This is a genomic window from Streptococcus sp. HF-2466 (assembly GCF_015594645.1).
Lineage (GTDB): Bacteria > Bacillota > Bacilli > Lactobacillales > Streptococcaceae > Streptococcus > Streptococcus anginosus.
Genome location: NZ_JADNQU010000001.1, coordinates 1 through 57,671, shown reverse-complemented (window position 1 = coordinate 57,671; position 57,671 = coordinate 1). Strand labels below are relative to the sequence as shown.

At 38.5% G+C, this 57,671-nt stretch carries 58 protein-coding genes, 4 tRNA genes and 3 pseudogenes (1 of these 65 running past the window's edge); 16 read left to right on the top strand and 49 right to left on the bottom strand.

Annotated elements, in window-relative coordinates:
* Positions 1-915, bottom strand: partial view of a DNA gyrase subunit A gene (gene gyrA / locus IYQ91_RS00320; protein WP_162614539.1) — the beginning only. 1,533 nt of this gene lie to the left of the window's left edge; only the first 915 of its 2,448 coding nucleotides appear in the window; its start codon is at positions 913-915; its stop codon lies beyond the left edge, outside the window.
* 199 nt (positions 916-1,114) lie between these two features.
* Here gyrA and IYQ91_RS00315 point away from each other — a divergent pair, with 199 nt between their 5' ends.
* Entirely contained in the window at positions 1,115-2,098 is a 984-nt protein-coding gene (locus IYQ91_RS00315) for an L-lactate dehydrogenase (protein ID WP_003030242.1), read from the top strand.
* 144 nt (positions 2,099-2,242) lie between these two features.
* Here the strand turns inward: IYQ91_RS00315 and IYQ91_RS00310 are convergent.
* The 12 genes and pseudogenes from IYQ91_RS00310 to parE form a co-directional block, all read right to left on the bottom strand.
* Positions 2,243-2,647: pseudogene (locus tag IYQ91_RS00310) on the bottom strand (NUDIX hydrolase).
* A 66-nt stretch (positions 2,648-2,713) separates the two neighbouring features.
* Positions 2,714-2,785: transfer RNA gene (locus IYQ91_RS00305), tRNA-Arg, on the bottom strand.
* An 82-nt stretch (positions 2,786-2,867) separates the two neighbouring features.
* Positions 2,868-4,067 carry a 30S ribosomal protein S1 gene (gene rpsA / locus IYQ91_RS00300; protein ID WP_003024424.1) on the bottom strand — a complete coding sequence of 400 codons (1,200 nt, stop codon included), beginning with the start codon at positions 4,065-4,067 and terminating at the stop codon, positions 2,868-2,870.
* A 162-nt stretch (positions 4,068-4,229) separates the two neighbouring features.
* Positions 4,230-4,301: transfer RNA gene (locus IYQ91_RS00295), tRNA-Gln, on the bottom strand.
* Between the two features lie 40 nt (positions 4,302-4,341).
* Positions 4,342-4,422, bottom strand: a tRNA-Tyr gene (locus IYQ91_RS00290).
* A gap of 52 nt (positions 4,423-4,474) precedes the next feature.
* Entirely contained in the window at positions 4,475-4,705 is a 231-nt protein-coding gene (locus tag IYQ91_RS00285; RefSeq protein WP_022525869.1) for a DUF2969 domain-containing protein, read from the bottom strand.
* A gap of 103 nt (positions 4,706-4,808) precedes the next feature.
* Complete coding sequence (locus IYQ91_RS00280; protein ID WP_275585249.1) at positions 4,809-5,846, bottom strand: branched-chain amino acid aminotransferase; 1,038 nt, start codon at positions 5,844-5,846, stop codon at positions 4,809-4,811.
* A 122-nt stretch (positions 5,847-5,968) separates the two neighbouring features.
* Positions 5,969-8,425 carry a DNA topoisomerase IV subunit A gene (parC, locus tag IYQ91_RS00275; protein WP_195672738.1) on the bottom strand — a complete coding sequence of 819 codons (2,457 nt, stop codon included), beginning with the start codon at positions 8,423-8,425 and terminating at the stop codon, positions 5,969-5,971.
* A 211-nt stretch (positions 8,426-8,636) separates the two neighbouring features.
* On the bottom strand, positions 8,637-9,458 hold the full coding sequence (locus tag IYQ91_RS00270; protein WP_195672737.1) for an aminoglycoside 6-adenylyltransferase: 822 nt from the start codon (positions 9,456-9,458) through the stop codon (positions 8,637-8,639).
* Positions 9,459-9,477: 19 nt separating this feature from the next.
* A complete protein-coding gene (locus tag IYQ91_RS00265) occupies positions 9,478-10,212 on the bottom strand; it encodes a DUF6261 family protein (RefSeq protein WP_195672736.1) in 735 nt (244 codons plus the stop codon).
* 194 nt (positions 10,213-10,406) lie between these two features.
* Positions 10,407-11,318: a hypothetical protein gene (locus tag IYQ91_RS00260; RefSeq protein ID WP_195672735.1), complete on the bottom strand. Its 912-nt coding sequence runs from the start codon at positions 11,316-11,318 to the stop codon at positions 10,407-10,409.
* A gap of 9 nt (positions 11,319-11,327) precedes the next feature.
* Entirely contained in the window at positions 11,328-13,271 is a 1,944-nt protein-coding gene (gene parE / locus IYQ91_RS00255) for a DNA topoisomerase IV subunit B (protein WP_195672734.1), read from the bottom strand.
* Between the two features lie 182 nt (positions 13,272-13,453).
* On the opposite strand from parE, the gene plsY reads away from it, so the two are divergent.
* Positions 13,454-14,101, top strand: a complete 648-nt coding sequence (plsY, locus tag IYQ91_RS00250; RefSeq protein ID WP_195672733.1) for a glycerol-3-phosphate 1-O-acyltransferase PlsY — start codon at positions 13,454-13,456, stop codon at positions 14,099-14,101.
* A 37-nt stretch (positions 14,102-14,138) separates the two neighbouring features.
* Here plsY and nt5e read toward each other — a convergent pair whose 3' ends face one another.
* The 4 genes from nt5e to IYQ91_RS00230 all read right to left on the bottom strand — a co-directional run bounded on the left by nt5e (position 14,139) and on the right by IYQ91_RS00230 (position 18,205).
* Complete coding sequence (gene nt5e / locus IYQ91_RS00245; protein WP_195672732.1) at positions 14,139-16,292, bottom strand: cell surface ecto-5'-nucleotidase Nt5e; 2,154 nt, start codon at positions 16,290-16,292, stop codon at positions 14,139-14,141.
* A 159-nt stretch (positions 16,293-16,451) separates the two neighbouring features.
* Positions 16,452-17,087: a tetratricopeptide repeat protein gene (locus IYQ91_RS00240; RefSeq protein WP_195672731.1), complete on the bottom strand. Its 636-nt coding sequence runs from the start codon at positions 17,085-17,087 to the stop codon at positions 16,452-16,454.
* A gap of 48 nt (positions 17,088-17,135) precedes the next feature.
* Complete coding sequence (locus tag IYQ91_RS00235) at positions 17,136-17,603, bottom strand: deoxycytidylate deaminase (protein WP_003024408.1); 468 nt, start codon at positions 17,601-17,603, stop codon at positions 17,136-17,138.
* A 17-nt stretch (positions 17,604-17,620) separates the two neighbouring features.
* On the bottom strand, positions 17,621-18,205 hold the full coding sequence (locus IYQ91_RS00230) for a TetR/AcrR family transcriptional regulator (RefSeq protein WP_003024406.1): 585 nt from the start codon (positions 18,203-18,205) through the stop codon (positions 17,621-17,623).
* A 134-nt stretch (positions 18,206-18,339) separates the two neighbouring features.
* On the opposite strand from IYQ91_RS00230, the gene IYQ91_RS00225 reads away from it, so the two are divergent.
* Entirely contained in the window at positions 18,340-19,185 is an 846-nt protein-coding gene (locus IYQ91_RS00225; protein ID WP_195672730.1) for a DegV family protein, read from the top strand.
* 42 nt (positions 19,186-19,227) lie between these two features.
* Here IYQ91_RS00225 and IYQ91_RS00220 read toward each other — a convergent pair whose 3' ends face one another.
* The 4 genes from IYQ91_RS00220 to eno form a co-directional block, all read right to left on the bottom strand.
* Complete coding sequence (locus IYQ91_RS00220) at positions 19,228-19,959, bottom strand: DUF3307 domain-containing protein (protein ID WP_195672729.1); 732 nt, start codon at positions 19,957-19,959, stop codon at positions 19,228-19,230.
* On the bottom strand, positions 19,952-20,626 hold the full coding sequence (locus IYQ91_RS00215) for a SatD family protein (RefSeq protein ID WP_022525881.1): 675 nt from the start codon (positions 20,624-20,626) through the stop codon (positions 19,952-19,954). Before IYQ91_RS00215 ends, IYQ91_RS00220 begins: the two co-directional genes overlap by 8 nt.
* A gap of 160 nt (positions 20,627-20,786) precedes the next feature.
* A complete protein-coding gene (locus IYQ91_RS00210) occupies positions 20,787-21,527 on the bottom strand; it encodes an NAD-dependent protein deacylase (RefSeq protein WP_117644442.1) in 741 nt (246 codons plus the stop codon).
* Between the two features lie 78 nt (positions 21,528-21,605).
* Positions 21,606-22,910 (bottom strand): surface-displayed alpha-enolase, encoded by a 1,305-nt coding sequence (eno, locus tag IYQ91_RS00205; RefSeq protein ID WP_195672728.1) that lies wholly within the window; start codon positions 22,908-22,910, stop codon positions 21,606-21,608.
* A gap of 175 nt (positions 22,911-23,085) precedes the next feature.
* Between eno and IYQ91_RS00200 the strand changes: the two genes are divergently transcribed.
* On the top strand, positions 23,086-23,538 hold the full coding sequence (locus IYQ91_RS00200; RefSeq protein WP_195672727.1) for a DUF1694 domain-containing protein: 453 nt from the start codon (positions 23,086-23,088) through the stop codon (positions 23,536-23,538).
* 11 nt (positions 23,539-23,549) lie between these two features.
* The gene (locus IYQ91_RS00195; RefSeq protein WP_195672726.1) at positions 23,550-23,873 is read left to right on the top strand and encodes a nuclear transport factor 2 family protein; all 324 of its coding nucleotides are present in this window, start codon (positions 23,550-23,552) and stop codon (positions 23,871-23,873) included.
* Positions 23,874-23,958: 85 nt separating this feature from the next.
* Here IYQ91_RS00195 and IYQ91_RS00190 read toward each other — a convergent pair whose 3' ends face one another.
* From IYQ91_RS00190 to IYQ91_RS00165, 6 genes and pseudogenes are all read right to left on the bottom strand, one after another.
* Entirely contained in the window at positions 23,959-24,708 is a 750-nt protein-coding gene (locus IYQ91_RS00190) for a PHP domain-containing protein (protein ID WP_195672725.1), read from the bottom strand.
* A 237-nt stretch (positions 24,709-24,945) separates the two neighbouring features.
* Entirely contained in the window at positions 24,946-26,139 is a 1,194-nt protein-coding gene (locus IYQ91_RS00185; protein WP_195672724.1) for an MFS transporter, read from the bottom strand.
* 110 nt (positions 26,140-26,249) lie between these two features.
* Entirely contained in the window at positions 26,250-27,596 is a 1,347-nt protein-coding gene (asnS, locus tag IYQ91_RS00180) for an asparagine--tRNA ligase (RefSeq protein ID WP_195672723.1), read from the bottom strand.
* Between the two features lie 14 nt (positions 27,597-27,610).
* A pseudogene (locus IYQ91_RS09920) lies at positions 27,611-27,985 on the bottom strand (VOC family protein).
* 3 nt (positions 27,986-27,988) lie between these two features.
* A complete protein-coding gene (locus IYQ91_RS00170) occupies positions 27,989-29,167 on the bottom strand; it encodes a pyridoxal phosphate-dependent aminotransferase (protein WP_195672722.1) in 1,179 nt (392 codons plus the stop codon).
* On the bottom strand, positions 29,164-29,652 hold the full coding sequence (locus tag IYQ91_RS00165) for a DUF5590 domain-containing protein (protein ID WP_037593712.1): 489 nt from the start codon (positions 29,650-29,652) through the stop codon (positions 29,164-29,166). Before IYQ91_RS00165 ends, IYQ91_RS00170 begins: the two co-directional genes overlap by 4 nt.
* Positions 29,653-29,736: 84 nt before the next feature.
* On the opposite strand from IYQ91_RS00165, the gene IYQ91_RS00160 reads away from it, so the two are divergent.
* Both IYQ91_RS00160 and IYQ91_RS00155 read left to right on the top strand, forming a co-directional pair.
* Entirely contained in the window at positions 29,737-30,183 is a 447-nt protein-coding gene (locus IYQ91_RS00160; protein ID WP_106079257.1) for a MarR family winged helix-turn-helix transcriptional regulator, read from the top strand.
* 66 nt (positions 30,184-30,249) lie between these two features.
* The gene (locus tag IYQ91_RS00155) at positions 30,250-30,801 is read left to right on the top strand and encodes an NADPH-dependent FMN reductase (protein ID WP_195672721.1); all 552 of its coding nucleotides are present in this window, start codon (positions 30,250-30,252) and stop codon (positions 30,799-30,801) included.
* Between the two features lie 47 nt (positions 30,802-30,848).
* On the opposite strand, the gene yaaA is transcribed toward IYQ91_RS00155, so the two are convergent.
* Positions 30,849-31,574, bottom strand: coding sequence for a peroxide stress protein YaaA (gene yaaA / locus IYQ91_RS00150; protein WP_195672720.1), 726 nt, complete (start codon positions 31,572-31,574; stop codon positions 30,849-30,851).
* 113 nt (positions 31,575-31,687) lie between these two features.
* Here yaaA and IYQ91_RS00145 point away from each other — a divergent pair, with 113 nt between their 5' ends.
* Together IYQ91_RS00145 and trhA are read left to right on the top strand one after the other, a co-directional pair.
* On the top strand, positions 31,688-32,146 hold the full coding sequence (locus IYQ91_RS00145; protein WP_049507193.1) for a DUF1836 domain-containing protein: 459 nt from the start codon (positions 31,688-31,690) through the stop codon (positions 32,144-32,146).
* Positions 32,130-32,777, top strand: coding sequence for a PAQR family membrane homeostasis protein TrhA (gene trhA / locus IYQ91_RS00140; protein ID WP_003024373.1), 648 nt, complete (start codon positions 32,130-32,132; stop codon positions 32,775-32,777). Before IYQ91_RS00145 ends, trhA begins: the two co-directional genes overlap by 17 nt.
* 113 nt (positions 32,778-32,890) lie before the next feature.
* Here the strand turns inward: trhA and IYQ91_RS00135 are convergent, their stop codons facing one another.
* The 8 genes from IYQ91_RS00135 to IYQ91_RS00100 form a co-directional block, all read right to left on the bottom strand.
* On the bottom strand, positions 32,891-33,847 hold the full coding sequence (locus tag IYQ91_RS00135; protein WP_003024372.1) for an ABC transporter permease: 957 nt from the start codon (positions 33,845-33,847) through the stop codon (positions 32,891-32,893).
* Between the two features lies 1 nt (position 33,848).
* Positions 33,849-34,913 carry an ABC transporter permease gene (locus IYQ91_RS00130; RefSeq protein ID WP_003036657.1) on the bottom strand — a complete coding sequence of 355 codons (1,065 nt, stop codon included), beginning with the start codon at positions 34,911-34,913 and terminating at the stop codon, positions 33,849-33,851.
* A complete protein-coding gene (locus IYQ91_RS00125) occupies positions 34,906-36,441 on the bottom strand; it encodes an ABC transporter ATP-binding protein (protein WP_003024370.1) in 1,536 nt (511 codons plus the stop codon). Before IYQ91_RS00125 ends, IYQ91_RS00130 begins: the two co-directional genes overlap by 8 nt.
* Before the next feature lie 136 nt (positions 36,442-36,577).
* Positions 36,578-37,633, bottom strand: a complete 1,056-nt coding sequence (locus IYQ91_RS00120) for a BMP family lipoprotein (protein ID WP_003024369.1) — start codon at positions 37,631-37,633, stop codon at positions 36,578-36,580.
* Positions 37,634-37,705: 72 nt separating this feature from the next.
* Positions 37,706-38,095 carry a cytidine deaminase gene (locus IYQ91_RS00115; RefSeq protein ID WP_126467005.1) on the bottom strand — a complete coding sequence of 130 codons (390 nt, stop codon included), beginning with the start codon at positions 38,093-38,095 and terminating at the stop codon, positions 37,706-37,708.
* Positions 38,082-38,744, bottom strand: a complete 663-nt coding sequence (gene deoC / locus IYQ91_RS00110; RefSeq protein ID WP_022525891.1) for a deoxyribose-phosphate aldolase — start codon at positions 38,742-38,744, stop codon at positions 38,082-38,084. Before deoC ends, IYQ91_RS00115 begins: the two co-directional genes overlap by 14 nt.
* An 18-nt stretch (positions 38,745-38,762) precedes the next feature.
* Positions 38,763-40,040, bottom strand: a complete 1,278-nt coding sequence (locus tag IYQ91_RS00105) for a pyrimidine-nucleoside phosphorylase (RefSeq protein ID WP_195672719.1) — start codon at positions 40,038-40,040, stop codon at positions 38,763-38,765.
* Entirely contained in the window at positions 40,037-40,630 is a 594-nt protein-coding gene (locus IYQ91_RS00100; protein WP_049507128.1) for a class I SAM-dependent methyltransferase, read from the bottom strand. Before IYQ91_RS00100 ends, IYQ91_RS00105 begins: the two co-directional genes overlap by 4 nt.
* A gap of 92 nt (positions 40,631-40,722) precedes the next feature.
* Between IYQ91_RS00100 and coaA the strand changes: the two genes are divergently transcribed.
* From coaA to IYQ91_RS00085, 3 genes are all read left to right on the top strand, one after another.
* Entirely contained in the window at positions 40,723-41,643 is a 921-nt protein-coding gene (coaA, locus tag IYQ91_RS00095) for a type I pantothenate kinase (protein WP_003024363.1), read from the top strand.
* A gap of 53 nt (positions 41,644-41,696) precedes the next feature.
* A complete protein-coding gene (rpsT, locus tag IYQ91_RS00090) occupies positions 41,697-41,948 on the top strand; it encodes a 30S ribosomal protein S20 (RefSeq protein ID WP_020999623.1) in 252 nt (83 codons plus the stop codon).
* 64 nt (positions 41,949-42,012) lie between these two features.
* A complete protein-coding gene (locus tag IYQ91_RS00085; RefSeq protein WP_195672718.1) occupies positions 42,013-42,522 on the top strand; it encodes a DNA topology modulation protein in 510 nt (169 codons plus the stop codon).
* A 48-nt stretch (positions 42,523-42,570) separates the two neighbouring features.
* On the opposite strand, the gene IYQ91_RS00080 is transcribed toward IYQ91_RS00085, so the two are convergent.
* Positions 42,571-44,184: a M20/M25/M40 family metallo-hydrolase gene (locus IYQ91_RS00080; protein WP_195672717.1), complete on the bottom strand. Its 1,614-nt coding sequence runs from the start codon at positions 44,182-44,184 to the stop codon at positions 42,571-42,573.
* A gap of 176 nt (positions 44,185-44,360) precedes the next feature.
* Between IYQ91_RS00080 and IYQ91_RS00075 the strand changes: the two genes are divergently transcribed.
* Positions 44,361-45,809 carry an alpha-amylase gene (locus IYQ91_RS00075; RefSeq protein WP_195672716.1) on the top strand — a complete coding sequence of 483 codons (1,449 nt, stop codon included), beginning with the start codon at positions 44,361-44,363 and terminating at the stop codon, positions 45,807-45,809.
* Positions 45,810-46,260: 451 nt separating this feature from the next.
* On the opposite strand, the gene IYQ91_RS00070 is transcribed toward IYQ91_RS00075, so the two are convergent.
* The 7 genes from IYQ91_RS00070 to IYQ91_RS00040 form a co-directional block, all read right to left on the bottom strand.
* Positions 46,261-47,607 carry a sensor histidine kinase gene (locus IYQ91_RS00070; RefSeq protein WP_003024354.1) on the bottom strand — a complete coding sequence of 449 codons (1,347 nt, stop codon included), beginning with the start codon at positions 47,605-47,607 and terminating at the stop codon, positions 46,261-46,263.
* Positions 47,597-48,271 carry a response regulator transcription factor gene (locus IYQ91_RS00065; protein ID WP_003024352.1) on the bottom strand — a complete coding sequence of 225 codons (675 nt, stop codon included), beginning with the start codon at positions 48,269-48,271 and terminating at the stop codon, positions 47,597-47,599. The genes IYQ91_RS00070 and IYQ91_RS00065 overlap by 11 nt, the downstream gene beginning before the upstream one ends.
* 272 nt (positions 48,272-48,543) lie before the next feature.
* On the bottom strand, positions 48,544-48,996 hold the full coding sequence (locus IYQ91_RS00060; protein WP_195672715.1) for a hypothetical protein: 453 nt from the start codon (positions 48,994-48,996) through the stop codon (positions 48,544-48,546).
* A gap of 341 nt (positions 48,997-49,337) precedes the next feature.
* Positions 49,338-50,081 (bottom strand): alpha/beta fold hydrolase, encoded by a 744-nt coding sequence (locus IYQ91_RS00055; protein WP_195672714.1) that lies wholly within the window; start codon positions 50,079-50,081, stop codon positions 49,338-49,340.
* A gap of 130 nt (positions 50,082-50,211) precedes the next feature.
* Positions 50,212-50,283, bottom strand: a tRNA-Arg gene (locus IYQ91_RS00050).
* Between the two features lie 39 nt (positions 50,284-50,322).
* Positions 50,323-50,670, bottom strand: coding sequence for a 50S ribosomal protein L19 (rplS, locus tag IYQ91_RS00045; RefSeq protein WP_003024326.1), 348 nt, complete (start codon positions 50,668-50,670; stop codon positions 50,323-50,325).
* A gap of 151 nt (positions 50,671-50,821) precedes the next feature.
* Positions 50,822-51,781 carry an ROK family glucokinase gene (locus IYQ91_RS00040; protein ID WP_106083389.1) on the bottom strand — a complete coding sequence of 320 codons (960 nt, stop codon included), beginning with the start codon at positions 51,779-51,781 and terminating at the stop codon, positions 50,822-50,824.
* A 212-nt stretch (positions 51,782-51,993) separates the two neighbouring features.
* Here IYQ91_RS00040 and IYQ91_RS00035 point away from each other — a divergent pair, with 212 nt between their 5' ends.
* From IYQ91_RS00035 to IYQ91_RS00030, 3 genes and pseudogenes are all read left to right on the top strand, one after another.
* Positions 51,994-52,551: a LysR family transcriptional regulator gene (locus tag IYQ91_RS00035; protein ID WP_229311574.1), complete on the top strand. Its 558-nt coding sequence runs from the start codon at positions 51,994-51,996 to the stop codon at positions 52,549-52,551.
* A 2-nt stretch (positions 52,552-52,553) separates the two neighbouring features.
* Positions 52,554-52,832 (top strand): hypothetical protein, encoded by a 279-nt coding sequence (locus IYQ91_RS09915; protein ID WP_229311573.1) that lies wholly within the window; start codon positions 52,554-52,556, stop codon positions 52,830-52,832.
* A gap of 112 nt (positions 52,833-52,944) precedes the next feature.
* Positions 52,945-53,397, top strand: a pseudogene (locus tag IYQ91_RS00030) (restriction endonuclease subunit S); the annotation flags it as partial.
* Between the two features lie 21 nt (positions 53,398-53,418).
* Here the strand turns inward: IYQ91_RS00030 and IYQ91_RS00025 are convergent.
* The 5 genes from IYQ91_RS00025 to IYQ91_RS00005 form a co-directional block, all read right to left on the bottom strand.
* Positions 53,419-54,342 carry a site-specific integrase gene (locus tag IYQ91_RS00025; RefSeq protein WP_195672712.1) on the bottom strand — a complete coding sequence of 308 codons (924 nt, stop codon included), beginning with the start codon at positions 54,340-54,342 and terminating at the stop codon, positions 53,419-53,421.
* 25 nt (positions 54,343-54,367) lie between these two features.
* Positions 54,368-54,769: a restriction endonuclease subunit S gene (locus IYQ91_RS00020; protein WP_223351472.1), complete on the bottom strand. Its 402-nt coding sequence runs from the start codon at positions 54,767-54,769 to the stop codon at positions 54,368-54,370.
* A gap of 136 nt (positions 54,770-54,905) precedes the next feature.
* Complete coding sequence (locus IYQ91_RS00015; protein ID WP_195672711.1) at positions 54,906-56,501, bottom strand: type I restriction-modification system subunit M; 1,596 nt, start codon at positions 56,499-56,501, stop codon at positions 54,906-54,908.
* A 1-nt stretch (position 56,502) separates the two neighbouring features.
* Positions 56,503-57,108, bottom strand: coding sequence for a protein adenylyltransferase Fic (gene fic / locus IYQ91_RS00010; protein ID WP_195672710.1), 606 nt, complete (start codon positions 57,106-57,108; stop codon positions 56,503-56,505).
* A gap of 14 nt (positions 57,109-57,122) precedes the next feature.
* The coding region (locus IYQ91_RS00005; protein WP_229311571.1) for a restriction endonuclease subunit S at positions 57,123-57,671 on the bottom strand (549 nt) is incomplete at its 5' end.

Below are 57,671 nucleotides of genomic sequence, written 5' to 3'. Positions count from 1 at the left end.
CTTCACTTCAATGATAAAACGAACCCCTTCACGGTTAGATTCGTCACGAACCGCTGTAATTCCGTCAATACGTTTTTCTTGGACTAACCGCACAATATGTTCGTGAACTTTGGTTTTATTGACCATATACGGAAATTCAGTAACCACAATTCGTTCACGACCAGATTTTGTTTCTTCGATTTCCGTCCGAGCACGTAGAACAATGGAACCTTTCCCAGTTTCATAAGCGCGATGAATGCCTGATTTCCCCATAACCAAAGCGCCTGTCGGGAAGTCTGGACCAGGCAACACTTCCATAAGGTCATGTGTGGTCACATCTGGATTATCCATGACTAATTTTACAGCATCAATGGTCTCACCAAGATTGTGAGGAGGAATGTTTGTTGCCATTCCCACAGCAATACCTGTCGCCCCATTGACCAGCAAATTAGGAAAACGTGACGGTAAAACTAATGGCTCACGCTCACTGCTATCATAGTTATCTGCAAAATCAACTGTATTTTTGTTGATATCGCGTAACATTTCAAGCGATATTTTGCTCATCCGAGCTTCTGTATACCGTTGTGCCGCAGGACCGTCTCCGTCCATAGAACCAAAGTTTCCGTGACCATCTACTAACATGTGGCGGTAAGACCACCATTGCGCCATCCGCACCATAGCTTCATAGATAGAGGAATCTCCGTGCGGGTGATATTTACCCATAACATCACCCGTGATACGAGCAGATTTCTTATGTGGTTTGTCAGGAGTCACCCCCAGCTCATTCATCCCATACAATATTCTACGATGAACAGGCTTTAAACCGTCTCGAACATCCGGAAGAGCACGAGCAACAATGACACTCATGGCATAATCGATGAAACTCGTCTTCATTTCGCTCGTTAAATTCACATTTACTAAATTATTATCCTGCATTAAAAAATGCCTCTCTTCAATTTATATGACCATATCATTATAACATAAATTGGGATTTTTTTCAGTAAACACCTTCTATTGTAAAAACGTTTACATAAGATGATATGTATTATATTCGTGACAAAATGTTACAAAAGTGATAGAATAGATGTGTAAAGGGAAAACGTTCCCCAATAAAATAAAGGAGATGTTTAGCAAAATGACTCTTACTAAACAACATAAAAAAGTCATCCTTGTCGGTGACGGTGCTGTAGGTTCTTCTTACGCATTTGCTCTTGTCAACCAAGGTATCGCTCAAGAACTTGGTATTGTTGATATTTTCAAAGAAAAGACGGAAGGGGATGCTGAAGACCTTAGCCATGCTCTTGCTTTCACTTCACCTAAGAAAATCTATTCAGCAGAATATGCTGATGCGCACGATGCAGATCTTGTCGTTTTGACTGCTGGTGCACCACAAAAACCAGGTGAAACTCGTCTTCAATTAGTTGAAAAAAATCTCCGCATCAATAAAGATGTTGTTACCAAAATTGTTGAGTCAGGATTTAACGGTATTTTCCTTGTGGCGGCTAACCCAGTTGATATCTTGACTTACTCAACTTGGAAATTCTCTGGATTCCCTAAAGAACGTGTCATTGGTTCAGGTACTTCTCTTGATTCAGCACGTTTCCGTCAAGCACTTGCTGAAAAATTAGATGTAGATGCTCGTTCTGTCCATGCTTACATCATGGGAGAACATGGTGATTCAGAATTCGCTGTTTGGTCACACGCCAACGTTGCAGGTGTCAACCTTGAAAATTATCTTCAAGACGTAGAAAACTTCAATGCTGCTGAATTAGTTGACTTGTTTGAAGGTGTCCGTGATGCTGCATACTCAATCATCAATAAAAAAGGTGCAACTTTCTATGGTATCGCAGTTGCCTTAGCTCGTATCACAAAAGCTATCCTTGATGACGAAAATTCAGTTCTTCCACTTTCAGTATTCCAAGAAGGTCAATATCCTGGCGTTACAGATTGTTACATTGGACAACCAGCTATTGTTGGCGCACATGGTATCGTACGTCCAGTAAATATCCCGTTGAATGACGCTGAAAAACAAAAAATGCAAGCTTCTGCTAAACAATTAAAAGACATCATCAATGATGCCTTCTCCAAAGAAGAATTTGCTTCAGCAGCTAAAAACTAAAGAATTTCCTTTCTTACTCCTTGTTTTATCAAGGAGTTTTTTCATATCTAAAATGGATACGATAAAGTCATAATGCCGTGCAAATCAGCTTTATCGTATCCATTTATTTTATATAATCTTACTTTATCAAACATATTTATCAATTTATTTCAATATATCTTTTAAATAAGGAACAATCTTTTCATCCTTCATATCTGGCAGCGCCCGAATCCAGCGAAACGCTGTATGCTCTTCCAAATCAAGTTTAATCTCTCTATATTCCAGCAATTTTGCCTTGTACACTAGACGCGTAAAAACGATGCCCTTTGTATCATCATAACAGCTATCCTAATGAAGAATCGAACTTAATTGTATCTTTTGATTAACTTCTTCCATTGTTTCACGCACAGCTCCTTCTCGTGGTAATTCGTCTTCTTCCACGCTACCTCCTGGAATGTCCCAATATTCTGGGTACATATTTGGCAAACCACGTTTTATTTTACTTCGTTTGATGAGCAGATATTTTCCATCTTTTTCAATTAGAGCATGAACAATCAATTTCACAGGCATTGGTAATCTCCCTTGTAAAAATAAAAAATCTTGCATATAACAAGATTTATAAGCAGATAACAATTATCCACCCTGAGGGAATCGAACCCCCATCTCAAGAACCGGAATCTTACGTGATATCCATTACACTAAGGGTGGCAACTATTATAGTATACACAAAAAATGAAAAAATAACAAGTAAAAAAGGACTGAAAACATAATTCCAATCCCTTTATTTTGCTTATAATTCAATGTCACCAAACAAGTCAGCCATTGAGAATCCAGTTTGAGTTTCTGGAAGTTCAAAGTCACGTTTTTCTTGGCGTTTTTGACGACGAGGACGTGATTGACGTTTTTCTTTTTGGCTGTCTTCTTGAGCCGGACGTTCTTCAAGAGCTTTGATAGAAAGTGATACGCGTTCTGCATCAGCATTTACATCAAGAACTTTTACGGTTACTTCTTGACCAACTTTAAGCACATCTTTTGGATTTTCAACACGCTTGTGTGAAATTTGTGAAATATGGACAAGTCCGTCAATACCTGGCAATACTTCAACAAAAGCACCGAAATCTGTCAAACGTTTAACTGTACCTTCAATCACATCACCAGCAGCTAATTTTTGTTCAACACCGTCCCATGGTCCAGGTGTTGTAGCTTTAAGAGAAAGTGATACGCGTCCTTCTTCTTCGTTCAAATCAAGAACTTTTACTTCAATTTCATCGCCAACTGATACAACAGATTTTGGTGAAACGTTGCGTTCGTGTGACAATTCAGTTAAGTGAACAAGTCCGTCAACACCACCAAGGTCAATAAAAGCACCAAAGCTTGTGATACGTGCAACTTTACCAGTCACGATGTCACCAACAGCTAATTTGCTAAATACTTCAGCACGTGCTGCTGCAGCTTTTTCTTCTACTACTTCACGGCGTGAAAGAATGAAACGATTTTCTTTTGGATCCACTTCTTTAATTTTTGCTTCAAATTCTTGGCCAACAAAACGTTCAGTGTTACGAACGAAACGAGTATCTAGCATTGAAGCAGGGATAAATCCACGAAGTCCTTCAAATTCTACTGAAAGACCGCCTTTAACAGCACGAGTACCTTTTACAGTAACAACTTCTTCTTCACGTCCAACCAACTTGTCCCATGCCTTGCGAGCTTCTAAACGTTTTTTAGATACAAGGTAAGTAACTGTATCAGTATCTTTACCAACTACTTGACGAAGAACAAGCAATTCAAGTGTTTCACCTGGTTTTACAAGATCGTTAATGTCAGCTTCACGATCATTTGTCAATTCACGAAGGGTCAACACACCTTCTACACCAGTTCCAGCGATTGCAACATTAGCTTGGTTCGCATCAACAGTCAATACTTCAGCAGTAACGACATCGCCTGGCTCAACTTGGCTAACACTATTTAGCAAATCTTCAAATTCATTCATCTAAAAAAATCCTCCAACAATCAAGCATTTCTCGCTTGACATACTTATAATATTTTTCCTAAGCACCGCAATGACATTGAACTATCTTTAACGTTTCTCACCCTATAAAGAAATAAAATACCCTAAGATATTTTACCATTTATCTGATATATTACCTAAGAACTGGGGTAGCTGGATTCGAACCAACGCATGAGGGAGTCAAAGTCCCTTGCCTTACCGCTTGGCTATACCCCAAAAAGAACGTGATCATACCATTAAAAACTAAGTACGCTCATGGAGAGGGAGGGATTCGAACCCCCGAACCCGAAGGAGCGGATTTACAGTCCGCCGCGTTTAGCCTCTTCGCTACCTCTCCTGTATAATCAACAGTATTTATTATACCATTGATGAAAAGAAAACACAAGCATTTATTTCCCCAAATTATAGGTTTCAATCAATTTTTCCACGGCATTTTCAAGTTTTTTATAAAAACTATCAACATTTTCATTTTTTATGATAGCAAATTGCCCGTCTAACTCAGCAATTTGACCAATGACTTTTTTACCAATAGATAAAACATAACCTTCGTACTGGTCAGTTCCTATTTTAACTTTGCTATCTGCCAATTGGATTTCAATCTTTTTGTCTTTTTTACTCATCATATACCTCTTTCAAGTTTCTATTTTACAAAAAAATAGAAAAACTAGCAAGTGCTACGTGAAAATAAAAGCTACCTCAATCGAGAGATAGCTTCAAAAATTTTTAAACTTTTACAATCCAGCCTTCTGGTGCTTCAACATCGCCAAATTGGATGCCGGTTAATTCATTATAGAGTTTTCGAGTGACAGGTCCAACCTCTGTTTCACTATAAAAGACATGGAAATCGTCACCGTGCTGAATACCACCAATTGGAGAGATGACCGCTGCTGTACCGCAAGCCCCTGCTTCAGCAAAACGATCCAAATCATCAATTGGCACATCTCCTTCGATAGCTTTCAAGCCCAAACGATGTTCTGCTAGGTATAGAAGAGAATATTTTGTGATAGAAGGAAGGATAGATGGGCTGTACGGCGTTACAAATTCGTTGTCTTTGGTAATTCCAAAGAAGTTTGCAGATCCCACTTCTTCAATCTTCGTGTGAGTAGCTGGGTCTAGATAAATGACATCAGAGAATTTCTTTTCATGCGCTATTTGTCCTGGAAGCAAGCTTGCTGCGTAGTTACCGCCGACTTTAGCAGCACCTGTTCCATAAGGAGCAGCACGGTCATACTTGTCAGAAACGATAAAGTTTGTTGGAGTCAAGCCCCCTTTAAAGTAATTTCCAACAGGCATGGCAAATACGGTAAAAATGTATTCATCTGCTGGTTTAACACCGATGATGTCACCAACACCTAACAATAGCGGACGAATATAAAGGGTTCCTCCCGTTCCGTACGGCGGAACGTATTCTTCATTTGCACGAACCACTTGCTTCACAGCATCTACAAACATATCAGTCGGAACTTGCGGCATCAAGAGACGGTCTGAGGTGCGTTGCAGACGTTTCGCGTTTTGATCTGGACGAAATAGTTGTACACTTCCGTCTTTCGTGCGATAGGCTTTCATTCCCTCAAAAGCTTGTTGCCCATAATGAAGACAAGGAGAAGATTCGGACATATGCAAAGTAGCATCTTCGGTCAATTCTCCTTTTTCCCATTGACCATTTTTATAATAGGCAAGATAGCGATAAGGCAATTTCATATAGGAAAAGCCAAGATTTTCCCAATCAAGATTTACTGACATAACATTCTCCTTTTTAATTTTATGATTTTTATTTTACACTATTTTTAGATATTTTCAATAGTTTTTTGCAAAATTCTGAAAATTTTTTAATTTCAGTTTATAAAGACAATAAAAAATCAGCCGCTTGGACTGATTTTCAATTATTTAATATTCGCAGAGAACACTTCTTCATCAGAAATAGTATCAGAGATAAAGCTACCGTTGCTGGTTCTTTCAGACAAACCGAGGTCAGCAAGATTCACTTGGTAAGTCGTTCCTTTGTTAGAAACAATAGAAAGAATCTGCTCTTCTTCTGCTGTTGGATGATCTGAACTAAAGAGGTCTAGTTCTGCAGGTTGCTCTCCAAAGACAGGACCTGCTTGGAAAATACGATGTGGCTTGGACTTCAGCTCGCGCAACACTTGCAAACCACGATTTGCTCGGCTCGTCACAGGAATATCTGCAACTGCCATTCGCTTGAGCGCTCCGCGCTGGGTCAAGATATAAAATGAATCAGTATTGGCAATAAAAGCTGCTGCTAAGACATCATCTTTTTTGAGATTGATAGCTTTGACACCTGCTGCCTTAGCGCCCACAACTGGTACTTCTTCGATATTGAACCGCAAGGCATAGCCGTTCTGGGTCACTAGCATAACATCGTCTAGCTTGATTGGAGAAAGTGTGATAATTTGGTCGTCTTCATTTTTTAATTTAGCAAATTTAACAGACTTGGACTTATAGGTGCGCCAAGGACTGAATTCTTTTCGCTCTACACGCTTGATTTGCCCTAGTTTTGTTACCGCCAAATAAGTGCCTTCGTCAAAATTATCTACTAACTCAGTGTAGATGACTTCTTCGTTGGTCTCAAAATTAGTAATGGTCTGGCTAAGGTGCTCCCCGATTTCTTTCCAGCGAATGTCTGCCAATTCATGAACTGGTCGATAGATGACATTTCCAAGATTGGTAAAAATCAAAAGGTGCTGAGTGGTTTTCGCCGAGCTGACAAAAATCAGACGGTCGTCCTCGCGCTTGCCGACCTCGTCAACCGTTGATGAATTGAAAGAACGTGGACTGGTGCGTTTGAGGTAGCCACCACAAGTGACGCTGACAAAAGTTTCTTCTTCCACAATCAGACTAGCCGTATCAATCTCAATGGTATTAGCCGTATCTTGCAATTCACTAAGACGAGGATTGCCAAATTTCTTTTTGACCTCGCGGAGTTCGCGCTTCATGAGATTGTACATGGTCCGCTCATCACCGATAATGGCTGAGAGCATGGCAATTTTTTCGCGCAATTCTGCTTGTTCTTCTTCCAGAATCACCACGTCTGTATTAGTCAAGCGATAAAGTTGGAGAGTGACAATGGCCTCTGCCTGCTCTTCGGTGAAATCATAGCTGACTTTGAGATTTTCCTTGGCGTCAGCTTTATTTTCCGATGCACGAATGAGCGCAATCACTTCGTCCAAGATAGAAATTACTCGAATCAAGCCTTCTACGATATGCAGGCGCTTCTCTGCTTTGGCCTTGTCAAATCGACTACGCGCCAGAATAATCTCTTTTCGGTGGGCAATGTAACTAGTCAGAATCGGCACGATCCCTACCAAACGCGGTGTGAAATGATCAATCGCCACCATGTTAAAGTTGTAATTGACCTGCAAATCCGTATATTTAAAGAGATAATTCAAAATCAGCTCGGTATTGGCATCCTTTTTCAGCTCAATGGCAATACGAAGCCCGTCACGGTCAGACTCATCTCGCACTTCTGCAATGCCAGCTACCTTATTATTGACCCGAACGTCATCAATCTTCTTGACCAGAACAGCCTTGTTAATCTCGTAAGGAATCTCGGTGACAACAATCTGCTCTTTGCCGCCTTTGAGCTTTTCAATCTCCGTCCGAGAACGCACGACAACGCGCCCCTTTCCAGTCTCATAGGCTTTCTTAATCTCATCTCGCCCTTGCACAATGGCCCCTGTTGGGAAGTCAGGCCCCGGCAGAAACTCCATGAGTTTGTCAACTTTGGCTTTGGGGTGGTCAATCATATAGACCACCGCATCGATGACTTCCGCCAGATTGTGAGGCGGAATGTCCGTCGCATACCCAGCAGAAATCCCCGTTGCCCCATTCACCAAAAGATTGGGAAAGGCAGCAGGCAATACGGTCGGTTCTTTCTCCGTATCGTCAAAGTTCCAAGCAAAAGGCACCGTGTCCTTTTCGATGTCTTGGAGCAAGTAGCCCGCAATCTCAGACAAACGAGCTTCGGTGTACCGCATAGCGGCTGGCGGATCGCCGTCCATAGAACCGTTATTTCCGTGCATTTCTACTAAAATTTCACGGTTCTTCCAGTCCTGAGACATACGCACCATGGCGTCGTAAATGGAGCTGTCACCGTGCGGGTGGAAATTCCCCATGATATTTCCGACAGATTTGGCAGACTTGCGGTAGCCCTTGTCAAAGGTGTTGCCGTCCTTGTTCATCGAATAAAGAATCCGACGCTGCACGGGCTTCAGTCCGTCACGAATATCGGGTAAAGCCCGCTCTTGAATGATGTATTTGGAGTAGCGCCCAAAACGCTCTCCCATGATGTCCTCTAAGGACATATTTTGAATGTTACTCATAAGATACAAAGGGACGTTTCGGCTTGCCGAAAATTTCTGTAGAAAAATAGGAAATCGATGCAGGGTTCGATGAACTCCAGTCGATTTATCTTTTTTCTAAGTCTTAGTCCCGTGTTCAGTTGCTATACAACCAAACTATCCTTTCTGTAATTTTCTTTTTTAATGCTTCCTGATGTAAGAGGCATCTCTTATGAATGAGCAAAGTGGATTATCACTTTCTTAGATTCAGTTTTTCTTTAGTGTACTGAATCATTTTTTCTGCAGTTTCTTTATCATAAGGAAAACCAGTCTTGAGAGAGAAAGCCTGAGCTTCTTTGTGAAAAAATTGCTGCGTAGACAGTAGAGACTGGATGAGGCTTTCTTTGTTGGAAAAATCAAGCAAAGCGGCAAATTCTTCCTCCTTCTCAGCGGGCAAATACTGAAACAGATACTTGTAGTTTTTGCCGACATCAATGACTCCTCTATCCGCTGCCACTTGCCAAGCCAATAATTTCAGCAATTCTTTCTGACAGATACCATAGAGATGATCCACCGCATACACAAATTGCTGACGCTGAATCCCCTTGACAACATAGGCTGAAACCCACCAGAATTCATTGCACGATTTTGCAAAATCATCTGCACTCGCTGGTTTTGTCCAATAACGTTTGGAACTAGGTGTATAGGGCTGAAAGAGTCCCTGTGGGTCGTCCAACACCGTAAAGTCTGCTTCGCTATCTACCCACTCTTTAATGTGCTCCTTAGGGCAAAGGGTCAAATCTATCCGATTACCATCTTCAAAGAGCATCAGATAGAGACGGCGATGGTCAAGTATATTATGCTGCTCAATAATGCGCTTGCCAAACCTTTCCAACCAAGCAAGGTCAGCTACCAGTCCATCCAAATCATCCACAATGTAAACTACATCATAGTCTTGAAACTCGTCCTTGGGAGCATCTGGATTTGTCCGCGATCCAGACATGGCAACAGCATCGACTTTTAGCACTTTTGCGGTTTGCAAAATCAAATCCAACATTTCACTTTCAGTTCTCATGGCAGTACCTACCTTTTTGTTAGATCGCTTCTTTCACTTTCTTAACCGCTTTGCGTTTTTTGTAGCGGCTGCGAATGGTATTGAGGTGGTCGCGAAGATCTGCATAGTGGCTTCTTTCTGGGTAGGCATAGGTCATGATAGCGGTGAAATCCAGCAGGAAATCGTAGATTTCTTGTAGCTGAATGCGGAGTTGCTTGCTTTGGCTAGGCACTTTGCCTTTCAACTCGGTCAAGCGCTCCTTATAGGCTTCTTCAAACCGCTTTTGCGCAGTCATCAAGCTTTCCACATGAGCTTCCAAGTGCAGTTTTGCCAGCGCCGTTTGATAGGTCGATTTCTTCAGCTCTTGGAGCAGGTGGTTGATGCCCTCTGTCTCTTTTTCATAGTTGGCAGCCGCAATCCCTGCATAATTTTTCAGCAAGCCCGCCAAGATATCGTAGGCTTCTTTGGTCGCAGTCTCCTTGACCCGTGAAAATGCCCGCACCAAAGCAGTCAGCGTCCCCAAAGCATCGTCTCGCTCGCGGTCGGCTTGGTCTAAACTGGTCACCAAGCGACTGGCTTTCGTCTGATGAAGCCCCTCCTGAAACTTAGCCAAATGCTGGCTCATCTCTTCCAGCTTACTCGTATAAATACTTTCAACCTTGTGCGCCTTGTTAAAAGCAGCAATCGCCTCTTTCGACTCGGTCATGAGCTGGGAAAATTCGTTGTTCTCCAAATTGCGTACCGTTAAACTAATGACTCCGTATTCTTTTGTCATAAACTCCTCTTTCTTCGTGTGTTTTTTAGTTTTTTGCTTCAAAATCGCTCAGAACACATGTAAATATTCGTCTTTTGCTCTAAAAATTCAAATCACACATGTGTGATTTGGTTTTTTACTCCTAGACAATAAATTCTTCATGTGAAATTTCTTGTTTTAGGGGCAGGGAAGGGTAATCTTCGTATAGGATGAAGTCATTTCTTTTTCAATTCATTCAACTTAGATAAATTTCTTCCCATTTCCAGACTGAGAATCACAAACAAGGTTGAAGTATAAATATTATCATACCATTGTTCCAATTCCTCATCATTCATATTTAGATGATATTGCTCATCGTTGTTATGCCTTAATCCTCCTTTGTTATACATCTCAGAAAGATTATCAAAAACAGCAATTTTCTTAGAAATCTTTTCACCTTTCTTATTCGTGTCAGCTCCTTTTGTTTGTAACACTATTTTTAATTCATTATAAATATCCTTTAATTCTTTAGGTAGTGTTTCAGGATGTTCAAACTCTTTGAGATATGGCTCCAAATAGCCTGCTAAAGAAAGAAGTATCTCTTTCTTACGCTGAATATTTCTCTTATTTGAAAAATGATTATATTCTAAAACCCTTATCGCATCTTCAATATTAGTTTCAGATATAATCTGAGAAACTTCCGAGGCATAAACATTCTTTTCAACGATGATTTGACGACCATTTTCTAGTTCTTTTAATTCATGATTGTTTTTAGCCAAGCAATAGTCTATCCTCTCTCTAACCTTTGGGAATTCTTTTATTAAAGTTGCTTTAGTAAAAGTAAGAATTTTCCCATTGCTTATCATGAAAGAATTCAAATCAATAATAAATTCTATATAAGTAAACAGACGATCAGGACCATTAAAATTATTATTAAAATAATCTTTTGCCTCATCATAAGATCTAAACTGCATTTTTCTGTAGTTTTCATACAACCAAAAATTCCTATTAAACACATCCCTTATCGATTCTGTTGTGTAAGGTGATATTTCTTTTAACTTTAATATCAGATTAGAAATTATTTCAAATTCTTTATCTGGATCAAAGTCCATTTGCTCTAAAATTTCAAAATAATTTTGTCTAGCCATTTCCCTCTCCTAAAACACTCCACTCTCCTCCAGCGTAAACTTAACATTATCTTCAATCCATTTACGGCGGGGTGGGACTTTGTCGCCCATGAGGACATTGACGCGGCGCTCGGCACGAGCCAAGTCGTCAATGGTAACGCGAATGAGGGTGCGGTTTTCAGGGTTCATGGTGGTTTCCCAGAGCTGGTCGGCGTTCATTTCTCCAAGCCCTTTGTAACGCTGCAGCATGGCACCTTTGCCAAATTTCTTGCGCAGGTCTTCTAGCTCACCGTCCGTCCAAGCATACTCGACAACCTCGTTCTTGCCCTTGCCTTTAGACATCTTATAAAGCGGCGGCAGAGCGATATAGACATGGCCTGCTTCAACCAGCGGACGCATATAGCGGTAAAAGAAGGTCAACAGGAGCGTCTGGATATGGGCGCCGTCCGTATCAGCATCGGTCATGATGATAATCTTGTCATAGTTGGCGTCTTCTAGAGAGAAGTCCGAGCCAACACCTGCACCAATGGTGTAAATCATGGTGTTGATTTCTTCGTTTTTGAGAATGTCCGCCATTTTTGCTTTTGCAGTATTGATAACCTTACCGCGGAGAGGCAGAATCGCCTGAAACTTGCGGTCACGTCCTTGCTTGGCAGAGCCACCCGCTGAATCGCCTTCGACCAGATAGAGTTCGTTTTTAGCTGGATTTTTGGATTGGGCTGGCGTTAATTTCCCAGACAGCAATCCCTTGTCTTTCTTGTTTTTCCTGCCATTACGGCTTTCATCTCTCGCCTTGCGGGCTGCCTCGCGAGCATCTCTCGCCTTAATCGCCTTACGGATGAGATTAGACGCCAATTCCCCATTTTCCAAGAGGAAGAAAGTCAACTTGTCTGACACAATCGAATCCACCGCAGGACGAGCAAGCGGACTGCCCAGCTTGTCCTTGGTCTGTCCTTCAAACTGCAAATGCTCTTCTGGCACTAAGATGGAAAGAACAGCCGCTAAGCCCTCACGGTAGTCAGAGCCTTCCAGATTTTTATCCTTTTCTTTCAGCAATCCAGTCTTTCTCGCATAGTCATTCATGACCTTGGTAATAGCAGACTTAAGCCCCGTCTCGTGCGTTCCGCCGTCCTTGGTGCGGACGTTATTTACAAACGATAGGATATTGTCTGAGTAACCGTCATTGTACTGGAGAGCCACTTCCACTTGAAAACCGCCCTCTTCTCCCTCGAAATAAAGAACTGGTGTCAAAGTTTCCTTGTCCTCGTTCAAGTAGCTGACAAAGTCCTGCACCCCATTTTCATAATGAAAATCAACAGACGCGCCAGTTCGCTCATCTGTCAGAGAAAGGTGAACATTTTTCAAGAGAAAGGCTGATTCATTGAGCCGCTCCGAAATGGTATTGTATTTGAAATCTGTCGTTGAAAAAATCGTGTCGTCAGGCATAAAGGTCACTTTTGTGCCCGTTTTTGACTTGGGAGCCTTGCCAATCTTTTCCAGACTGGTAACAGGTTTTCCACCTTGCTCAAATCGTTGCCGATAAACCGTTCCGTCACGTGTGATTTCAACTTCCAGCCAGCTAGACAATGCATTGACCACAGAAGAACCCACACCGTGCAGCCCCCCAGAGGTCTTGTAACCACCCTGACCGAATTTACCCCCAGCGTGGAGCACTGTAAAGATGACTTCTACTGTTGGGATTCCCATAGCGTGCATACCGACTGGCATTCCCCGACCGTGGTCTGCTACAGTCAAACTCCCGTCTTTGTTAATGGTCACGTCAATCATGTCGCCAAAGCCAGACAGAGCCTCGTCAACTGCATTGTCAACAATTTCCCAGACCAAATGGTGAAGCCCAGTTGCATCGGTTGAGCCGATATACATACCAGGACGTTTACGAACCGCGTCCAATCCTTCTAATACTTGAATGGCATCATCATTGTAATTGTTAATATTGATTTCCTTTTTTGCCACAAGGAACCTCCTGAATCATTCATCCTTTCTATCTTACAAGTTTTTAGTGAATTTTGCAAAGATTTTTAGAAAATAGTGTATTCTTTCTGCTTCTCACCGCTATTTTTTCAGCCTAGACAAATTTTATAAAATATTTCTGGTCGTTCAACTATCAAAATCAAAATTCATGGTATAATAAAAACATGATAAAGATAGTTTTTACATTGATAGTAGCTTATTTGATTGGTTCAATCCCTGCCGGGCTTTGGATTGGACAAGTATTTTACAAGAAAAATCTCCGCGAATATGGTAGCGGAAATACAGGAACGACCAATACCTTTCGTGTCCTTGGAAAAAAAGCAGGCATGATCACCTTTATTTTCGACTTTTTTAAAGGAACATTTGCGACTTTACTGCCATTTTTCCTTCATATCAACGGTATTTCTCCTCTCGTTTTTGGACTTTTAGCCGTTCTTGGGCATACCTTCCCCATTTTTGCTGAATTTAAAGGCGGTAAAGCCGTGGCAACCAGCGCAGGTGTCATTCTTGGCTTTTCACCGACTTTCTTCACTTATTTAGCTGTCATCTTTTTCAGCTGCTTGTATTTGACTAGTATGATTTCCTTTTCGAGTGTGACAGCTGCTACCTCTGCTATTCTAGGAGTCTTAATTTTCCCACTATTTAGTTTTCTTTTGCCACGTTATGATGTACTCTTTACCGTAATTGTACTCGCACTAGCGCTTATCATTATCGTTCGACACAAAGATAATATCCAGCGAATTCGGATGAAACAAGAAAACCTCATTCCCTTCGGATTGAATATCACAAAACAACAACCTAAACAGAAATAAAAGAAGCTAGGATAAAAAATCTTAGCTTCCTTTTATTCTATTCTTTGTGAGCTTTTTTAAATCTGGATAATCCTAAAAGTCCAACAACAAAGCCAAATAAACTGATAAAGGTAGTATCTGTTGTACCTGTTTCTGGCAAGCTCTTTTGACTTGAAGGCATAAATTGTTTATGTACATTGACTGGAATCGTTGCCGTTCTTTGAGCTGTATTTGTTTGAACTGCTGGCACAAGTTCTTTTTCTCCAGTTTCATTTGGCTTCACTTGGTTAGCAGCTTGATCCTGAAGTTTCTTGTATTGTGCAGTTGAGATTGAGATAGTTCGTGAATTAGGATTGACAACCGCATAAGCTGTTAAGTCTGTTTTTGCTAAATAGTCCGCAAAAGCCACATCCATTGAAGGACCTTCTTCGCGAGCCCCGCCCAACATACTATAACCATCACCACCTGCAGCCAAGAAATCGTTGGTTGTAAGATAGTAAGTTTTTGCGAGATTTAATTTTTCATATTTTCCTGTTTCAGGATTTTTAATTTCAATGCCAAGAATACGCTTATCAGCTGGCAAGGTTGTGTCATAATAAACTTTTGCTCCAGAAACTTGAAGGAAGCCACCACTTGGTTCAAGTAGCGGTTGACCATTTTCATCTAGGACTGGTTTGCCGTCTTTTTCTTGTAAAATAGAGCCTAAAGACTTAGCAAACATGTCTGCGATGTTTTGCCCAGTTACTTTTATTTGAGTAATCGTATTGCCAAATGGTAGAACAGCAATGATATCTCCTTTGGTGATTGGTTTTCCTTTCGCAATTGTTTCACGAAGTCCGCCGCCGTTAGTTACAGCAAGGTCTGTCTTATGACTGAATCCTGTTTGTCCGTACTCATAGAGCGCATCTGCTACGACATTTCCAAGATTGGTTTCTCGCACACGCACATTTTCCCGATTGCCATTTAACTCAACTGGGCTATTAGCAACGACCACTTTTGCGTTTTCTTGGTCATATTTCTCTTTGATTTTGTTTACTAATTGCTGAATAGCTGGATCTGGAGTAACGCCTTTTACTGAATCAGCTGAGATTTGTTGAGGATTTCCTAGAAGTTGACCAGATTTGTATGTTACTTTTCCGATATTATGCAAGTAACTACCTGTTTGATTATAAGTAACATTGTCTCCATAGGTTACTGATTCTACAGTATGTGAATGCCCGTCAATCACCGTCACACGTTTTCCTTTTAGCAAAGGATTTTTTGATAATGCTTCTGCCAAGGTAGAACCACGCCATTCAACTGGTGTCGTCGTATCTACACCCAAATGCGCCAAAACGACATAATGTTTGTAAGTTTTACCTTCCGCTTTCGCACGAGATTCCACTTCTTCAATGACTTTATTGACTTCTGAAATTGGATCTGTAAACGTAACCCCTTGAACATTGCGTGGGTGTGTTTTTGTTGCAGTTTCTGGCGTTGTCACCCCAATAACCACAAATTCATCTCCCACAACATTCTTGTCTTTATCAACAATCGTAGAAGCTTCAAAAAGACGTGCTCCATTGACATAAGTATTGGCACTAAGAAGAGGGAATTTCAAAATTTCTTTGTATTTTTTCACCTCATCCAAACCAAAGTCAAATTCATGATTTCCGACCGCCATTGCGTCATAGCCAATCTTATTTAAAATATTCGCGCGTTCTTCCCCTTTTGAGCTATTGGAAATCGGAAGTCCTTGAAAAGCATCGCCTGCATCCACAACAAGTGTTGTTTGATTGGTCTTTGCACGTTCTTGCTCAATGACTGCTGCTAATTTAGCATCGCCAATGACTCCTTTTTCTTCCACAATACGACCGTGTACATCATTTGTATGAAGAATAACCGTATCTTTTTCAGATTGAGTTGTAGGTGCAGCAACCGCTTGAGCGGTTGGAGTTATAGAATCTGCTGGAGTTACAGAAGTTTCAACTTGTTTGTTCTCGCTCTTTTCTGTTACTTTCTCCGTGGAAGCTTCAGTAGCAGGCGAAACTGCTGAATCGCCTTGAGCGATCGTAGGGGCTACCGACTGATTTTCTTTAGGAACTTCTACTTGCTCTACAGGTGCTGTTGAAGCAGCTGGATCTACAGCATCAGCAGAAACCTGATGTGCTAAAATTGCTGGAGCAATTAGCAATGTTGACAAAATGGGGATAATGAATTTTTCCTTTTTCATAATCAATCCTCTTTTATTCTTTATTGATTCTATTATACAAGATTTTCTGGTAAAATAAAACCTTATTGAGCAATCTTTATCTTATCGTTCGCTAAAATTATTCTAAAAAGAAAAATACTCTAACTTTTACATTAGAATATCTTATTTCACAAACATTATTTACAAACTTCTACCTTGTGAGTTTATCTGTGCCATTATGTCCTTCAGCCCTGCTGCTCCAACGGAATCACCTGCTTTTTCAAAACACGCCAGTGCTTTTTGAGCATCAAATTTAGCCATTTTTATATCTCCCTTAGCTAACATTACCTCAGCCAAGCCCCGATAAGCACAAGCATGATTGACAAAGTCATCTGTTTGCAACGCTAAATTTAGTGTTTCTTGCAAAAGTTCTTCTGCAAGGTGAATATTTCCAAGTTTGAACTGTAAATATCCCTGTTCGTACAAATTGACTGATTTCTTTAGGACATCATTGGGGAAATGCTCTGTAATAATTGCAGCTTCTGTCATTATCAACTCATAAGCTTTTTGAAAATGTTCTTCTTCTCGTTCGACCATAGCTAATTGATGTAAGCCTATATGCTGTTCTTCCAGATTCTTTTCAGACATAGCTTGAGCATAATAGTCTTTTAAAACCTGACGAGCCAACTGAAAATCCTTTTCTTCCAAAGCAATATAAGCTTTTAAATTCAGTGTACTATAACTATCTTGGTCTATTTGATAAACGAATTGCTTGGCAAGCTGATATTGCCCATCAAACAATGCTTGCCAGGCTTTTTGAAGTTGTTCTTGTGTCATATTTTCTTTCCTTTTATTCATAGAAAACAAAATGTCCCACTCTAAAAGTTATATCAAATCAGTCTCCGAGATCGCCTCTTTCACTTTTTCGATTGGCAGATGTACTAGCTCAACTTTCTTTTCGCTATATAAATATCGCGCATAATCATCCATACGGTATTGATTGATATAAACCACTCGCTTGCAACCAACTTGTAAAAGCTGTTTCGTACAATTGAGACAAGGGAAATGAGTGACATAGACAGTAAATCCTTTTGGGATTCCACGCTCTGCACCTTGCAAAATTGCATTTACTTCTGCATGCAAAGTCCTCACACAATGCCCGTCAACTATCAGGCATTCATGATCGATGCAGTGCTCCGTTCCTGAAACAGATCCATTATATCCTGTTGAAATAACTTTATTATCCTTTACAATAACTGCACCAACGCTTGCTCGTTTGCAGGTTGAGCGATTTGCAATCAAGAGCGCTTGTGCTGCAAAATATTCGTCCCAAGCCAATCTTTTTGTCGCCATATTGTCACCTTCTTTTCTTACTTATCACTCAGTTTATCATTTTTTCGATGTGGAAAAAGCGGCAGTCCGAGCGATGCAATCTTTTCTGCTGGAACTTTCATGCCGTCTTTTGTCCATTTGATTAAAACAGAAACCACCGCCGAACTCCAAAATGAATTCATGTAAGTTGAAGCTTCTTTTCTGGAACTATTTTGTTTTTCCAAGAAATCAAACACAGCACTTGTCAACAGTTTTTCTAAATTATAATCCACTGCTAAGCTAAGGATTCGTGCTTCTTTTTTGACTTCTTTAAACAAGAACAGCCACACTTGATAAAGCTCGGTTCTCATATTGAATTGTTCCAATTTATCGGTAATCTTTTGTACTGTTCGTTGGAAAATCTCTTGTAAAATTTCTTCTTTTGAATCATAATTTCGATAAAAAGCTGCGCGCGAGACACCAGCTCTCTCTACTAATTCAGAAATGGTAATTTTTGCCAACTCCTTCTTTTCCAACAATTGCAACAAAGAAATTTCCAATGATTCTTTTGTAATTCGGTTAGATTCCTGATTTGATATTTTTAGATTTTCTAAAGATTTTTTCGATATTTTACGTTCCGACATAACATTTTCTTTCTACATGTAACAACCGACTGTAAAGGCTTTCTAAAGCGGTGTTTTCATGATATAATTGTAAAAAAAGGCAAACCTTTTGTCAATGTCTAATTAAGGGATCATCCCACTAAAGGAGAAATTGAATGACTTGGAAAATTGTAGCTGATTCAGGCTGTGATTATAGAACTATCGAAAACCTTGCTGTTGACACCTTATTTGAAAGTGTTCCTTTGACTATTCAAGTAGGCGATGAAATCTTTATAGATAATAATCAGCTCAATATTGATGAAATGATGGAAAAAATGTATGCCACTTCTTCGGCTTCAAAGTCTGCTTGCCCTAGTCCAGATGACTATATGAAAGCTTTTAATGGAGCTTCAAATATTTTTGTGGTCACCATTACAGGAACCCTATCAGGAAGCTATAATAGCGCACAAGTGGCTAAAAGACTCTATCTTGAAGACCATCCTGACGTGAATATCCACATTATTGATACTCTTTCTGCTGGCGGTGAAAATGATTTGATTATCAAAAAGCTTAATCTTCTTATCGGTCAAGGTTTAAGTTATGAAGAAGTCATAAAAGAAATTACAGCCTATCAAGCAAAAACGAAGTTACTTTTCGTTCTCTCCAAGGTTGATAACCTAGTTAAAAATGGACGACTAAGCAAATTACTTGGAGCCGTTGTAGGATTACTGAATATTCGTATGGTCGGCGAAGCCAGTCAAGACGGCAAGTTGGAATTGCTTCAAAAGGCGCGTGGTGCTAAAAAATCACTAGTCGCAGCTTTTGATGAACTCATCAAAGCAGGCTATGCCGGTGGACAAATCATTATTGCTCATCGAAATAATCCCAAGTTTTGCCAGCAATTTTCCGAAATGGTTCGTAAAAGATTCCCACAAGCTGTTATTGAAGTCATCCCGACTTCTGGACTTTGTAGCTTTTATGCTGAAGAAAATGGTCTCCTCATGGGCTATGAAATTCAATAATATAACGAAACTGTAGTCAATCACTAAACTACAGTTTTTATATTACAAATAAAGCAAACCAAAAACAATTAACACACTAATCATGCTAAAAAGTGAGCCAATGAGATAGTATTCTGCAAAGGACTGACTTTCAGAAATTTTGTTATACCGTGCGATTGACTTAGCAGTAAAGACTAAGCCAACGGAAGCGAACTGCCCAAATATAAGAGACAAAGCCATAATAAAACGCTCTAAAATCCCAATCATCGCACCTGCACCTGCTATAGTGTCTTGGTTATCTCCCTTTGACTGATACCTATTGAAGAAAAGCTTAAATAAAATATTAACAGGCTTTCCAACGATTGCTAAGAAAAGAAGAGTTTGAGCAACTGACGCTCCATTTTTCAGCCATTGTGGGTTGATTTTATTAGCTAATAAAGCATAAAATAGAAAAATACAAATCAAATGAAGGAGTTGGTCAATGATGAAAACTTGCTTTGTGAGTTTCTTTATTTCTATAAACGTGTTGAGCCTGTATTTCAGGAAATCAATAACTACATGACTAAGCCAAACAGCAATAAAGTAAATAATATTTTTCGGGAAAAAGATACTCAAAATCAGCAACGGAAGAAAAACAATGGCTAAATGCAGCAATAAATAAGGCAACTTTCGACATTTTAAATCTGCCATTTTTTGACTTTGCCATTGAAAATCAGCTAAAACATGCGCTAATAAGGTTAACAACAAGATTGGATGTTGTACAAAATAGTCTGAAAATCCCCACAAATTAGACATGTTTCTCCTCCTTCTCTATCGCATTTAGCATCAAGTTCATTGCAACTCGTTTATTTCTGAGATAAATTTTTAACCCACTCGCCTTGATACGTTTGTTGAAAGCACTCGGAGTGATACCAAGTAGTTTTGCCATTTCTTTATGCGAAAATGTTTCATCGTATATATTTTCAGCTAGTAATTGTTTGAGGACATCATATTGGATATCTGTCCACTTGGACTGAATAAAAGAGCACGCAGCTAAAATAGCATTGATTGTCTGACCGACTTCTTCGTCTGCCAAAGAAACCGAAATGTGATTGATGCCATAGTCATTCTTATCATGAACATAGTTAATCGCTTCTCTCGCGAGCCAATACGCCGGACCGTCAGAACCAATGCTTTGTTCTTTGTTAATTTCTGTAATCATGTCTCCAGCACCAATCCCAAATCGAATTTCATAAGGAGCAAATGCCATAGAAAGCTGATCCATGATTTGAAACATATCCGAATTTGGTAAAAACAAAGCTTGAAATTCATCGCCAGCTGTGACTGTAAAGGGAGAAACTAAATATTTCTGATATTGCTGATTCAACTCTTTCATCAATTGCAACAATTTCTGTTGCGCCTGCGCTCGATCTTGTATTTTTTTTGATTCAATAACGTCTCCAATAAGAGCAATGTACATCATCTTCTCACCTCTTTTTGTCTATTATAATGGAAATTTTAAAAAATTTCCATTATAAAGGACATTTCCCAAAATTTCCGTCATAGAGGACATTTTTTAATCTACTATCTCTAAAAAATACAGCTAAGCACATGATTGAAACCATCATTTGATTTGAAAATGACTACCCCATTACTTTCCATGCCTTACCCAGCACTTCTCCAATCTTGCCCTTGATGACCAAGTCAGCTTGACTATCTTGTAGTACATTGTTTTTATTGATAACAACTAAGTGCCGTCCTTGAAAATAATGAACCAAATTAGCAGCTGGATAAACAACTAGCGATGTTCCGCCAATGATGAGTAGGTCAGCTTGACTGATAACCTGAATAGCTTGAGAAAAAACTTCCATATTTAACGGTTCCTCATAAAGAGTCACATCTGGCTTAACTACACAACCACAAGTCTCGCAATAAGGAATGATTCCTGGCAATTTCAAAAAATCCTCTAAGTCATAAAAACGATGACAATTGGTACAAAAATTTCGATCCACACTACCATGAATTTTTAATACGTTCCTGCTTCCTGCCATCTCGTGTAAACTATCAATATTCTGGGTAACAATTGCTTTTAATTTCCCTAGCTTTTCTAGATAAGCTAAATATTCATGGGCTACATTTGGCTTAGCGTTAGGATAAATAAGATATTTCTTGTAAAAGTCAAAAAACTGTTCTGGATAACGTTCAAACATCGTATGTGAAACTAGTTGCTCTGCTGAAAAATGCTGGTTTAACTCAATATTGTAAATACCATTTGAGCTGCGAAAATCCGGAATACCAGATTCAGTTGAAACACCTGCACCACCGAAGAATACAATATTTTGGCTACTTTGAATGATCTGAGCCAGTTCTTCAATCTTGTCCATATCGCCCTCCTAAAAGTTACCAATATTATTAAAGAAAAAATCGGCTAGCAGAACTAGCCGATTCATATTATAGCTGAATTATTTTGACAAGTTATAGAAAGATTTCAAACCACGGTATTCAGCAACTTCACCAAGTTGGTCTTCGATGCGAAGTAATTGGTTGTATTTAGCAATACGGTCAGTACGTGACAATGAACCAGTCTTAATTTGTCCAGCGTTAGTTGCAGCTGCGATATCAGCAATTGTTGAATCTTCAGTTTCACCTGAACGGTGTGATACAACGGCAGTGTAACCAGCTTCTTTTGCCATTTCGATAGCATCAAATGTTTCAGTAAGAGTACCGATTTGGTTAACTTTAATAAGGATTGAGTTAGCACATCCTTCGTTAATACCTCTTTCAAGATAAGAAGTGTTTGTTACGAAGAAGTCATCACCAACAAGTTGTACTTTCTTACCAAGGCGTTCAGTAAGTTTCTTCCAACCTTCCCAGTCATTTTCATCCATACCATCTTCGATAGTGATGATTGGGTATTTATCAACTAATTGTTCAAGATATTCGATTTGTTCGTCAGCCGTACGAACTGCAGCTCCTTCACCTTCGAATTTAGTGTAATCATAAACTTTGCGTTCTTTGTCGTAGAATTCTGATGATGCACAGTCAAATCCAAGGAATACATCTTTACCAGGAACATAACCAGCAGCTTCAATGGCAGCAAGGATAGTTTCTACACCATCTTCAGTTCCGTCAAAACGAGGAGCAAATCCACCTTCGTCACCAACAGCTGTTTCAAGACCACGAGATTTAAGGATTTTCTTAAGAGCGTGGAAAATTTCAGCACCCCAACGAAGAGCTTCTTTGAATGTAGGTGCACCAGCAGGCACAATCATAAATTCTTGGAAAGCGATTGGAGCATCTGAGTGAGAACCACCGTTGACGATGTTCATCATTGGAGTTGGAAGAACTTTAGTATTGAATCCACCAAGGTAGCTGTAAAGTGGGATTTCAAGATAATCAGCAGCAGCACGTGCTACAGCAATAGATACACCAAGAATTGCGTTTGCACCCAATTTACCTTTATTTGGAGTACCGTCAAGTGCAATCATTGCACGGTCAATAGCTTGTTGATCGCGAACGTCATAACCAATAACTGCTTCAGCAATGATATTGTTTACGTTGTCAACAGCTTTTTGTGTACCAAGACCGCCGTAACGAGATTTGTCACCATCACGAAGTTCAACTGCTTCGTGTTCACCAGTAGAAGCTCCAGATGGAACCATACCACGTCCGAAAGCACCTGATTCAGTATAAACTTCTACTTCAAGTGTTGGGTTACCGCGTGAGTCTAGGACTTCGCGAGCGTAAACATCAGTAATAATTGACATTTTTTACTCTCCTTTGAGTTATTTTATTTACATTCCTATCATACCTTAAAAATCAGTTTTTTTCAAGGAAAAATCGTGCCTTTCTATGAAATTTACGATAATTTTCTATGTAAGCGTTTTATATTTCCGAATGTTTCTTGGATAAATTTCAAAAAAAGTATGCTATACTAACTTTATGACAGATATAAATAAAACAATAATGGAAAAATCTCAAGGGGGATTAAAATTAAATCCCGATGAGCAAAGAAAATTTTTAGAAACATTTGAAGAGCGGGTCATTGCAGAATGTAGTATTGATGAAGCTAACAGCGCTCCCATCCACGACCACTTTAAAGAAATTTTACAAAAGATTATCTTGGACTATCAGCCTGTGACTGTGAAAATATCTCCTGAGATCACCAGTCAATATCAAATTTTTTACTTAAAAATAGCAAAAGATCTTGGCTGCAAAGCAACAATCGTGTCTAGTAACTACAAGAATTCTCCATTTGGCTTGGTCATTCATAGTGATCATCCAGTAGAAATAGCTGAAAAAGAAATTGCTAGCCAATTTTCTGAGTTTTTCCAAACAGATTCAACCAAAAAAGCAGAAAAGAAACCTTCTTTTTGGAAAAGGTTGTTTCATTAAGGAAGTCACTAATGACAAATTTAGAAACATTAACCTTGTTCTTTCGAGCGGAAAATCAAAGAGATTGGAAAACTTACCAAAAATTTTTACATCCTAAAATCATCTGGGAATTGCATGAGCAAAAGGTTTCTGTTATTCGTGGAATAGAAGATTACCTTTCTAAGATTCAGCAAGCCTATCATCATAACACCATTCAATTTTCCTGTTTACATACCTTTTCAACAGACGAAAATCGGATTGTTACTATTCTCAAAAATGATTTTGGTCAACTATCCTGTGATATTTTTGAGTTTGAAAATGGTTTAATTATCAGAGAATATGAATATTTGTTATGATATTTCTATATCTGAGAACTAGTACACCTTGTAATCTAAAACAAATATAATCGGAGGTTAAGAACTTTTTGTTCTAACCTCTTTTTTATAGCAACATTCCTTCTTCTATGTCAAATTCCGTTAGGATTTGCTGGATTCGGTCGAAATTCAAGCGAAAATGTTCTAACGTATGGGCATCAGAGCCAACAGAATACTTTGTCCCGCCCAATTCTTTCACCAAAGATAGAGCATAGATATAAATATCTTCGTGATTATAGAGATACATAGACTTGCAATTTAGTTCAAAAGCCAAGTTGTATTCTATCATTTTCTGAAAGAGGGTACGAAGTTGGGGTTCAAAGTTTTTCAGTTCTTCAACCGTCACATTAAATTTACGAAAACCATAGTCAAAATGAGCCAAAACATCAGCTGGAATACTTTCAATAGCTTCTTCCATTTCTTTAAAATAAGTTGGAATCACCTTCATTTTATCAGATTGTAAAGCAGGTTCTTCTAAGTAATCGAACTTCCCATTATGGTGAACAGACAACAGTTTTAAATCATAATTTTTATTTTCTAAGAAAGCTAAAATATCTTTCTTTCGTGGTCTGTAATAGCCAATCTCAATTCCTTTTTTGATTCGATTTCCATATTTCCGATTGAGAGTAGCTATTTTTCTAGAATAAGACTCATAATCAGGAATATCATCGTGAGGAAAGCCTGCATCATACGGATAGGGATTAGATAAATCCAGATGTTCAGTCGTCACGATTTCACCATCGTAATGTTCCAAATAATCTCTGAAATCAGCATCTGAATCATAAGAAAAGTAAGTATGAAGATGATTATCGCGCATAAGTTTTCCTCCTATCATATCTATAACACTAAGGAATTATATAGCAGTTTATACTAACTACAATATATAGTATTTTTAAACAAGAGTTTCCTAAATTTGATAATTATATTTTGTAGTTGTGTAAAAAATAAGTATATAATTTTCCTTATATTTACTGTTTTTATCATAAGCAGCAACAACTGGTTGCATTAATTAAAAATTAGATACAAATCACTACTGCAGATAATAAATAATGAGCTAATTTTTGATTGATTTCAATTGTTTACGAATCATTTGAAAAACAATCACTAAAAGTGGCGTTAGCAAGATAAGAACTAGCCCTAATCCAATAAAAGTCTGATCAAAGCCAAAACTGTCAATCAGCCAACCAACAATCGGAAAAATGATAATCATGCTTAAACTGAACATCATTGAAGCAACACTTAACATGGTCGCTCTGGCTGAACTTGGTAAATACTGTTGCAAATCATTGTAAAATATTGGTTGATACATGGCATACAGAGCATTTGTTACCAAATAAATCATAATATACATGAATGGTGTTCCCAAAAATGACAGTACATAAGCTGCTCCTGTTAAGCTGACAACTACTGGAAAAATCCGAAAAGAATGCCATGTTTTCCCAATCTTACTGGCAAGAGAAACTGCCAAAATATTTAAGACGCTACCAATCAACATAACTGTTGAAATCTGCCATCCTGCCAAGTCTGGCAGTTGCTTTTGATAGTAAAAGTAAAACATACACATTATTGTTCCAACAAATTGAAAAATCATCATCCATGTAAAAAGGCTGGGATTACTTTTCATTTCTTCTTTTACCGTCAGGATTATTTTCTTCATCGTGACCACTTCGTCATTTTTCTTTTTCATTGTCGGTTCTTTTATCAACCAAATCAGAATTAAAACAATAATAGAAACTGCAATCATGATATAATAGGTAATATACAAATATCCATGTACAAATAACCCCGCTAGTACCGTTCCTAAAGAGATTGCTGCCTCAGAAACACCTGACATCAAACTTGATATTTTCAAATAACGGTCTTTTAAACCAGCTTCTACAGCAGAGTCATATAGCAGTGCAGAGCTCGTTCCTGAATCAAAGTTATAAGACAAAGCATTGATTATCATTGCCATTGTATATATCCAAAAATTCCCTTGCCCTGTCAACATTAAAATAGATGATAAAATGCTAGTCAAGCGGCTTACGTACAGATTGGTCTTATAAGAAAATCGATCTGCCAACATGCCTGACGGAATTTCAAAAACAATGCCTATTGCATGAAAAATACTCTCTAACAGCCCAATTTGCAGTAAAGACATACCATTTTGACTGAGAAATAAAATCCAAAAACTCGTAATACCTAGAAATCCTAAGAATTCCACTCCTGTCATAAGAGGAATATTTCTTTTGTAACTTCTCCTAAACATACTTTTTCCTTTACTAAGAAGAAATCGAACTTTCCGTTCAGTTTTATAACTTATTCATTTTTCATATTCTTTTAATTTTAAAAAAACGCCAATCGGCGTTTTTACATTTCCTAAGGCTCAATTCTGTGGAGCATACGTGGGAATGGAATGGCTTCACGGATGTGTTTCGTTCCTGCAACAAATGTCACCATACGTTCCAAACCAAGTCCAAATCCAGCATGAGGAACTGAACCATATTTACGAAGATCTAGATAGAAAGCATAGTCATCAGGGTTCAGACAATTTTCTTCAATCTTCGCTAATAATTTTTCATAGCTTTCTTCACGAGCAGAACCACCTATGATTTCTCCATAGCCCTCTGGTGCTAAAAGGTCTGCACAAAGCACACGTTCTTCGTTACCAGGAACAGGTTTCATATAGAAAGCCTTAAAGCTAGCAGGGTAGTTCACAACGAAAGTTGGCACACCAAAATAGTTTGAAATCCAAGTTTCGTGTGGTGACCCGAAATCATCACCTCGTTCGATATGCTCATACTCAGCTTCTTCATCATTTTCATGTTCTTGCAAGAGATCAATGACTTCATCGTAAGAAATACGTTTGAAGGGTTCTGTCACGTATTTTTTAAGAAGATCAGTATCACGTTCCAACACTTCAAGCGCATGTGGTGCACGATCCAAAACTCCTTGAATCAAAGCCTTCACATAAGCCTCCTGAAGATCAAGCGACTCATCATGAGTAACAAATGGATATTCTGCATCCATCATCCAGAATTCTGTCAAATGGCGGCGTGTTTTGGATTTTTCGGCACGGAAAACAGGGCCAAAGTCAAATACACGACCAAGTGCCATAGCACCTGCTTCTAAGTAAAGTTGCCCAGATTGACTTAGAAAGGCAGGGGTTCCAAAATAATCTGTTTCAAAAAGCTCTGTGGAATCTTCTGCTGCATTTCCCGATAAAATCGGACTATCAAATTTGATAAAGCCGTTGCGGTCAAAAAATTCATAGGAAGCATAGATAATTGCGTTGCGAATCTGCATAATTGCCATTTGCTTGCGTGAACGTAGCCATAAATGACGGTGATCCATCAAAAAGTCTGTTCCGTGTTCCTTTGGTGTGATAGGATAATCATTGGACTCTCCAACGATTTCAATATCCGTCACGTCTAATTCATATCCAAATTTTGAGCGTTCATCTTCTTTGACGATTCCTTTTACTAAAACAGCTGTTTCTTGGTTCAAGTGTTTGATGATATTAAATTTATTCAAACCCTCTTCTTCACCAAATTTTTCAAGGAAATTTGGCTTGAAAGCCACAGCTTGAAAAAAGGCTGTCCCATCGCGTAATTGCAAAAAAGCAATCTTTCCTTTTCCTGATTTATTGGCAACCCAAGCACCAATCGTCACTTCTTCTCCGACATGATTTTTAACATCCATAATTGAAGTATATTTTGTTGACACGTTTTTTCTCTTTTCTATTTTATTTTTTTATGATAAACAGCCTCAATGTTGTTCCCGTCTGGGTCTATCACAAAGGCCGCATAGTATCCCACATGGTAATTTTTACGTTCGCCAGGTGCACCATTATCCTTTCCTCCAGCAGCCAAAGCTGCTTGATAGAAAGCATCTACTTCTTAACAAGTTTGAGCACTAAAGGCAAAATGCATCGGCTCTTGTTGACCAACATTTAGCCAAAAATCACCACCTGGATCCACATCTCGCGGTTCTGTGAAACTAACGACCTGCCCCGTATCAAATTGAAGGTGATAATTTAAAGGAGTTAAAGCGGCTTGATAAAAAGCTTTAGAAACTTCTAAATTCTTTACCTTAAGGGTAAAATGATCGATCATTTTTTAATCCTCCATAAACGCCTTGATACGATGAACGGCCTCTTTCAAGGTATCCATATCCGTCGCATAGCTCAGGCGAACATTCTCTGGCGCACCGAAGCCAGCACCCGTTACAAGAGCGACACCTACTTCTTCTAGGATTGCTGTTGTAAACTCTGTCACATCTGAATAGCCCTTCATTTCCATTGCTTTTTTAACATTTGGAAAGAGGTAAAACGCTCCTTGCGGTTTCACCACTTCAAAGCCAGGAACCTCTGCAAGCAAAGGATAAATGGTATTGAGACGTTCTTCAAAAGCCTGACGCATGGTTTCAACAGTATCTTGAGGACCCTTTAAAGCTTCAATCGCCGCATATTGAGAAGCAGTGGTTGGATTAGAAGTCGTTTGTCCAGCCACTTTACTCATCGCTGCAATGATTTCAGGCTCTCCAACAGCATAACCCAGCCGCCAACCAGTCATCGAATACGACTTAGATACACCATTGATAACAATTGTTTGCTTGCGGATCGCTTCAGATAAGCTCGAAATCGGTGTAAATTCATTTCCATTGTAAACCAAGCGGCCATAAATATCATCTGCCAAAATGAGAATATCATGCTCTACAGCCCAATTACCTATCGCTAATAACTCCTCGGCAGTATAAATCATTCCCGTTGGATTGGAAGGAGAATTGAGCACCAAAACTTTCGTTTTCTCTGTCCGAGCAGCCTCTAATTGCTCAACGGTCACTTTGAAATGATTTGCTTCCGTCGCTTGAACAAAAACTGGTATCCCTTCTGCCATCTTAATCTGGTCGCCATAACTAACCCAACACGGTGCCGGAATAATCGCTTCATCACCTGGATTGATGACACTCATAAAAAAGGTATAAAGGGAAAACTTTGCACCCGTCGCAACGGTCACTTGATTTGGTTTAATCGTATAACCATAGTATTTTGCAAAATATGCTACAATTGCTTCCTTTAATTCAGGCAGACCACTGGTAACTGTATAAAAGCTAGCTCTACCGTCTTTTATTGCAGAGATAGCAGCATCTTGAATATTCTTCGGAGTTGGAAAATCTGGCTCTCCCAAAGTCAGCGAAAGGATATCACGCCCTTGTGCTTTTAAAGCTTTTGCGCGCGCTGCTGCTGCTAAGGTTACACTTTCTTCCATATCTAAAACACGATTTGATAATATCATAGCCCCTCCTTGCTGAGCAATGTTCCTGTTTCAAATCCAACATTATAATAAATTGTTCCAGACTTGACTTCCCAGATTGGTTGCTCTTTTACATAGCCAAATGTCACTTTATCAATTTGTTTGGCACCACTCTCTTTAGCGATTTGTTTTGCTTTTTCTTGACTAATCCCTTTGGACAACTCATAAGTATAGATTTTATCACTATCTGCTTCTATTAAAACAGCAAGCTGCGTCTTTTTACGATTTTTCCCCAAAAGACTATAATAACTTTTTTCACCGTTATAAATAGCAAAGCGATCCACTTTATCCAAATCCGCATATTGACGAGCAATTTTACTAGCCGTTACCTTAGCTGATTGGTAAGGATCCATAGATAGATTTAAAATGTAAAGAAAAGAAAAAGTGAGAACGACCAAAACTATCACACTTCCGATAATATATTGCCAAATAATGAAATTTCTATCATTTTTTCTTCTATTTTTCACTCGTCCATTATACTATAAATAAGGATTTTTTTCTATCTTTTTCTAAAATTTGATTTTATTACTACTTATTGATAAAATACAGTTATGGACAAACTAACAAAACTTTTTCAAGAAAATCATTTAGATTTAAAAACCATGATTATTTTAAATAAAGCTATTCGCACGATTCGACCTTTTGAAAATCAGGCGGCAAAACAACACAATCTGACTCCAACTCAATTTTCAGTTTTAGAAACCCTTTATAGCAAAGGGAACTTACGCATTCAAGACTTAATTGATAAAATGCTTGCTACATCTGGAAATATGACCGTTGTCATTAAAAATATGATACGAGACGGTTGGATTTTTCGTACCTGTGACCCATCTGATCGACGTTCTTTTTTAGTCGGATTGACTCCAGAAGGACGTAGCAAAATTGAAGCGGTACTTCCAGATCATATTCAAAATATCCAGCAAGGATTAAGCATTTTAACAGAGCAAGATAAAGAAGATTTGATTCGGATTTTAAAAAAATTCAAAAGTTTGAGCTAATTTCTTGCTAACTAGTGATATTTGTTGTAACATAAACAGGTACAAAAGAAAAGGAGAGTGACTTATATGTCTAAAAAAGTGCTATTTATCGTCGGGTCTCTTCGCCAAGGCTCATTCAACCATCAGTTAGCTTCTCAAGCTGAAAACATTCTTGCTGGCAAAGCTGAAGTTTCTTATCTTGATTTCAAAGATGTTCCATTTTTCAACCAAGATATTGAAAGCCCAACTCCTGCGGCTGTTGCCAAAGCTCGTGAAGAAATTCTCGCTGCTGATGCTATCTGGCTCTTCTCACCAACCTATAACTGGGCAATTCCAGGAGTTGTTAAAAATCTCTTAGATTGGCTATCACGTGCACTTGACCTTTCAGACCCATCAGGGCCTTCTGCTCTTAATGAAAAACTTGTAACAGTTTCCTCAGTAGCCAATGGAACTTCTCCAGATGAAGTTTTCAAACATTATCGCAGCCTTCTTCCATTTATTCGTATGAAAGTTGTTGAACCATTTACTGGTGTTGCCGTGAACCCGGAAGCCTGGGGAACTGGTCAACTGACAGTTTCCGAAGAAAAACAAGCTGAACTCGCAGCTCAAGCTGAAGCATTATTGGCAGCTATCGATTAAAATAAGCAAAAAATGGAATGACACTTTTAGATCATTCCATTTTTATTTTACTCCTTAACAAAGACATAGGTATTTATCGTAGACAAATCCTCTCGGAAAGCAAAGCCTGCAAATTGCAATTGTTTGATTTCCTCTTTCGTTGTTATTTGATTTTCAATTAAAGCAGTTAAAAATTGCCCCCGCGCCTTCTTAGAAATAGTTGAGTGAACTTTCAAACTTCCTTCTCTATCTTCTAAAAATTTAAACCGAAGCATCTTATCACGCACAGATTTGGAAAACACCGTCTCAAACTCACTTGATAGCAGAGATAAAATCATTTCCTCATCTGAAATAGCTGCGTCATAATCATTGCGCCAATAATTTTTCAAGCTTTTGCCAGAAATAGTACATTTTACTAAAAAATCCAAGCGATGAGGTGAAATCAACGCCATAACTGGTATAACACCATATAGACTAGAAGTGATGAACAAATGCTTGTCTACATACCTCAACTCTTGCTTCGTTAAATGACTTCTTCTGATGTTTCGATACATAAGACCATCAAATAAATGCAAAGCTGGGTAAGTCAAGGCTTGCCCATTTTTTAATTGTTGAAGATGAATATACTCTTCTTCTGCACGTTCCAGACTAATATGATAGAAATCGGCTAATTCTTCAATAGAATACTGTGATAGACTAGCTACAATTATTTTTGTTTGCTCTGAAAGGAAACACTTGCCATGAGGTTTAAGGTTAAGATTCATTTCCTTTGCAGTTGGAATTAAAATTTTCATAATCTTATTGTATCAAAAGTTATTTTGCAGAACAAATGATTTTTCTCTTGACATTAGACAATTGTTATCATATAATCTAGTTATTAAGACTAGATAAGAAAGAGGTGGATATTTTGGAAATCACAAAATTCCCAACTTGGGAAGAACTACCAGAGTTAGATCTTTATCTTGATCAGGTTCTCCTCTATGTGAATGGTGTCAACGAACAAGCATTTCATAGCACGGATAAGCCTTTAACGGCTGCTATGGTCAATAATTATGTGAAACACGCCCACATTCCAAAGCCAATTAAGAAAAAATACAATCGTGTACAGATTGCTCGTCTGATTGTATTGACGACGTTAAAACCTGTCTTTCCAATACCAGATATTATCAAGACGATTCAACTTCTGGTAGACGAAAAAAATTCAGCTACTCTTTATAATGAATTTGTTAATTGCATGCGAGAAGAAAAAGCTGACATAGTCGCACCTGCAATTGAAGCAGCTTGCCAAACGGTGAAATTATTTCATCAAACAAAGAAATTGGCTCTAGCCTTAGAAGGAGGTAAAACAAATGAATCAAACGCTTAAACTCAGCAAACAACTTAGCTTTGGGGAAGAAATTGCCAATGCTGTCACTCACGCTGTCGGGGCTGTGGTTATGTTAGTACTGCTTCCTATCTCAGCCATTTATAGCTATGAAGAACATGGTATGCTTGCTGCTGTCGGAGTTTCAATTTTTGTCATCAGTTTATTTCTGATGTTTCTTTCTTCAACGATTTACCATTCAATGAGCTATGGTTCTACGCATAAGTATATTCTACGGATCATCGATCATTCAATGATTTACATTGCTATTGCGGGAAGTTATACGCCAGTCGTACTATCTCTTATGAACAATTGGTTGGGTTATCTTATTATCACAATTCAATGGGGAACGACCATTTTTGGTATTTTGTATAAAATATTTGCTAAAAAAGTTAATGAAAAATTCAGCTTAGCGCTTTATCTTATTATGGGCTGGTTGGTGATTCTGATCATTCCGCAAATCATTGGTCAAACGGGACCTATTTTCTGGGGATTGATGTTAGCTGGAGGACTCTGTTATACTGTTGGTGCAGGATTTTATGCTAAGAAAAAACCATATTTCCACATGATTTGGCACCTCTTTATCCTAGCTGCTTCTGCACTTCAATATCTTGCTATTGTCTATTTTATGTAAAACATTTTAAAAACAATCATTCTCTAAGTCGCTCTTCTTAGCAGAATGATTGTTTTTTTTTTTATCAAAAAAGCCAGGCTACTTTGAAAAGTAACTTGGCTTTTTGCAATAGTTTATTTTGATTTAATATAATTGACACCGTCTGCTTTTGGTGCAACAGCTTTTCCGAAGAATGCTGCCAACACAACAATAGTCAATACATAAGGTGCAATTTGTAGGTACACAGCTGGTACATGTGATAGGAATGGTAATTGACTTCCGATAACGGCTAAACTTTGAGATAGCCCAAAGAATAGACTTGAAAGCATAGCGCCAATTGGATTCCATTTACCAAAAATCATAGCAGCCAGTGAGATGAATCCTGGTCCGATAATGGTTGTAGCAGCGAAATTTACGGAAATAGATTGTGCATAAATCGCTCCACCAACACCGCCAAGAAAACCTGAAATCATCACACCGTAATAACGCATGAGATAAACATTGATACCGAGGGTGTCTGCCGCTTGTGGGTGTTCACCTACGGAGCGCAAACGAAGCCCAAATTTCGTCTTAAACATAATGAACCATGCTAGGAAAGCAAATGCAACTGCAATATACCCCATTAGACTGGTGTGTTTAAAGAAGATATCTCCAATGACAGGAATATCTGATAATAGTGGAAAATTAAATTTACCAAATGATACTTGAATATTATCTGTTTGCCCTTTATTATAGAAAGCTTTTACCAAGAAAATCGCTAACGCAGGCGCCATCAAATTAAGCACTGTACCACTAACAACATGGTCCGCACGGAAATTGATAGTTGCTACAGCATGAATGAGTGAGAAAATTAGTCCCACAATACCACCGACTAAAAGTGCTAACCAAGGTGTTAAACTTCCAAAGGTATTCACAAAAGTAAGGTTAAAGACAACTCCTGAGAAAGCTCCCATAACCATAATACCTTCAAGTCCGACATTGACAATCCCAGCATGCTCTGAGAAGGCACCACCGATACTAGTAAAGATTAAAGGTGCCGCATAAATCAGCATAGAGGAAACTAACAGACTTAACATTGTTACAAAATTCATCTTATTTTCCTCCCTTTACTTTTGCTTGTTTTCTTGGTTTGATAAAGTGTTCAATGATGTAATGAATACTTACAAAGAAAATAATTGATGCTGTTACAATATTTACCAGCTCCGCTGGAATCGTTGCGGTGTTCATACCTGGAGCTCCGACTTGAAGCACGGCAAATAAGAATGCTGCAAAGAGAATACCAATTGGTGAATTATTTGCCAGCAAGCTAACGGCCATACCATTAAAGCCGACAGCTAGGGAACTTCCTTGTACATAGACATTTTGGAAAGTTCCAAGTCCTTCAACAACACCTCCGACACCGGCAAGGGCACCTGAGATAATCATTGAAAGAATAATCGTCCGTTTAGCAGACATCCCTGCATATTCACTCGCATTTGGATTTAGCCCGACAGAACGGATTTCAAATCCAAGCGTTGTTTTTTTCAGCATAAACCAAATAAGAACAACGGCAATAACTGCAAAGAAGATTCCGATATTCATCCGTGAATTATTGGTCAATGCCCGTAACCATTCTGTTTGATAAGTTGCATTAGCCCCAACTTTAACACTTGAGTCAATACTTTGCATAACACTTTTTGGGAAACTATGAATCATTGCATTTCCAACGTAAAGAACGATATAGTTCATCATAATCGTAACGATAACTTCACTTGTTCCCAAATAAGCACGAAGAATACCAGGAATAGCACCGATAATCCCACCAGCTACTGCTGCAATGACAACCGTAGCAAGAATCATAATTGGGCGAGGAAGATTAGGAAATGAAAGCGCAAACCAGCCACTCAAAATCCAACCTGCCAAAGCTTGCCCCGGCAAGCCGACATTAAAGAATCCAGCCCGACTCGCTACTGCAAACCCAAGAGCAATTAAAATAAGTGGACCCATTGCGCGGAAAATTTCACCAATACTACGGATAGTACCAAAAGCAGCTTTGAACAGCTCTTCATAACCCCAGATAGCATCATAGCCAAAAATCCACATGATAATGGCACCGAGTAAAATTCCAAGAACAACGGAAATCAAAGGCACCGCAATTTGCTGTGTTTTCTTAGTCATTTGAATCTCCCTTCTTAATTTCACCACCAGCCATCAAGATACCCAACTCTTGTTTATTAGTTTCTGCTGGAGTTACAATACCTTGAATCTTACCATCATGAATAACAGCAATACGGTCTGAAACATTCAGGATTTCATCTAATTCAAAGCTGACCACAAGCACTGCTTTACCCTTGTCACGTTCTTCAATCAAACGTTTATGAATGTATTCAATCGCTCCAACGTCTAATCCACGAGTTGGCTGACTAACGATTAGAAGGTCAGGATTGCGGTCTATTTCACGAGCAATAATGGCTTTTTGTTGATTTCCTCCTGAAAGAGCAGATGCTGGAACACTTTCACTTGCAGCCCGAACATCAAATTCATCCATTAACTTTCGTGCATAAGAAGTGATATTATTGTAATTCAAAATTCCATTTTTGCTTAATGGCTCCTTGTAATAAGTTTGCAGAGCCATATTCTCAGACAACATCATATCTAAAACCAAGCCATCACGATGACGGTCTTCCGGCACATGACTAACTTGCATTTCGGTAATTTTCCGCGGAGATAAGCCAACGACTTCTTTCCCCTTAATGGTAATGCTACCTGATTTCACCTTCCGAAGACCTGTGATTGCTTGAACTAGCTCGCTTTGTCCATTGCCATCAATCCCGGCAATCCCAACAATTTCACCAGCTCGTACATCCAAAGATAAATTTTTAACAGCAGGCACACCACGATTCTCATTCACAACCAAATCCTTAATAGATAGAACAACTTCTTTTGGATTTGAAGCTTCTTTTTCCGTTGTAAAGGATACTGAACGTCCCACCATCATTTCAGCAAGATCTTTATTCGTTGCGCCACCAATTTCAACGGTTTGAATACTCTTACCGCGACGGATGACAGTTACACGATCAGAAACAGCACGGATTTCATCCAATTTATGTGTAATCAAAATAATGGATTTTCCTTCTTTGACTAGATTTTTCATGATATGTTCTAGTTCTTCAATTTCTGAAGGAGTTAATACTGCTGTTGGTTCGTCAAAAATCAAGATATCTGCGCCACGATACAATGTTTTCAAGATTTCAACACGTTGTTGCGCACCAACTGAAATATCTTCAACTTTTGCAGTCGGATCCACAGCTAAACCATATTTTTCGGATAGTTCCTTGATGTCTTTGATTGCCTTTCGAATATCTAAAACACCATTTTTGGTCGTTTCACTACCCAAAATGATATTCTCAGCAACCGTGAAAGCCTCTACCAACATGAAATGCTGGTGAACCATTCCGATTCCTAAAGATGCTGATTTCGATGGAGAATCAATTGTCACTGATTTTCCATTCACAGTAATCTCACCACTTGTTGGCTCAAGCAAGCCAGCTAACATATTCATCAGAGTGGACTTGCCCGCTCCGTTTTCTCCTAAAAGTGCATGAATTTCACCGCGTCTTAGATTTAAGTTGATTTTATCATTTGCGACAAATTCACCAAAAATCTTGGTTATTTCATGCATTTCAATGACATTCTCATGTGCCATATGATTGATTCCTTTCAGAAATTATTTTATTTCAGTAAAACTCACTAAAAGATTAGCCAGCTTTACTGAGACAAAAGCTGTCTCAATCTCAAAAAAGCGACCCACGAAGGTCGCTTCTTGAGTGTCAGGTTATTCTTTATTCTGTAGGAACTTTAATACTTCCGTCAAGGATTTTTGCTTTTGCATCTTCAACAGCTTTTTTAGCATCATCTGATAAGTTCTTAGTTGTCAAATCTACTCCACCGTCTTTCAGACCGTAAGTTGTAGTTTTTCCTCCTGGAAATTTATCTTTTGCTGTTTTGTTAGCAATATCTTTTACAGTACCACCAACTTTTTTCAAGCTAGATGCCAAAACAAAGTTAGATTCTTTGCCGTCTTTAGATTTGTATTTACCTTCATCGTTTTGGTCGCGGTCAACACCGATGACCCAAACTTTGTCAGATTCATTTCTAGTTTCGTTGATAGATTTTGCTTCGTTGAATACACCAGCACCAGTACCACCGGCTACTTGATAAACAACGTCTGCACCAGCTGCATATTGAGCTGCTGCAATTGTCTTCCCTTTAGAAGCATCTCCAAAGCTTTCAGCGTATTTCACATCAATCTTAATAGAAGGATCAACAGATTTCACACCTGCTTCAAAACCTTTTTCAAAACGAGTTAATACAGCACCTTTGATACCACCAACAAAACCAATCATTTTTGTTTTAGTTGTTTTGGCTGCAGCCACACCAGCAAGGTAAGCAGCTTCGTTATCTGCAAAGAGTGCAGAAGCTACATTCTTTTGACCTTTAATTTCATCATCAATAATAACATAGTTAATATCAGAGTGATCCTTTGCAGCAGATTCTACTGCATTACGAAGAGCAAATCCAATACCAAATACTAATTTGTAATTGCTAGAAGCAGCTTGCTCAAGGTTTGTAGCGTATTCAGATTCGTTTGTAGATTGGAAGTAAGTAAAGCCATGGTCTTTTGTCAACCCATTTTCTTTACCCCAAGCTTGCAAACCTTCCCAAGCAGATTGGTTAAATGATTTATCATCTACACCACCTGTATCTGTAACAATTGCAGCTTTCAAATCCGTCTTTGCATCTTTATTATCTGATTTAGATGCACGGTTACCACATGCAGCAAGTCCAATTGCTGCGACAGCTACTAGACCAAGGCCTAGCCATTGTTTCTTGTTCATCTCTGAACCTCCTAAATAAGATGTGCAACAAGGTTGCAAAATTAACTTTGGTCAACTGACCGTTTTTACCAACTAATCCAAGTTAGTAAAAGAATACGGAAGTAATTCCTTGACCGTCATCACGACCGTCGATTTATCTTTGGCAACAAGTGTCACCTTTAAATCCTGAGAAAAAAATTCTGCCATTACTTGACGACAAGCTCCACACGGAGAAACGGGTTTTTGGGTTTCACCATAAACGATTAGTTCCTCAAACTCCGTAACGCCTTCTGAAATAGCTTTAAAAATAGCTGTACGTTCTCCACAATTTGTCAAACCAAAACTAGCATTTTCAATGTTTACGCCTGTAAAAATCTGACCATTTTTAGCTACTAGTACGGCTCCAATTGGAAAATGAGAATAAGGAACGTAGGCCTTTTTACTTGTCTCAATCGCTAGATCAATCAACTCAGTAGTCGCCACTAGCTTTTTCTCCTTTCATAATGGCTACACCAGAAGAAGCTCCAATACGCGTTGCGCCTGCTTCAATAAATGCGACTGCATCTTCGTATGAGCGAGCGCCTCCTGAAGCTTTGACCCCCATATCCGGACCAACTGCTTTTCTCATCAACGCCACATCATGAACAGTAGCGCCTCCAGTTGAAAATCCAGTTGAGGTTTTCACAAAGTCTGCACCAGCTGCTTTAGCCAATTGACACGCTACAACTTTTTCTTCATCTGTCAATAAGCACGCTTCAATAATTACTTTTACAAGTGTATCACCACTTGCTTCTACTACTGCTGCAATATCTTCTTCTACTAAAACCAGATTTTGGGATTTCAAAGCACCAATGTTGATCACCATATCCACTTCGTCTGCACCATTCTTGATAGCATCTCTTGCTTCAAATGCTTTCACAGCAGGCGTATTTGCTCCCAGTGGGAATCCAATAACGGTACAAACTTTAACATCTGTATCTCGTAATCCTTCTGCGGCAAAGCTGACCCAAGTTGGGTTGACACAGACACTTGCAAAATCATATTCTCTTGCTTCTTCAATCAATTTTTCAATTTGCTCTTGTTGAGCATCTGGTTTCAAAAGCGTATGATCGATGTATTTATTTAACTTCATTTTCGGTTCTCCTGTAAGTTAAGCGATTACTTCAATAATCTCTTGAACTTTTTTCGGCTCATTACTTATTTTAACATTTTTTTTGAATTCTGTAACTAGTTCTTGTGAAATTTTTTCATTTGCATAAACTTTTGCGACAATTTCACCAATTTTGATTGATTCTCCGACTTTCTTTTCAAAAACAATTCCTGTTTCAAAGTCTAAGGCATCCGTTTTCACCGCTCGGCCTGCACCTAGCCGCATGGCAAATAAACCAAATTCCATAGCTGGCAATTCAGAAATATAACCCGCTTCATCTGCAGTCACTTCTACAACGTATTTTGCTGATGAAGGGCGGTACAAATCTTCTAAATCGCCACCTTGTGCAACAACCATAGCTTCAAATTTTTGCAGTGCCGATCCATCAAATAGATGTTCCCGCACTTCTTTTACAGTTTTTTCAACATTTGCTAAGCCAAGCATGATTTGGCCTAATTCACAAATAAATTCTGTTACATCTTCTCGTCCTTTTCCTTGCAGGATATCCAAAGCTTCAAGGATTTCCAAACGATTACCAATGCTGGTTCCTAAAGGTTGGCTCATGTCGGTGATAACAGCTGTTGTTCTACGCCCAACTGCCTTTCCTAAATCAACCATAGTACGAGCTAGAGCACGCGCATCATCCAAGTTCTTCATAAATGCACCTTCACCAACTGTCACATCTAGCAAAATACTATCTGCCCCAGCTGCGATTTTCTTACTCATAACAGAACTTGCAATTAAAGGAATGGTATCAACTGTCGCCGTCACATCACGCAAAGCGTACAACAACTTGTCTGCCTTCACCAACTGATCAGACTGACCAATGACGGATAGTCCAATATCCTGTACTTGCTTAATAAATTCTTCTTGGCTACGCTCAATTTGAAATCCTTTAATGGATTCTAATTTATCAAGCGTTCCCCCTGTGTGACCGAGTCCACGACCACTCATTTTAGCAACGGGGATTCCAAAACTAGCTACCAAAGGCACCAGTACAAGCGTTACCTTGTCTCCTACGCCTCCGGTTGAATGCTTATCAACCTTAACTCCAGATATAGCTGACAAATCAATTTGCTGACCTGTCCCTACCATGGTCATGGTTAAATCAGATATTTCACGAGTGGTCATGCCTTTAAAATACACTGCCATTGCAAAAGCTGACATTTGATAATCTGGCACAGTTCCAGCAACATAACCTTCAATTAACCACTTGATTTCATCACTAGTTAATTCTAAGCCATCTCGCTTTTTCTGAATAACATCAACTGCTCTCATATTTCCTTCCTACTTCTAAGGATATAATATCCCTTATCTTTTTTTAGAATTTCGCAGTTTCCAAAAACTTCTTCCATCTTGGCTTTGGCACTTGGTGCCCCTTGTTTTTTTTGAATCACAATCGTCAAGTCACCTCCGTCTAGTAAGTGCGCATGGCTTCCTGCAATCACCTCATGAACAATCTGTTTCCCAGCTCGAATCGGTGGATTACTGATAATATGATGAAATCTCCCTTCTACATTTTGATAAATATTAGATTGAAAAATCGTAGCTAGGACTTGATTGCGCTCAGCATTTTGACGCGCCAAATCAAGAGCGCGCTGATTTATATCAACAAGCGTTGCTTCGACTTCTTTAGCTTTGACCAAAGTCAGTCCCAACGTTCCGTAGCCACAACCGACATCTAATACGCTTTCTTGCTTATGAAAATCAAGACACTTTAAAAGAGCTTGACTGCCATAATCAATCATTTTCTTACTAAAGACTCCTGCATCAGTCAAGAAAGTCATCTTTTGACCCAGAAGCTGAACCTTCAATTCGTGAATATCATGTTCTGCATCTGGATTTTCTGCGAAATACATTTTAGCCATAAAACTATTTTAACATAAAGACCTTTTATTTGTAAACCGTTTACAATTTGTTTAAAATTATGTTATACTATTTTTCAACTATAGGAGTGAATATGACGAACGAATTTATCCATTTTGAAAAGATTAGTCGAAAAACTTGGCAAAATCTGCATCGTAAAACAACCCCGCCTTTGACGCAAAAAGAATTGAATTCTATCAAAAGTTTCAATGATAAGATCAGCCTTCAAGATGTGACAGATGTTTATCTGCCTTTAACCAATCTTATTCAGATTTACAAGCGTTCAAAAGAGGATTTGGCATTCTCAAAAGGGATTTTTTTACAGAAAGCAAGCAAACGGCAACCGTTCATCATTGGTGTTTCTGGAAGTGTCGCTGTTGGAAAATCTACTACCAGTCGGCTCTTGCAAATACTTTTATCTCGGACATTTTCTAATGCAACTGTTGAATTGGTAACAACAGATGGATTTCTTTATCCTAATGCTCATTTGGAGGAGCAAAATCTCCTCAAGCGCAAAGGCTTTCCAGAAAGTTATAACATGGAGCTGCTGCTTGATTTTCTTGACAATATCAAAAATGGACAAAACTACCAAATCCCTGTTTATTCACATGAAATTTATGATATTGTTCCTAATAAAAAACAGTCTGTTACAGCTGCAGATTTTGTCATTGTTGAAGGTATCAACGTTTTCCAAAATCCACAAAATGAACGCCTTTATATGACGGATTTCTTTGATTTTTCGATTTACGTGGATGCGGAAGTTGAAAATATCGAAACTTGGTATCTGGACCGCTTTAAAAAATTGCTCACTTTAGCAAAAGAAGATCCAAATAACTATTATCATCCTTTCACTTCTCAGCCAGAAAACAAAGTTATGGAATTTGCTCAAAATGTCTGGAAATCTATTAATCTTGTCAATTTACAGGATTATATCGAACCCACACGCAACCGAGCTGAAATTATTCTTCATAAAACAGAAAATCATGAGATTGATGAAATTTACTTAAAAAAATAAAAAGGCTTGTCAAATCTCAACTTTTCATATATAATTAGATAGTTAGTATATCATTGGAGGTGAAAACATTGGCAAATATTAAATCAGCTATCAAACGCGCTGAATTAAACGTTAAACAAAACGAAAAAAACTCAGCTCAAAAATCAGCTATGCGTTCTGCAATTAAAGCATTTGAAGCAAATCCTTCTGAAGAACTTTTCCGTGCTGCAAGCTCAGCTATTGATAAAGCAGAAACTAAAGGTTTGATTCACAAAAACAAAGCGAGCCGCGATAAAGCACGCCTTGCTAGCAAACTTGCAAAATAATTTGCATAACGTAAAAAAGAGCTCAGTGGAGCTTTTTTTGTTGCATCGGTAAGAAAGGCTCTATATGAAAATCGCAATTATCGGCTACTCCGGCTCTGGAAAGTCTACACTTGCTAAATATTTAGCAAAACATTATGACATCTCACTGCTTCATTTGGACACGCTACAATTTCTACCCAATTGGGAAATGAGTGACCGCAGCTGGATGCAAGAGCAAGTCAAGACTTTCTTAAACGAGAATCTGTCTTGGGTGATAGACGGAAACTACAGCTCCTGCTGCTATGAAGAGAGAATGGAGCAAGCAGACCAAATTATCTTTTTAAATTTCTCGCGTTGGGATTGTCTTTTACGGGCTGCAAAGCGTTATTCCAAGAACAGAGGTAAGGTCAGAGACAGTATGGCACAAGGCTGTCCTGAAAAGTTTGACTGGGAATTTATCCGCTGGATCTTACTTGACGGACGAACTGCTAATATTCGGAAACGATATGAGAAACTTCAAAAAATGTATCCCTACAAATTTATAGTTCTTCATAACCAAAAAGAACTAGATAACTTTTTAGCGCAATTTTCATAAACATCAAAAGCTATATTCAGCTCAGTTATGAATATAGCTCTTGTTTTTTTATTTTTTAATACTGTCAATATGTTCTAGCAAATATAACAGAAATTGAGGAATCGTCTCCAACATATCCTTTTCATAGACGCGTTCTGTTAACTGATGTAAATCTTTTCCCCAAGGTCCCAGATTGATGCCAGGAACATTGATGTCCTGAATTTTCTCAAAATCAATCGAATATAAATGTTCAGGAACAGCCATACTCTCGATAATTTTTTGATACTCTTTAACAGATTTTTCTAAAGCACAGTAACTAATGTCACAGATTCCCATAAAGAACTCTTCTACTGCGAGACGACCAGCCGCTGTGTCAGATAAGTATCCACTATAAAGTGCAATGAGTTTTTCAATATCAACCACGCTATTTTTCAGATGTCGACAATTCATAGAAGGATAATAAGGCGGCGCAATAGCTAGCACAACAAATGCCTCCTTTTTATCATAGAAATCTAACACCTTTTGAACAGTTGCAATGGTTATTTCTTGATAGCTTGAACCCGCTTGAAATGCTTCATGAGCAGATTGGTTTGCCTTGTGCATAAATTCTTCAAATCCAGCCTTCTTTTGACATAACTGGATTAATTCTTCATAAGTCAATACATGAGGTTTTGTGACTTTTTTATCCTCTTTATAAATCACCTGCAAAGCCTGATAACGCTCATAAAACTCATCAACGGCTTCTTGGCAGAGTTGTTGAATCGTCGTCATCAGCTCTTTCGGACTTTTATCTAAATAAAGAACACTAAAATAACCTGCTGCTCTTAAAACCGTTGACACATCATAATTTTCCTTCAAATCACGCATGTAAGACCACGAAGGCAAAGGAGCCTGCTCTCCATAAATCGAATCCGACAAGCGGGGATTAAGGTCAATTTTTTCCACTACTTTTGCTAGAAGCGAGACGGCATTGATACCTTTGAGAGGCTCTTTCATGTGGGAAAGAATACCCTGCGTAACCACGACAGGCATCATTTTCCCAACTGTTCCAACATGCAATACTTTTTCTTGAACAGAATTGCTTTCAAATGGTTCTGAATCAATCGCCAAGATATAATTCAGATGAAATTTCTTTTTCAGATCAGCAAGCAAACCTACCGCAGCTCGCATTCCCTGAGAATAGGATTCCTCATCTCCAACTGATAAATAAAGAAGATTCACTTCTCCTTCTGCTTTGCTCGCATATTCTGCTACTACTCCCAATTGCAAAGCCAACGCTGCTTTCATATCACATGACCCGCGACCAAACTGCCATTCGTTAGAAGTTATATCTTCTAACACATCTTGACCCAGTGAAGCACTTGCTAAAGCCTTTTTCAAAGCAACATTATCAAAAGCAAATTCCTTTAAATTTCCAAAATCCTCAATATCTACCGTATCATGGTGATGAAACAAAATCACTGTATCTGCACAATGACCTTTTACCAAAGCCCAATTAACACTACGCTGGTAAATATCATCCGGAATCTGATAGGTGCCAAAATAATCTGAATGCTCCTGAAAATACGGCAAACCGCCAATATAGTGATTGAGAAAATTTTCAATATTTCTTTCTGAACTCGTATGCGTGAAACTCTCAATCGCCATGCTCTTGTCAAAAATATCTTGAATCCTATTTTTCATCAATGGCTCCTTCAACTTTTTATAAAAATAGCTTGCTAGCCTTATTATATACCTCAACAATCATCGTTTCAATCTATTTTTCATCCTTTGACTCTATAAAATTTACGCAAACGTTTGCGCTGTGGAGATTATTTTGCTAAAATAGTAGCCATCAAGACAAGAAAGAGGTATCTCGTATGAAAAATCAAACATTGATGCAATATTTTGAATGGTATCTACCAAATGACGGACAACATTGGAATCGCTTGGCAACAGACGCTCCACATCTAGCTTCTAAAGGCATTCGCAAGGTTTGGATGCCACCTGCTTTTAAAGCCACTAGTTCCAACGATGTCGGCTACGGCATTTATGATTTATTTGACTTGGGCGAATTTGACCAAAAAGGAACGGTTCGGACAAAGTATGGCTTTAAGGAAGACTATTTGAACGCAATCAAGGCACTCAAAGAAAATGGAATTGAACCCATTGCAGATGTCGTTTTAAATCACAAGGCGGCAGCGGATTACAAAGAGAGATTTACTGTTATTGAAGTTGACCCAAATGATCGTACAGTCGCCCTCTCTGAGCCTTTTGAAATAAAAGGCTGGACCAAGTTCACATTCCCCGGCCGCCATAAAAAATACAATGATTTTGAATGGCATTGGTACCACTTTACAGGGACGGATTATGATGCTAAGCGAAATAAATCAGGGATTTACCTAATTCAAGGGGACAACAAAGGTTGGGCTGACGATGATTTAGTGGACAATGAAAATGGAAATTTCGACTATCTCATGTACGCTGACCTTGATTTTAAGCACCCAGAAGTCATTCAAAACCTTTATGATTGGGCAGATTGGTTTATCGAAACGACCGGCATTCATGGCTTTAGACTGGACGCTATCAAGCATATCGATTCTTTCTTTATGGGAAATTTTATCCGCGACATTATGGCAAAGTATGGAGAAGATTTCTATGTCTTTGGAGAGTTTTGGAATGGTGATGAAACTGCAAATAACGATTATTTAGGAAGTATTGACTATCGTTTTGATCTAGTAGATGTCAAACTGCACCACAACTTATTTGATGCTAGCCGCGCTGGGGCGGACTATGATTTGAGAAATATTTTTGAACAAACGCTTGTCAAAAACCACCCTAAATCGGCTGTTACTTTTGTCGATAATCATGACACACAACGTGGACAAGCGCTGGAATCAACTGTTGAAGAATGGTTTAAACCTGCTGCTTACGCTCTCATTTTGTTGCGTGAAGCAGGTCTGCCTTGCGTTTTCTATGGAGATTACTATGGTATCAAAGGCGAATTCGCTCAAGACAGCTTCCAAACAGTTCTTGATAAATTATTAGATATTCGTCTCAACTTAGCCTATGGAAAACAGAAAGATTATTTTGACGACGAGCATTGCATTGCTTGGACCCGTTCAGGCAAAGATAACGGACAGCCGATTGCTGTCATCTTAACAAACGATCAAGCCAGTTCAAAACGCATGTATGTCGGTAAAAATTGGGCTGGTAAGAAATTCAAAGATTACTTGGGAAATTGCTCAGAAAGCGTGACAATCAAAAAAGACGGCTGGGCAGATTTCCCAGTTGCAGAAAAATCGGTTAGTGTCTGGTCTGCGCAATAAAATAAAGAACACAGTGAGATCTAAACCACAAATCACTTCCTACTCTTGCTAGAGACTTAAACTCATTCTCTTTGTTGATCGGGGCGACGAAGCAAACAGAAAGTTGAGGGTCCTTGTCCGCTCGGCTGACAGCACAAACTAAAACCCAGGCAGCTCGTCCGCCCAGCTGACGGAATAAACTGAAACTCAGGCAATCCGTCCGCTCAGCTGACAGCACAAACTAAAACCCAGGCAATCCGTCCGCTCAGCTGACAGCATAAACTAAAACTTAGACAGTTCTTCCGCTAGGCTGACGAAAATAATGACATCCCAGCCTCAACCATTCAACTCTGCTTTTAAACAAGATAAAAACACGAACAGATCAAGATAGCCAACAACTAATCCTGACTTTGTTCGTGTTTTTTCTCATCTTCCGAAACAACCTTCCCTATGAATACAGGTTATTCCTGACTTATTTTTTCTTTCTATTGTCCGTTCTAATGGCAATCTTCACCTCAAAAATGGTTCCTTTCGGCTTATTATCTTTCACCGTAATGGTCCCTTTAAGGGCTTCTGTGATTTGCTTTGCAAGCGACAAGCCTAAACCAAAACCACCTGTCTGTCGAGTCCGTGCTTTATCAACACGATAAAAACGATCAAAAATCTTTTTCTTATCTGCTGTACTAATCCCTGGACCATTATCCGAAACCTTCAAAAACAAATTTCGATCATTTGCAGAGATTGTCAATTCAATCACACCGTCTTCATCTGTATATTTCAGAGCATTGTCAAACAGAATCGTCATTAATTGCTTCAGCAAGGTCTTGTCTGTTTTAATCATGCGGTGAATCCTATTGTCAAATCGGAAAGTTTTCCCATTTTCTGCGGCAACCATTTCATAGTTGGTAAAGGTCGTATTAAAGAAATTTGGCTCGACATCGCCAATTTCTGGTTTAATCCCGTCGTCACGCCGTGCTAAATTAAGTAAGTTCGTTGTCAACATTTTCATGTTTCGCACTTCATCTAAACTAGAAGCGATGCTTTCACTCGATTCCATAATGGTGGCTTCTGGTTTTCTAAACAAAGTCTCCAAACGATTTTGTAAAACAGCTAGAGGCGTGCGCAACTCATGACTGGCATTTTCAACAAAGCTCTTTTGCTTTTGAATACTCTCCAACAAAGGTTTAACACTAACCCGAGCCAGATAGACACTGGCAATCAAGGAAATTCCCCAGAAACTAATCATCACAACTACAATCAGCTGCTCATGATTTTGACTAGTTTGTTCCAACTGACTGATATTGATAAAGACCGCTGCATATTTGACATTGGTTTCCAAATTTGGGATTTTCACTTCAAATAAAATCATCCGATAGGTTTCTTGTCGACCATAATTGCTTTTAACCTGGACTTGCCGAATGCGATCCAATTGCTTGCTATTAAAGGAAAGTTTATTAAGTCCCAGAAAATTATTGCTTGTAATGATTGGCTTATAATTCTTATCAAATAAAATAACTTCCGTATTGGCACTGACATTTGGTTTATCAGTAAGCTCTTTGTCACCCGTATCGGTTTTAGGCTCTCCGTTGTCTGACTTCTGTTCCATCCCCACTCTCCGAGCGAGTGCCAAATTGATGACAGAAGCAGAATCCTGACTGAGACTTTTCAAGTTATTATCAACCGTTGTATAAAGGCTTGAGCGCATCACCTGAATGATAATCAAAGTCATGGCTGAGAAAATGAGAGTAAAAATACCAAAATTGCGAATGAAATAAGAAAAATCATCCGCATACCATGTTTTTTTTAGTTTATTCAGCATCTTTTAAAATATATCCGACACTACGAAGCGTTTGAAGATTGTTCGCAAAGGTCGTCCCTTTCAATTTTTTCCGGATTTTTGAGACATAAACTTCTACAACTGAAATCGTTGTATCACTATCAAATCCCCACAAGCGATCGAAAATCTGTGTCTTAGGCAAAATAACGTTTTGATTTTGCAAGAAATACACCAGCAAGTCAAATTCTTTTCCGAGCAATTCTACTTCATTTCCGTCTACAAGTGTAGTGTTTGTTGATAAATTAACAGTGACATCGCCATAAGAAAGGGTGTTTTCATTGAACTTGCCAGAACGCTTCAAGAGAGCTTGAATCCGCATTTTTAATTCTTCCAGATAAAATGGTTTAGTCAAATAATCATCAGCACCCAACTCAAAACCATGTCCTTTATCATTCAAACTTTCTTTGGCTGTCATAATCAAAACAGGTGTGGTAACGCCTTTTTCACGCAATTCTTTCAATACTTGGAAACCGTCTTTTTCTGGCAACATCAAATCAAGCAAGATAAGGTCGTACACGCCACTCTCAGCCTCGTACAATCCTTCCTCACCGTCAAAAACTTGCATGACATCTGCAAAATCATCCAAAAAATCAAATACTGAATTAGATAGACCGAGGTCGTCTTCCACTAATAGAATCTTAATCATATGCTTTTCCTTCTAAAATACAAGTTTGGGACAAAAGTCTCCAGTTTCAAAATTCGTTATGCACTAAACTAACGATGCAGTAGCTGATTGCTCAAAACAGTACTTTGAGGCTTAATGGGATAAGGCCACGAACTAAAAAACATTTTGAATGTTCAGTTCTGCCCGCTCCCTTCATCGTGAACTAAGTAATGCTTTCGCATTGTCTTGCCAAAAATCAATCTACTGACTTTCTATTATTCTGATTCTATTATATCATGACTTTCTCTGAAATATTAAGAATTTGTTGTATTTGAATCATTATTTTCTGTCGTGCTACTATTCTTATCTGATTTGGTTGAACCGTCAGCATTTGATGGAGCTTTTTTCTTTGAGTTATTACTGTTTCCTGAGCCATTTTGACTATTATTATTGTCACTTTGGTCGCCATTTTGTTGGGGTGGCATGCCATTTGGACCACCTTGGTTATTTCCGTTTTGTCCACCTGGAGGCATTCCCGGACCACCTTGATTTTGGTTTCCCTGTTGCTGGTTATTCTGTGCCTGAGTTGTCGTACTTGTCTGTACTTTTGCCTGCTGATTGAGTGCATTTGTCGCTAAAGAGCCAATGCCTAGCCCACCGAGAAGACCAACAGCAAGTGACCCGCTTGCTACAACAGTCATACACCATTTGGTACTTTTTTCAACCATGATCATCTTCTCTTTCTTACTTGTGTTCTCTTGTTTCATTTTTGTCAAATTCCTTCTTTCTATTTTTAAGCGATCAGAAATTGCATTCCAAAGAGTATTGCCACAATAACTCCTTTGATGCCAAGATTTATCAGACAAACAAATTTAACTTTGAGTTTCTCATCTCATCACGTCCTTTCTTTTGAATGGAACTATCATATCTACTTTTTCTTAAAAGTGACTGAATTTTTTCTTAAAAGAAATTAAAAATAAAGAAAATAAGTAGTAAAACAATACAGAAATTATAGAAATAAAAAAACTAAATCAGATTGTTCCAATTTAGTTTAGAAGATATCTCATAAAATTTGTCCTAGAAAAGGCAAAGAGCAAAATCTCTTTTCTCAAAAGAGTGACCTAATTTCCATTTTATCTTCAAGTAATGCTGCTATTTCTTTCGGTTTTTCCATATACAATGAATGACTACAGCTAGTCATTTCTATGAGGTTTAGAAAGTTCGGGATGGTCTGTATAGCCCTCTTTTTCCAAATTGGTGTTTCCTTGTTTATTTCTGGAATGAACAAAATTGCATTTTTATTTTTCAAAAAGGACAAATTTCTAAAAGCTTGCCGTCTTATTGTCAATAAATGAGTCATTAACTTTTTAGATAAGCTTAAATGCCAATGTTTTTGAACTTTATCAAAAACAAAACTTTCTTTTGCCACCCTCTCCAAATTTTCTGACCATACAGCAGAGCTTTGTTTTTCAGTTATAACAGCTTTCTTTAGGCTCTCATAAATATTCGTTTGAAGATAATTCAGAGAATCTTCAATTTCTACATTCAAAGGGCAAATTTTATCCATATTAATGTATCCACCATCTAATAAGACGAGATGCGTAATTTTATCATAGACACTTGTTAGATAAACTGCTAAATCTGCTCCCAAAGAATGGGCTATTAACAGAATATCGTCATCCATATCAACTTGTGCCATAAACCAATCTTTCAACGCCTGTAATGAAATCAGTTGCTCTTCCAACCTAGAATCATAAATATCTAGATAAGTAACTGGAAAAGACAGTGCATTAAAAAAGTCCTGTGGATAATAGCAATTGCAGCCTAGTCCTCCAATAAAATAAGCCTTCATATTCTTATCCTTTCAGTCAGATGTTTCCAAAACAAACTTTACTTTTATATTTTATTGAGAATAACAAGCAAATATTGAACTCAAAAAACACAAAAGCCCTTCAACAATAAGGACTTTTGAGGGCACATTATGTCCCCTGCCGGAATCGAACCAGCAACTACTCCTTAGGAGGGAGTTGTTATATCCATTGAACTAAGGGGACTAGAGAAAAACTCTGCCAAGTGACAGAGTTAATTCCACATTAACGGCGAATTTCTTTGATACGCGCTGCTTTACCTTGCAATGCACGAAGGTAATACAATTTCGCACGACGTACTTTACCGTAACGCACTACTTCAATCTTTTCAACACGTGGTGTGTGAAGTGGGAAGATACGTTCAACACCTACACCGTTAGAAATTTTACGAACAGTATAGTTTTCTGAAATACCAGCACCTTTACGAGCGATAACCACACCTTCGAAGATTTGGATACGTTCGCGATTTCCTTCGACAACTTTCGCGTGAACACGAACAGTATCACCTGGACGGAATGCAGGAATATCAGTACGAAGTTGACCTTCAGTCAAACTTTGGATTAATGGATTCATTTTTCTTCTCCTATCTTACTAATCTTACAGTTCAAGACCACAGCGGATTAGTCGTTTTTTAGTGCTTCCATTACGCACTATCTAATATCATAACAAATTTTATAATAATTGTAAATGCCTTATTTGGATTATTTTTTCCATTTTAGTAGAATTATTGAAGAACCAATGAAGCTGCTCCTATGACACCTGCATCATTTCCAAGCGTTGCAAGTGCAAGTTTTGTGGATGTACGCACTTGAGGGAAAGAATTTTCTTCATAGACCTTACGAACACCGTCTAGTAAAAATTCACCTGCTGCAGAGACGCCACCACCGATGACAATCGTTGACGGATTTAAGATAGATCCAATGTTGGCACAAGCAATACCAAGATAACGTGCAAAATTACGATAAACAATGAGGGCTAGTTCATCACCAGCTTTAGCCAAATCAAAAACAATTTTTGCACTAACGTCTTCGCCGTTGTCAATCAATTGTTTCAGCTCTGCATCACCAGCATATTCATCAGCGTAGCGACGCGTTAAATTAACAATACCTGTTGCAGAAGCTACGGTTTCTAAGCAACCTTTTTTACCACAAGTACAGAGAATCGGCTGATCAAAATCAACTGTGATATGTCCCAGCTCTCCAGCTGCTCCAGCTACACCGTGCAGTAATTTTCCTTCCGCAACAATACCGCCACCGACACCTGTTCCAAGAGTCATAAACACAACATCAGGCTGATTTTCACCAGCACCCTTCCAACGTTCGCCAAGAGCAGCTACATTTGCGTCATTATCAATAAAGAAAGAAATACCAGTTGCTTTCTCAATTTTTTCTTTTACAGGTTGTAAAGTTTTCCAATTGAGATTATAAGCCCCAATAACCGTTCCTTTTTCACGATCCACAACACCAGGTGAACCCATGCCAATTCCAATGAAATCTTCTGCCCCAAGTCCCAATAGTCGCAAGCGATGATTGATAGATTCAATCATATCATCAACAATATGACTACCTTCATCTAAAATGTTTGTCTTAATAGACCATTTTTCTTGAACTTCTCCCTCTTGGGTCAGAATCGCAAACTTCACAGATGTACCACCTAAATCAATCCCAATAATTTTTTTAGACATGCTACCCTCCTCTAATAATTTTTTTCATTCTTATTATATCAGATTTTTTACGAATTGAAAAGGTTTGCATAGAACTTGAATAGGTTTGAACGACTTGTGCTGCTCTCATTTTACAAGATAAATAAAAAATTGTACAATAACGATAGATGATACTAGTATTCATTTTACCTATAGTCAAAGCTGTCCAACTCATTGATCAAAAAGGAGACATCATGCTGAATTTACAACACTTGGAGCAACTCATTGTTTTATCACAGGAGGGAACCTTGTCTAAGGCAGCCGAAGTCCTACTCATCTCTCAGCCATCCTTAACTCGAAATATGCAAATGCTGGAAGATGAATTGGGAGTTATTCTTTTTGAGCGAAGAAAAAATAAATTAAGTTTCACGGAAACCGGTCATCAAACTGTTAAACTAACCAAAAAATTTCTGAAACAAAAACAAAAATTTCTCGATGATGTACAACATTTTGCATTAAAAGAAAATACTATTTTTGGTGGTGTTAATGCACCGGTAGCCATCTTTGAACTGGAAAGTCGTATAAAAGAAAAGGGCTTGGAGCAACACATTCAAATTGAGCAAAAGACGAATGACGAATTGGAGAAAGCTCAGGACGATGAGAACGTTCACTTCATTGTAACAGACTATCCTATCAAAAAAGAGCATATTCTTTCCATGGGTCTTTTCATGGAGCAACTTTACTTATCCGTTCCTTTGACTCACCCGTATGCCACACGAAAAGAGATAAAACTTGCAGAATTGCTAATTTGACTATGCTGCTGCGCTCGGATCTAGGCATTTGGCAGCCATTAGTCAATCAACTGACGCAAACAAAGTTTATTGTTCAAAAAGATCGGGCAGCCTTTGTTGATTTAGTAAATGCTTCTGCATTACCAACTTTTTCTACCAATATTACTCAACAAAACACTGAAGAATCCACTGTGAATAGCCAACGTATCCAGATTCCTATCTCGGACAAAGAAGCTACCAAGACTTTCTACATTTCCGTTTTGAAGAAGAATAAAGCTATTTTACAGGAGTTGGTGAAATGAAGAAAAAGACCTAAGCCTTTGGTTACGAGACTTAGGTCTTTTTATCAATTCTAAAATTAAAATCTATAAATTATTAAAAAGATGAAAATTACTAACCGCTTGGGAACAGCGGAAGTTGGGGGAGATTTTGGGATATGAACAGCCAACAAAATATATCGTAAACTCTACTGATTATAGTGATGACTATGAAATTCCAGTTTTAACCGCTGGACAAAGTTTTATATTAGGCTACACAAATGAGAAAGATGGAATAAAAGATGCGACATCTGCTAGCCCTGTCATTATCTTTGATGACTTTACAACTAGTTCACATTTTGTTGATTTCCCGTTTAAAGTTAAGAGTTCAGCTATGAAACTTCTTTATAAAACATCAACAGAAGATAATTTCTATTTTCTTTATCATATTTTAAAGCAAGTTAAATATAATCCTGAAAATCATGAACGGCATTGGATTTCAAAATTTTCTTTATTTGATGTTTTGATTCCTGATACAGCCGAACAAAAAGCCATCGGCGATTTCTTTTCCACCCTAGACCGTTCCATTGCCCTTCATCAGCGTGAGTAAATTGTATCGTTCCAAATTATCTTATACTAGTCCAGATAAGTATCTCATAACTAGATCGTTATCTTGATTTTCTAATTCTTGAATGATGTGCATATAAACTTTTTGTGTTGTGGTCATTGACGAATGGCCCAATCTTCTTGAAACACTGGCGATAGAAACTCCCGCAAACATTAGAAGAGATGCATGAGTGTGACGGAGGCCATGGATACTGATAACTGGAATCCCTATCTTTTTACAGTGACGCTCCAGCCATTTGTTGGGGGTTGAATTGCAAATTGTATCAGTTGCAAATATCGGTTCATCGTGTTCAATAGATTTTACAAGTTGTTGAAACTGCATGCCAATCTGCCAATCAATTTGAACTTTTCGAATGGAGGAGCGATTTTTTGTTGGTTGAAAACCGGTATGAGTTTTGTAATCCCAAGTTTTATTTACGGAAATAGTTTGGTGAATAAAGTCAAAATCATCAGGCGTTAGACCTAGTGCTTCTGAAAATCTCAAGCCGGTTTTTGCTATCAGTAAAATCAACCAATCCCAATTAATTTCATTTGTCAATTTCAAATCAGATAATAAATTATGTAGTTCATATTGATTCAGATATTTTGCTTTTTTAACTCTTGGTGGTTTCCCTTTGAAAATTACTTTTCGTGTTGGGTCACGCTGAATATATCCCTCATCAACGGCATCAAGGATAGCTCCCTTGACTTGATGATGAAAGTCTATCACAGTTTGTTTTTCATGAGTTAAAGCATATGCATTTAGCAACTGCTGATAGACTGTTCGGTCTATTTGTCCCAATGTCAGATGGCTAGCTAACTTTTCTATTTCCTTTTGATTATGGTAGTATTTTTCTAATGTGACAGTTCTGACTGCGCCCTCTTTAAAAAGCTTAATCCATTCTTTGAAATATTCATGAAAAAGAGTCTCTGATGTAAATGTCATCATAATTCCACCTCCAAAATCTGTTAAATTACTCACGCTGATGAAGGGCAATGGAGTGGTCCAGAGTGGAAAAGAAATCGCCGATGGCTTTTTGTTCGGGGAGGGTGGGGAAATTAAAATTTAAAGATGAAAAATCACTAAAACTTATACTTCTGCCATCTCTAATACCGTAAGTTACAGCTTCCAATCTCTTTATAAAGTCCCTACTAGTTAAAATATTCTTCCAAAATAAATCTGAATGTTCATCGAGTTTTACAAAATCAAGAATTGTGTATGCTGGAGAAGTAATACCTTCAATGATAGAATGAGCAAAGCCCCCTTGAAATGAGCGAAGGTGAATTACAAACTGTCCAGGTACGACCCTTTTGTAATTTTTCAAACTACTTTTATCATATTTTATATCTATGCCTACATCATCTCTTTTCACCATTCCCAATTCTTGGGAGGCAGACAAAACAGGCAAATCTGGATGATTTTTATCAGATACCGATTGAAAAATCTTATCTGACTTCCGCTGTTCCCAAGCGAAAAGAAAAAAGCAAGAAATTTTCCCTGCTTTTTCTATGTTACATCTCCACTCCCAACTGATGTAATTGGTCTGCGATAAGGGCTTCTAATTCTGCTATTTCCGCTTCATCTTGAGCGATAAGGCGGGTTATCTCATCCAGATCTATCTCCTCTTCCTCTTCGAAAGTATCAACATATCGAGGAATGTTTAGATTAAAATCATTCTCTTTAATCTCTTCAAATGAAACTAGTCGAGCATATTTGTTCACATCTTGACGGTTTCGGAAAGTTTCAATAATTTTTTCAATATGATCATCGTTTAAGGTGTTTTGATTCTTTCCCTTATCAAAATCTTTACTGGCATCAATGAAAAGAATGTCTCGATTTTCTTTATTTTTTCTGAAAACTAAGACGGTTGTAGGAATGCTTGTTCCATAAAAGAGATTGGCTGGCAGACCAATAACGGTATCCAAGTAATTCTTTTCAACCAGCGTCTGACGGATTTTTAATTCAGCAGCTCCCCGAAAGAGCACGCCGTGCGGCAAAACAATGGCCATGGTACCTGTATCATTCAGATGGTAGACACTGTGGAGAATAAAGGCAAAATCCGCCTTAGAAGCAGGAGCTAATTTCCCATATTCTGAAAAGCGCGGGTCTTTTAGCTTGTTGTCAGCATTGTCCCATTTAGCAGAATAGGGGGGGTTGGCTACTACTGCATCGAAGCTACGGGGATGGTCAACCCCTTTTTCGTCCGGTCCGTCCGGCCAATCACTTTCCAAGGTGTCAGCATTGCTCAGATTCATGTTACTATAAGTAACACCGTGCATCATCAGATTCATCCTAGCCAAGTTATAGGTCGTTGTATTAAGCTCCTGCCCAAAATACTTAATTGCTCCAGGCTTTTGACCATTTGGCAATTCATTTCCAACTGTCAGCAAAAGAGAACCCGAACCCATGGTTGGGTCATATACAGAAAAGGTACGCTCGGTTTGTTCAACCTTATCCGTGACAATCTTAGCTAGAATTTGACTAACTTCATGCGGTGTGTAAAATTCTCCGCCTTTTTTCCCTGCTGAAGCCGCAAACTTCTTGATTAATTCTTCATAGATAAACCCTAAAATATCTCTACCGTCATCGCTCTTATAGTTAATATCATCCACTAATTTGACAATTCGATTGAGCGATTTTGCCCGATCATTGGTAGAAGAACCAAGACGCGTATCTCCCAGATTGATATCATTAAAAACTCCACGAAAATCCTGCACCGCTTCTTTGTTCAGTTCCGCATTGGCATTGAAATGGTCAAAAATTGTTTGATAATCGCTCGGGATAACCTCATTGTTTTCAATGCGAGCCAATAAAGAGAGCCATGTATCTTCAGGAGCAATCGCATACCCTAAACTAGACGCAATATCTTCCAGATAATCTGCCAACTCCTCACCCGTTGCCTGCTCTTTATACAGTTGGTTGATTGTCTTACCATCTTCTAGATCTAAAATAGCATTGTTAATCAGGTATTGCTCCTGATGCTCGGACAAATAGCGATAAAACATAAAAGCCAAGATATAATTTTTATACTCAGAAGCATCCATGTTCCCGCGCAGTTCATTGGCCATTGCCCATATTTTATTTGTAATTTCTTGTGTTTGTGACATATTATAAATCCTCAGTCCTGTATAAACTGTATCCCTCATAGTAATAACTATGATCAATCCCTTTCATGTAAAGTTCTCGGTTAGTTGTATCCTGCGTGAGAGCTTTTCTCAAGATATGTTTTATTTCAATATCCCTGATTGGACTTCGCTCCATCGCAAGCAGGTAATCGTCCTTGTCCACCTTAGACCAATCAACAACCTGTCCTAACTCTTTTTTCAAGATTACATCCAACCAAATCCGCATACTTCTACCATTTCCTTCTCGAAAGGGATGGGCAATATTCATCTCAACATATTTTTCAACGATTTCCTCAAACGTATTCTGAGGCATGGCAGACACATTTTCCAAGGAAGTCTCAAGATACATAACTGGTGCAAAGCGAAAACTTCCTTTGGCAATATTGACTGTACGAACCTTACCCGCAAAATCATAAATTTCTGAGAACAAATAAGTATGAATGGCAGCTAGACTGTCATAAGAGCCGACTTCCAAGGTGTCTAAGAAGCCTGTTTCAAACATTTTAGCTGCTTTTTGCTTGCTGATTTTTTCCTCTTGCCGGGCTAATTCCGTTGAGTCTGTTAAATGCAGTTTATTTTCTAAAACCATACAGTTCTCCTTTCTTAAGGAAACATTTTTTGCAAAAGCGCCTTCTTACGAAGTTTCAAATGCTCAAGCTTACGCTGATGAAGGGCAATGGAGTGGTCCAGAGTGGAAAAGAAATCGCCGATGGCTTTTTGTTCGGGGAGGGTGGGGAAATTAAAATTTAAAGATGAAAAATCACTAAAACTTATACTTCTGCCATCTCTAATACCGTAAGTTACAGCTTCCAATCTCTTTATAAAGTCCCTACTAGTTAAAATATTCTTCCAAAATAAATCTGAATGTTCATCGAGTTTTACAAAATCAAGAATTGTGTATGCTGGAGAAGTAATACCTTCAATGATAGAATGAGCAAAGCCCCCTTGAAATGAGCGAAGGTGAATTACAAACTGTCCAGGTACGACCCTTTTGTAATTTTTCAAACTACTTTTATCATATTTTATATCTATGCCTACATCATCTCTTTTCACCATTCCCAATTCTTGGGAGGCAGACAAAACAGGCAAATCTGGATGATTTTTATCAGATACCGATTGAAAAATCTTATCTGACTTCCGCTGTTCCCAAGC

Coding starts and splice junctions, on each gene's coding strand:
- IYQ91_RS00240 (WP_195672731.1), bottom strand. CDS start 17,087: ATGACACAAGAACAACTTCAAAAAGCCTGGCAAGCATTGTTTGATGGG.
- IYQ91_RS00220 (WP_195672729.1), bottom strand. CDS start 19,959: ATGTCTAATTTGTGGGGATTTTCAGACTATTTTGTACAACATCCAATC.
- IYQ91_RS00125 (WP_003024370.1), bottom strand. CDS start 36,441: ATGGCACATGAGAATGTCATTGAAATGCATGAAATAACCAAGATTTTT.
- IYQ91_RS00100 (WP_049507128.1), bottom strand. CDS start 40,630: ATGGCTAAAATGTATTTCGCAGAAAATCCAGATGCAGAACATGATATT.
- IYQ91_RS00215 (WP_022525881.1), bottom strand. CDS start 20,626: ATGATGTACATTGCTCTTATTGGAGACGTTATTGAATCAAAAAAAATA.
- IYQ91_RS00015 (WP_195672711.1), bottom strand. CDS start 56,501: ATGTCACAAACACAAGAAATTACAAATAAAATATGGGCAATGGCCAAT.
- IYQ91_RS00230 (WP_003024406.1), bottom strand. CDS start 18,205: ATGTCGGAACGTAAAATATCGAAAAAATCTTTAGAAAATCTAAAAATA.
- IYQ91_RS00190 (WP_195672725.1), bottom strand. CDS start 24,708: ATGCGCGATAATCATCTTCATACTTACTTTTCTTATGATTCAGATGCT.
- deoC (WP_022525891.1), bottom strand. CDS start 38,744: ATGAAGTTAAATAAATACATCGATCATACGCTTTTGAAACCAGATGCT.
- IYQ91_RS00135 (WP_003024372.1), bottom strand. CDS start 33,847: ATGAATTTTGTAACAATGTTAAGTCTGTTAGTTTCCTCTATGCTGATT.
- yaaA (WP_195672720.1), bottom strand. CDS start 31,574: ATGAAAATTTTAATTCCAACTGCAAAGGAAATGAATCTTAACCTTAAA.
- IYQ91_RS00285 (WP_022525869.1), bottom strand. CDS start 4,705: ATGAGTAAAAAAGACAAAAAGATTGAAATCCAATTGGCAGATAGCAAA.
- IYQ91_RS00185 (WP_195672724.1), bottom strand. CDS start 26,139: ATGTTTAGGAGAAGTTACAAAAGAAATATTCCTCTTATGACAGGAGTG.
- IYQ91_RS00260 (WP_195672735.1), bottom strand. CDS start 11,318: ATGGCTAGACAAAATTATTTTGAAATTTTAGAGCAAATGGACTTTGAT.
- IYQ91_RS00025 (WP_195672712.1), bottom strand. CDS start 54,342: ATGATGACATTTACATCAGAGACTCTTTTTCATGAATATTTCAAAGAA.
- IYQ91_RS00265 (WP_195672736.1), bottom strand. CDS start 10,212: ATGACAAAAGAATACGGAGTCATTAGTTTAACGGTACGCAATTTGGAG.
- IYQ91_RS00130 (WP_003036657.1), bottom strand. CDS start 34,913: ATGACTAAGAAAACACAGCAAATTGCGGTGCCTTTGATTTCCGTTGTT.
- IYQ91_RS09915 (WP_229311573.1), top strand. CDS start 52,554: ATGCTGCTGCGCTCGGATCTAGGCATTTGGCAGCCATTAGTCAATCAA.
- IYQ91_RS00270 (WP_195672737.1), bottom strand. CDS start 9,458: ATGAGAACTGAAAGTGAAATGTTGGATTTGATTTTGCAAACCGCAAAA.
- trhA (WP_003024373.1), top strand. CDS start 32,130: ATGAATCAAACGCTTAAACTCAGCAAACAACTTAGCTTTGGGGAAGAA.
- IYQ91_RS00080 (WP_195672717.1), bottom strand. CDS start 44,184: ATGAAAAATAGGATTCAAGATATTTTTGACAAGAGCATGGCGATTGAG.
- IYQ91_RS00020 (WP_223351472.1), bottom strand. CDS start 54,769: ATGGTGAAAAGAGATGATGTAGGCATAGATATAAAATATGATAAAAGT.
- IYQ91_RS00200 (WP_195672727.1), top strand. CDS start 23,086: ATGACAGATATAAATAAAACAATAATGGAAAAATCTCAAGGGGGATTA.
- IYQ91_RS00160 (WP_106079257.1), top strand. CDS start 29,737: ATGGACAAACTAACAAAACTTTTTCAAGAAAATCATTTAGATTTAAAA.
- IYQ91_RS00315 (WP_003030242.1), top strand. CDS start 1,115: ATGACTCTTACTAAACAACATAAAAAAGTCATCCTTGTCGGTGACGGT.
- IYQ91_RS00235 (WP_003024408.1), bottom strand. CDS start 17,603: ATGGCGACAAAAAGATTGGCTTGGGACGAATATTTTGCAGCACAAGCG.
- IYQ91_RS00035 (WP_229311574.1), top strand. CDS start 51,994: ATGCTGAATTTACAACACTTGGAGCAACTCATTGTTTTATCACAGGAG.
- IYQ91_RS00170 (WP_195672722.1), bottom strand. CDS start 29,167: ATGATATTATCAAATCGTGTTTTAGATATGGAAGAAAGTGTAACCTTA.
- IYQ91_RS00210 (WP_117644442.1), bottom strand. CDS start 21,527: ATGGACAAGATTGAAGAACTGGCTCAGATCATTCAAAGTAGCCAAAAT.
- nt5e (WP_195672732.1), bottom strand. CDS start 16,292: ATGAAAAAGGAAAAATTCATTATCCCCATTTTGTCAACATTGCTAATT.
- IYQ91_RS00055 (WP_195672714.1), bottom strand. CDS start 50,081: ATGAAGGCTTATTTTATTGGAGGACTAGGCTGCAATTGCTATTATCCA.
- IYQ91_RS00065 (WP_003024352.1), bottom strand. CDS start 48,271: ATGATTAAGATTCTATTAGTGGAAGACGACCTCGGTCTATCTAATTCA.
- IYQ91_RS00225 (WP_195672730.1), top strand. CDS start 18,340: ATGACTTGGAAAATTGTAGCTGATTCAGGCTGTGATTATAGAACTATC.
- IYQ91_RS00120 (WP_003024369.1), bottom strand. CDS start 37,633: ATGAACAAGAAACAATGGCTAGGCCTTGGTCTAGTAGCTGTCGCAGCA.
- IYQ91_RS00075 (WP_195672716.1), top strand. CDS start 44,361: ATGAAAAATCAAACATTGATGCAATATTTTGAATGGTATCTACCAAAT.
- coaA (WP_003024363.1), top strand. CDS start 40,723: ATGACGAACGAATTTATCCATTTTGAAAAGATTAGTCGAAAAACTTGG.
- fic (WP_195672710.1), bottom strand. CDS start 57,108: ATGGTTTTAGAAAATAAACTGCATTTAACAGACTCAACGGAATTAGCC.
- eno (WP_195672728.1), bottom strand. CDS start 22,910: ATGTCAATTATTACTGATGTTTACGCTCGCGAAGTCCTAGACTCACGC.
- IYQ91_RS00105 (WP_195672719.1), bottom strand. CDS start 40,040: ATGAGAGCAGTTGATGTTATTCAGAAAAAGCGAGATGGCTTAGAATTA.
- IYQ91_RS00085 (WP_195672718.1), top strand. CDS start 42,013: ATGAAAATCGCAATTATCGGCTACTCCGGCTCTGGAAAGTCTACACTT.
- IYQ91_RS00040 (WP_106083389.1), bottom strand. CDS start 51,781: ATGTCTAAAAAAATTATTGGGATTGATTTAGGTGGTACATCTGTGAAG.
- parC (WP_195672738.1), bottom strand. CDS start 8,425: ATGAGTAACATTCAAAATATGTCCTTAGAGGACATCATGGGAGAGCGT.
- IYQ91_RS00155 (WP_195672721.1), top strand. CDS start 30,250: ATGTCTAAAAAAGTGCTATTTATCGTCGGGTCTCTTCGCCAAGGCTCA.
- IYQ91_RS00195 (WP_195672726.1), top strand. CDS start 23,550: ATGACAAATTTAGAAACATTAACCTTGTTCTTTCGAGCGGAAAATCAA.
- rpsA (WP_003024424.1), bottom strand. CDS start 4,067: ATGAATGAATTTGAAGATTTGCTAAATAGTGTTAGCCAAGTTGAGCCA.
- IYQ91_RS00070 (WP_003024354.1), bottom strand. CDS start 47,607: ATGCTGAATAAACTAAAAAAAACATGGTATGCGGATGATTTTTCTTAT.
- rplS (WP_003024326.1), bottom strand. CDS start 50,670: ATGAATCCATTAATCCAAAGTTTGACTGAAGGTCAACTTCGTACTGAT.
- plsY (WP_195672733.1), top strand. CDS start 13,454: ATGATAAAGATAGTTTTTACATTGATAGTAGCTTATTTGATTGGTTCA.
- IYQ91_RS00060 (WP_195672715.1), bottom strand. CDS start 48,996: ATGAAACAAGAGAACACAAGTAAGAAAGAGAAGATGATCATGGTTGAA.